60 protein-coding genes and 1 pseudogene (2 of these 61 only partly in view) are annotated in these 57439 nt (G+C 43.3%); 27 read left to right on the top strand and 34 right to left on the bottom strand.

Annotated features, from left to right (window positions below; genetic code table 11):
• Positions 1-746 carry the 5' portion of a tRNA uridine-5-carboxymethylaminomethyl(34) synthesis GTPase MnmE gene (gene mnmE / locus H1R16_RS00560; protein WP_181886172.1) on the bottom strand. Its footprint begins 643 nt before the window's first position, so only the first 746 of its 1389 coding nucleotides appear in the window; it begins with the start codon at positions 744-746; the stop codon falls past the left edge of the window.
• 263 nt (positions 747-1009) lie between these two features.
• On the opposite strand from mnmE, the gene H1R16_RS00555 reads away from it, so the two are divergent.
• Entirely contained in the window at positions 1010-1459 is a 450-nt protein-coding gene (locus H1R16_RS00555; protein ID WP_181886173.1) for a phage tail protein, read from the top strand.
• Positions 1460-1610: 151 nt separating this feature from the next.
• On the opposite strand, the gene H1R16_RS00550 is transcribed toward H1R16_RS00555, so the two are convergent.
• Positions 1611-3383: an aminopeptidase P family protein gene (locus H1R16_RS00550; RefSeq protein ID WP_181886174.1), complete on the bottom strand. Its 1773-nt coding sequence runs from the start codon at positions 3381-3383 to the stop codon at positions 1611-1613.
• Between the two features lie 230 nt (positions 3384-3613).
• On the opposite strand from H1R16_RS00550, the gene H1R16_RS00545 reads away from it, so the two are divergent.
• Positions 3614-4621 carry a T9SS type A sorting domain-containing protein gene (locus H1R16_RS00545; RefSeq protein WP_181886175.1) on the top strand — a complete coding sequence of 336 codons (1008 nt, stop codon included), beginning with the start codon at positions 3614-3616 and terminating at the stop codon, positions 4619-4621.
• A 122-nt stretch (positions 4622-4743) separates the two neighbouring features.
• The gene (locus H1R16_RS00540) at positions 4744-6300 is read left to right on the top strand and encodes a M20/M25/M40 family metallo-hydrolase (protein WP_181886176.1); all 1557 of its coding nucleotides are present in this window, start codon (positions 4744-4746) and stop codon (positions 6298-6300) included.
• Between the two features lie 95 nt (positions 6301-6395).
• On the opposite strand, the gene H1R16_RS00535 is transcribed toward H1R16_RS00540, so the two are convergent.
• Positions 6396-8909, bottom strand: coding sequence for a cation-translocating P-type ATPase (locus H1R16_RS00535; protein WP_181886177.1), 2514 nt, complete (start codon positions 8907-8909; stop codon positions 6396-6398).
• 589 nt (positions 8910-9498) lie between these two features.
• Positions 9499-10269: an exodeoxyribonuclease III gene (gene xth, locus H1R16_RS00530; protein WP_181886178.1), complete on the bottom strand. Its 771-nt coding sequence runs from the start codon at positions 10267-10269 to the stop codon at positions 9499-9501.
• A gap of 79 nt (positions 10270-10348) precedes the next feature.
• Between xth and ku the strand changes: the two genes are divergently transcribed.
• From ku to H1R16_RS00490, 8 genes are all read left to right on the top strand, one after another.
• Positions 10349-11128, top strand: a complete 780-nt coding sequence (gene ku, locus H1R16_RS00525; protein ID WP_181886179.1) for a non-homologous end joining protein Ku — start codon at positions 10349-10351, stop codon at positions 11126-11128.
• Positions 11129-11151: 23 nt separating this feature from the next.
• Positions 11152-11742 carry a DNA polymerase ligase N-terminal domain-containing protein gene (locus H1R16_RS00520; protein ID WP_181886180.1) on the top strand — a complete coding sequence of 197 codons (591 nt, stop codon included), beginning with the start codon at positions 11152-11154 and terminating at the stop codon, positions 11740-11742.
• 86 nt (positions 11743-11828) lie between these two features.
• A complete protein-coding gene (gene ligD, locus H1R16_RS00515) occupies positions 11829-13700 on the top strand; it encodes a DNA ligase D (protein ID WP_181886181.1) in 1872 nt (623 codons plus the stop codon).
• A gap of 68 nt (positions 13701-13768) precedes the next feature.
• Positions 13769-14206 (top strand): DUF6526 family protein, encoded by a 438-nt coding sequence (locus H1R16_RS00510; RefSeq protein ID WP_181886182.1) that lies wholly within the window; start codon positions 13769-13771, stop codon positions 14204-14206.
• 38 nt (positions 14207-14244) lie between these two features.
• On the top strand, positions 14245-14409 hold the full coding sequence (locus tag H1R16_RS00505) for a phosphatidate cytidylyltransferase (RefSeq protein WP_181886183.1): 165 nt from the start codon (positions 14245-14247) through the stop codon (positions 14407-14409).
• A gap of 15 nt (positions 14410-14424) precedes the next feature.
• Positions 14425-15282, top strand: a complete 858-nt coding sequence (locus tag H1R16_RS00500; RefSeq protein WP_181886184.1) for an SDR family oxidoreductase — start codon at positions 14425-14427, stop codon at positions 15280-15282.
• Between the two features lie 13 nt (positions 15283-15295).
• Positions 15296-16405 (top strand): DNA topoisomerase IB, encoded by a 1110-nt coding sequence (locus tag H1R16_RS00495; protein ID WP_181886185.1) that lies wholly within the window; start codon positions 15296-15298, stop codon positions 16403-16405.
• 18 nt (positions 16406-16423) lie between these two features.
• Positions 16424-16678 carry a hypothetical protein gene (locus H1R16_RS00490; protein ID WP_181886186.1) on the top strand — a complete coding sequence of 85 codons (255 nt, stop codon included), beginning with the start codon at positions 16424-16426 and terminating at the stop codon, positions 16676-16678.
• 135 nt (positions 16679-16813) lie between these two features.
• Here H1R16_RS00490 and H1R16_RS00485 read toward each other — a convergent pair whose 3' ends face one another.
• Entirely contained in the window at positions 16814-16966 is a 153-nt protein-coding gene (locus H1R16_RS00485) for a hypothetical protein (RefSeq protein ID WP_181886187.1), read from the bottom strand.
• 129 nt (positions 16967-17095) lie between these two features.
• Between H1R16_RS00485 and H1R16_RS00480 the strand changes: the two genes are divergently transcribed.
• The 4 genes from H1R16_RS00480 (at position 17096) to H1R16_RS00465 (ending at position 22622) form a co-directional block, all read left to right on the top strand.
• The gene (locus H1R16_RS00480; RefSeq protein ID WP_181886188.1) at positions 17096-19312 is read left to right on the top strand and encodes an NADP-dependent isocitrate dehydrogenase; all 2217 of its coding nucleotides are present in this window, start codon (positions 17096-17098) and stop codon (positions 19310-19312) included.
• A gap of 81 nt (positions 19313-19393) precedes the next feature.
• A complete protein-coding gene (locus tag H1R16_RS00475; RefSeq protein WP_181886189.1) occupies positions 19394-20227 on the top strand; it encodes a helix-turn-helix domain-containing protein in 834 nt (277 codons plus the stop codon).
• Positions 20228-20281: 54 nt separating this feature from the next.
• The gene (locus tag H1R16_RS00470; protein ID WP_272487601.1) at positions 20282-20854 is read left to right on the top strand and encodes a DUF417 family protein; all 573 of its coding nucleotides are present in this window, start codon (positions 20282-20284) and stop codon (positions 20852-20854) included.
• 109 nt (positions 20855-20963) lie between these two features.
• On the top strand, positions 20964-22622 hold the full coding sequence (locus H1R16_RS00465; RefSeq protein WP_181886191.1) for a S41 family peptidase: 1659 nt from the start codon (positions 20964-20966) through the stop codon (positions 22620-22622).
• 8 nt (positions 22623-22630) lie between these two features.
• Here H1R16_RS00465 and H1R16_RS00460 read toward each other — a convergent pair whose 3' ends face one another.
• The 3 genes from H1R16_RS00460 to H1R16_RS00450 form a co-directional block, all read right to left on the bottom strand.
• The gene (locus tag H1R16_RS00460; RefSeq protein ID WP_181886192.1) at positions 22631-25018 is read right to left on the bottom strand and encodes a TonB-dependent receptor; all 2388 of its coding nucleotides are present in this window, start codon (positions 25016-25018) and stop codon (positions 22631-22633) included.
• 83 nt (positions 25019-25101) lie between these two features.
• A complete protein-coding gene (locus tag H1R16_RS00455) occupies positions 25102-26052 on the bottom strand; it encodes a fasciclin domain-containing protein (RefSeq protein ID WP_181886193.1) in 951 nt (316 codons plus the stop codon).
• Between the two features lie 315 nt (positions 26053-26367).
• On the bottom strand, positions 26368-27048 hold the full coding sequence (locus tag H1R16_RS00450) for a peptidoglycan DD-metalloendopeptidase family protein (protein ID WP_181886194.1): 681 nt from the start codon (positions 27046-27048) through the stop codon (positions 26368-26370).
• A gap of 210 nt (positions 27049-27258) precedes the next feature.
• Between H1R16_RS00450 and H1R16_RS00445 the strand changes: the two genes are divergently transcribed.
• Positions 27259-27684 (top strand): endonuclease domain-containing protein, encoded by a 426-nt coding sequence (locus tag H1R16_RS00445; protein WP_181886195.1) that lies wholly within the window; start codon positions 27259-27261, stop codon positions 27682-27684.
• Positions 27685-27813: 129 nt separating this feature from the next.
• On the opposite strand, the gene H1R16_RS00440 is transcribed toward H1R16_RS00445, so the two are convergent.
• The 4 genes from H1R16_RS00440 to H1R16_RS00425 all read right to left on the bottom strand — a co-directional run bounded on the left by H1R16_RS00440 (position 27814) and on the right by H1R16_RS00425 (position 31202).
• Positions 27814-29790, bottom strand: coding sequence for a urocanate hydratase (locus H1R16_RS00440; RefSeq protein ID WP_181886196.1), 1977 nt, complete (start codon positions 29788-29790; stop codon positions 27814-27816).
• Between the two features lie 92 nt (positions 29791-29882).
• Positions 29883-30152, bottom strand: a complete 270-nt coding sequence (locus H1R16_RS00435; protein ID WP_181886197.1) for a hypothetical protein — start codon at positions 30150-30152, stop codon at positions 29883-29885.
• A 23-nt stretch (positions 30153-30175) separates the two neighbouring features.
• Positions 30176-30469, bottom strand: coding sequence for a hypothetical protein (locus tag H1R16_RS00430; RefSeq protein WP_228451037.1), 294 nt, complete (start codon positions 30467-30469; stop codon positions 30176-30178).
• An 82-nt stretch (positions 30470-30551) separates the two neighbouring features.
• Complete coding sequence (locus H1R16_RS00425; protein WP_181886772.1) at positions 30552-31202, bottom strand: protein-L-isoaspartate(D-aspartate) O-methyltransferase; 651 nt, start codon at positions 31200-31202, stop codon at positions 30552-30554.
• Between the two features lie 116 nt (positions 31203-31318).
• Here H1R16_RS00425 and H1R16_RS00420 point away from each other — a divergent pair, with 116 nt between their 5' ends.
• The 6 genes from H1R16_RS00420 to H1R16_RS00395 are packed head-to-tail and all read left to right on the top strand — an operon-like array spanning position 31319 to position 36580.
• The gene (locus tag H1R16_RS00420; protein ID WP_181886198.1) at positions 31319-32281 is read left to right on the top strand and encodes a Gfo/Idh/MocA family protein; all 963 of its coding nucleotides are present in this window, start codon (positions 31319-31321) and stop codon (positions 32279-32281) included.
• Between the two features lie 6 nt (positions 32282-32287).
• Positions 32288-33181, top strand: a complete 894-nt coding sequence (bla, locus tag H1R16_RS00415) for a class A beta-lactamase, subclass A2 (RefSeq protein WP_396652433.1) — start codon at positions 32288-32290, stop codon at positions 33179-33181.
• Positions 33171-34037 (top strand): M23 family metallopeptidase, encoded by an 867-nt coding sequence (locus tag H1R16_RS00410; protein WP_181886200.1) that lies wholly within the window; start codon positions 33171-33173, stop codon positions 34035-34037. The genes bla and H1R16_RS00410 overlap by 11 nt, the downstream gene beginning before the upstream one ends.
• 22 nt (positions 34038-34059) lie before the next feature.
• Positions 34060-34953: a 3-hydroxybutyryl-CoA dehydrogenase gene (locus tag H1R16_RS00405; RefSeq protein WP_181886201.1), complete on the top strand. Its 894-nt coding sequence runs from the start codon at positions 34060-34062 to the stop codon at positions 34951-34953.
• Between the two features lie 25 nt (positions 34954-34978).
• A complete protein-coding gene (locus H1R16_RS00400) occupies positions 34979-36301 on the top strand; it encodes a hypothetical protein (RefSeq protein WP_181886202.1) in 1323 nt (440 codons plus the stop codon).
• Between the two features lie 36 nt (positions 36302-36337).
• Complete coding sequence (locus H1R16_RS00395) at positions 36338-36580, top strand: hypothetical protein (RefSeq protein ID WP_158063922.1); 243 nt, start codon at positions 36338-36340, stop codon at positions 36578-36580.
• Between the two features lie 32 nt (positions 36581-36612).
• On the opposite strand, the gene H1R16_RS00390 is transcribed toward H1R16_RS00395, so the two are convergent.
• From H1R16_RS00390 to H1R16_RS00315, 16 genes and pseudogenes are all read right to left on the bottom strand, one after another.
• Complete coding sequence (locus H1R16_RS00390; RefSeq protein WP_181886203.1) at positions 36613-37014, bottom strand: META domain-containing protein; 402 nt, start codon at positions 37012-37014, stop codon at positions 36613-36615.
• A gap of 83 nt (positions 37015-37097) precedes the next feature.
• Positions 37098-39497 carry a phenylalanine--tRNA ligase subunit beta gene (gene pheT / locus H1R16_RS00385; protein ID WP_181886204.1) on the bottom strand — a complete coding sequence of 800 codons (2400 nt, stop codon included), beginning with the start codon at positions 39495-39497 and terminating at the stop codon, positions 37098-37100.
• Positions 39498-39688: 191 nt separating this feature from the next.
• Entirely contained in the window at positions 39689-40132 is a 444-nt protein-coding gene (locus tag H1R16_RS00380; protein WP_181886205.1) for an SRPBCC family protein, read from the bottom strand.
• A gap of 17 nt (positions 40133-40149) precedes the next feature.
• The gene (locus H1R16_RS00375) at positions 40150-40572 is read right to left on the bottom strand and encodes an SRPBCC family protein (RefSeq protein ID WP_181886206.1); all 423 of its coding nucleotides are present in this window, start codon (positions 40570-40572) and stop codon (positions 40150-40152) included.
• Positions 40573-40581: 9 nt separating this feature from the next.
• Positions 40582-41445, bottom strand: a complete 864-nt coding sequence (locus tag H1R16_RS00370; RefSeq protein ID WP_181886207.1) for a VOC family protein — start codon at positions 41443-41445, stop codon at positions 40582-40584.
• A 15-nt stretch (positions 41446-41460) separates the two neighbouring features.
• A complete protein-coding gene (locus H1R16_RS00365) occupies positions 41461-41808 on the bottom strand; it encodes an iron chaperone (protein WP_181886208.1) in 348 nt (115 codons plus the stop codon).
• Positions 41809-41810: 2 nt separating this feature from the next.
• Positions 41811-42386, bottom strand: a complete 576-nt coding sequence (locus H1R16_RS00360) for a hypothetical protein (protein WP_181886209.1) — start codon at positions 42384-42386, stop codon at positions 41811-41813.
• Positions 42370-42783 carry an SRPBCC domain-containing protein gene (locus tag H1R16_RS00355; RefSeq protein WP_181886210.1) on the bottom strand — a complete coding sequence of 138 codons (414 nt, stop codon included), beginning with the start codon at positions 42781-42783 and terminating at the stop codon, positions 42370-42372. The genes H1R16_RS00360 and H1R16_RS00355 overlap by 17 nt, the downstream gene beginning before the upstream one ends.
• A gap of 149 nt (positions 42784-42932) precedes the next feature.
• Positions 42933-43364, bottom strand: a complete 432-nt coding sequence (locus tag H1R16_RS00350; protein WP_181886211.1) for a VOC family protein — start codon at positions 43362-43364, stop codon at positions 42933-42935.
• A 16-nt stretch (positions 43365-43380) separates the two neighbouring features.
• Entirely contained in the window at positions 43381-43743 is a 363-nt protein-coding gene (locus H1R16_RS00345) for a nuclear transport factor 2 family protein (protein ID WP_181886212.1), read from the bottom strand.
• 54 nt (positions 43744-43797) lie between these two features.
• Positions 43798-44322, bottom strand: coding sequence for a DinB family protein (locus H1R16_RS00340; RefSeq protein WP_181886213.1), 525 nt, complete (start codon positions 44320-44322; stop codon positions 43798-43800).
• A 73-nt stretch (positions 44323-44395) separates the two neighbouring features.
• On the bottom strand, positions 44396-44971 hold the full coding sequence (locus H1R16_RS00335; protein WP_228451384.1) for a Crp/Fnr family transcriptional regulator: 576 nt from the start codon (positions 44969-44971) through the stop codon (positions 44396-44398).
• Between the two features lie 10 nt (positions 44972-44981).
• Positions 44982-46193: a DUF763 domain-containing protein gene (locus tag H1R16_RS00330; RefSeq protein WP_181886215.1), complete on the bottom strand. Its 1212-nt coding sequence runs from the start codon at positions 46191-46193 to the stop codon at positions 44982-44984.
• 57 nt (positions 46194-46250) lie between these two features.
• Positions 46251-46748 (bottom strand): thiol peroxidase, encoded by a 498-nt coding sequence (tpx, locus tag H1R16_RS00325; RefSeq protein WP_181886216.1) that lies wholly within the window; start codon positions 46746-46748, stop codon positions 46251-46253.
• A 108-nt stretch (positions 46749-46856) separates the two neighbouring features.
• Positions 46857-48274: pseudogene (locus H1R16_RS00320) on the bottom strand (CCA tRNA nucleotidyltransferase).
• Between the two features lie 176 nt (positions 48275-48450).
• Positions 48451-48999, bottom strand: coding sequence for an L-threonylcarbamoyladenylate synthase (locus H1R16_RS00315; protein WP_181886218.1), 549 nt, complete (start codon positions 48997-48999; stop codon positions 48451-48453).
• A gap of 95 nt (positions 49000-49094) precedes the next feature.
• On the opposite strand from H1R16_RS00315, the gene H1R16_RS00310 reads away from it, so the two are divergent.
• Positions 49095-49337 carry a VF530 family protein gene (locus H1R16_RS00310; RefSeq protein ID WP_181886219.1) on the top strand — a complete coding sequence of 81 codons (243 nt, stop codon included), beginning with the start codon at positions 49095-49097 and terminating at the stop codon, positions 49335-49337.
• 1 nt (position 49338) lies between these two features.
• On the opposite strand, the gene H1R16_RS00305 is transcribed toward H1R16_RS00310, so the two are convergent.
• The 5 genes from H1R16_RS00305 to gldB all read right to left on the bottom strand — a co-directional run bounded on the left by H1R16_RS00305 (position 49339) and on the right by gldB (position 52922).
• The gene (locus tag H1R16_RS00305) at positions 49339-49716 is read right to left on the bottom strand and encodes a YchJ family protein (RefSeq protein ID WP_181886220.1); all 378 of its coding nucleotides are present in this window, start codon (positions 49714-49716) and stop codon (positions 49339-49341) included.
• Positions 49713-50228: a DinB family protein gene (locus H1R16_RS00300; RefSeq protein ID WP_181886221.1), complete on the bottom strand. Its 516-nt coding sequence runs from the start codon at positions 50226-50228 to the stop codon at positions 49713-49715. Before H1R16_RS00300 ends, H1R16_RS00305 begins: the two co-directional genes overlap by 4 nt.
• A gap of 52 nt (positions 50229-50280) precedes the next feature.
• On the bottom strand, positions 50281-51420 hold the full coding sequence (locus H1R16_RS00295) for a cystathionine gamma-synthase (RefSeq protein WP_181886222.1): 1140 nt from the start codon (positions 51418-51420) through the stop codon (positions 50281-50283).
• Positions 51421-51518: 98 nt separating this feature from the next.
• Positions 51519-51845: a gliding motility protein GldC gene (gene gldC / locus H1R16_RS00290; protein WP_181886223.1), complete on the bottom strand. Its 327-nt coding sequence runs from the start codon at positions 51843-51845 to the stop codon at positions 51519-51521.
• A 51-nt stretch (positions 51846-51896) separates the two neighbouring features.
• The gene (gldB, locus tag H1R16_RS00285) at positions 51897-52922 is read right to left on the bottom strand and encodes a gliding motility lipoprotein GldB (RefSeq protein WP_228451038.1); all 1026 of its coding nucleotides are present in this window, start codon (positions 52920-52922) and stop codon (positions 51897-51899) included.
• 115 nt (positions 52923-53037) lie between these two features.
• Between gldB and nadE the strand changes: the two genes are divergently transcribed.
• The 3 genes from nadE (at position 53038) to H1R16_RS00270 (ending at position 54721) form a co-directional block, all read left to right on the top strand.
• Positions 53038-53829 (top strand): NAD(+) synthase, encoded by a 792-nt coding sequence (gene nadE, locus H1R16_RS00280; protein ID WP_181886224.1) that lies wholly within the window; start codon positions 53038-53040, stop codon positions 53827-53829.
• 71 nt (positions 53830-53900) lie between these two features.
• Positions 53901-54389, top strand: a complete 489-nt coding sequence (locus H1R16_RS00275) for a ribonuclease domain-containing protein (protein ID WP_181886225.1) — start codon at positions 53901-53903, stop codon at positions 54387-54389.
• A gap of 44 nt (positions 54390-54433) precedes the next feature.
• Positions 54434-54721, top strand: coding sequence for a barstar family protein (locus tag H1R16_RS00270; RefSeq protein ID WP_181886774.1), 288 nt, complete (start codon positions 54434-54436; stop codon positions 54719-54721).
• A 65-nt stretch (positions 54722-54786) separates the two neighbouring features.
• On the opposite strand, the gene pafA is transcribed toward H1R16_RS00270, so the two are convergent.
• The gene (gene pafA / locus H1R16_RS00265; protein WP_181886226.1) at positions 54787-56430 is read right to left on the bottom strand and encodes an alkaline phosphatase PafA; all 1644 of its coding nucleotides are present in this window, start codon (positions 56428-56430) and stop codon (positions 54787-54789) included.
• Positions 56431-56796: 366 nt separating this feature from the next.
• Between pafA and H1R16_RS00260 the strand changes: the two genes are divergently transcribed.
• Positions 56797-57439, top strand: partial view of a hypothetical protein gene (locus H1R16_RS00260; RefSeq protein ID WP_181886227.1) — the beginning only. Its footprint extends 1022 nt past the window's final position; only the first 643 of its 1665 coding nucleotides appear in the window; its start codon is at positions 56797-56799; its stop codon lies beyond the right edge, outside the window.

The following is a 57439-nucleotide window of genomic DNA, read 5'->3' as shown; positions in this document are numbered from 1 at the left end:
GCAATATCGCTCACAATAGCTCGTTCTTCTTTTAGCAGGGTATTAAGCAGAGTCGATTTTCCTGCATTGGGTTTACCGATGATAGCTACCTCTACCCCATTTTTCACAGCATTGCCATAACGGAAACTTTCAACCAGGGAGCGCAGCTTTTCTTCAATCCTGTTCAGCAACATATTGAGTGCGGTACGGTCCGCAAACTCCACATCTTCTTCAGCAAAATCAAGTTCAAGCTCTACCAGCGAAGTAAAATTTAATAAGTCACCACGCAGGACTGATATCTCGTCCGTTATCCCACCCTTCAATTGGTTCATCGCAATTTTGCGCGAGGCTTCGTTTTCGCTGGCTATAATATCGGCGATGGCTTCCGCCTGGGAAAGGTCTATCCGCCCGTTCATAAAGGCACGCATTGTAAATTCACCCCCTTTAGCCATACGCGCACCGTTTCTGGTAAGGACTTCCAGGATTTTACCGGCTATATGTGGCGACCCGTGAAATGATATCTCAGTAGAATCCTCCGTTGTAAACGTTTTTGGCGCGAGAAAAACGGATACCATCACCTCATCAATAGTTTCGTCACCATCAGTTATAAAACCATAATGCACAGTATGTGAAACTGCGGTTTCCAGATTTTTGCCTTTGAAACAGCGGTTGGTTACTGCAATCGCATCAGGACCTGAAACGCGGATAATTCCGAGAGCGCCTACACCGTTGGCAGTGGCAAGTGCGCAGATCGTGTCTTTATTCATGCAGGCAAAATTACGAATTATGAAAAGGAAATTGTGATGCAGCAAATGAAAGATGGTATAAACTGAGATAATGTAAAGAGCAGACTAAGTGTACCACAGTTCATTTTTGAATAGAGGAGCTCAGTAGAACTTTTTTCACAAACGTAAGAATGAATTTTCGGAGAGCGGTCTGCGCGCAGCAGATGTTAAATATATCAGCAGAATTAACTAGTCAGAACCTGAGAAATAATATCTAACTTTACTGATAACAAACACATTAGACCATGGCAACAATATTAATAAACCGCTATCATTTTCTGGTAGACTGGGGCGGCATCCGAACCGAGTTCCTGGAGGTTTCCGGACTTGAAATGGCAATTGAAGTCATCGCCGTCAGGGAGGGAAGTTCTAAAGTTGAATCCGAAAATAAAATTCCCGGCCTGCTGAAGTTTTCAGACGTTTCTTTTACGAGAGCCATTCAAAAAGGAGACAATGATTTTTTTAACTGGATTAACACCAGATCCTTTGGTACAGTGGAGCGCCGTGATGTGCGCATCACACTTTTGAACGAAAGGCATGAGCCGCTCATCCTCTGGAAACTTCGCAACTGCTTTCCCGTAAGGTATGCAGGACCCACACTCATAGGCAACAGCAGTAATATAGCCACAGAAACTTTGGTAATCACTCATGAGGGATTAGATATTGAGTCGCTGGCGGGAAATGAGAAAGGTTGATGTCGAATATCAGATATGAGTTAGGAATGGGAATTTAAAATTGGAAGGTATAATAATAAAGCAGGGCCTTTCGAGAAAAACCCTGCACTGTAAAATTGAAGCATTGTCCGATTAAAGCGCTCCGAATTCAGGATGAAATTCAAGTCAGTAATCAGACAGGTTTTACCTGCTCCATAAACCACTCCTTAACTTCTCCTTCAAGGTCATTTTCCAATTTTTCACGGCACCATTCGTGATAACTGTTTAGCCATTCTTTTTCCTGAGGTGTAAGCAGATCCAGATCCAGAACATTCCGGTCGAAAGGACAAATGGTAAGCGTTTCAAATTCATAAAAAGTTCCTGATTCTGTTTTCTTCCACTCCCGAACAGCCACCAGATTCTCGTGGCGGATTCCATATTGGTTCTCAAGATAAAAACCCGGTTCATTTGAGACTACCATTCCGGGCAAAAGCTCCTGGTCGTTCATATCCTTTCGGATGTTTTGCGGACCTTCGTGCACGTTCATAAAACTGCCCACACCATGTCCGGTTCCGTGGGCATAGTCTTTTCCTTCTTTCCAAAGTGCCATACGCGCGAAAGCATCCAACTGTACTCCACGGGTACCACGTGGGAATTTAACCATAGAAAGCTGCATCATACCTTTCAAAACTAAGGTACAGTCGCGGCGGAACTGATCAGTAACAGCGCCCAAAGCGAAAGTACGGGTAATATCTGTGGTCCCTTCCAGATATTGGCCACCGGAATCCACAAGGATGCTGCCGGAATTTGTCACTTCCTTACTTCCATCCTGTTTGGCCGAGTAATGAACAATGGCACCATTCCCGCCATATCCTACAATGCTGCCGAAACTTTCGCCCACAAAATTATCACCCTGTTTCCGGAATTCCAATAGTTTTCTGCCAATGGAATACTCCGTCATCGGCTCCTTACCTACATTTTGAGTGAGCCAGTACAGGAACTTAACCATGGTTACACCGTCCCGCTGCATCACCGTCCTGAAACCCTGGAGTTCTGTCTCATTTTTCTGAGCTTTCATAAGGTTTCCGGGAACAGGTGCTTTGATCATTATATTGTTTGACTGCAGTGCATCGAAAATTGACTGATTACTGTTGGGCGAGACCAAAATTTGTTCATCTTTAATCTCACTTAAATAACTGAAGAAATCGTCATAAGGTCTTACAGTCACCGCCGAATCCTCCATTAGCTTTTTAGCTTCCGGCTCAAGTTTATCAAGATCCACAAAAAGGACCGCCTCATCCTGTTTAAGCATAATATATCCCAGAAAGACCGGATTAGCTTCTACATCGCTTCCGCGGAGATTGAGTGTCCAGGCTACATCGTCCAGGCTGGAAATAATGTGTGCTGAAGCATCCAACTGTTTCATTTTCTGTCTGATCTCCTCAAGTTTCTGCGTAACCGTTTTACCGGCACGCTCCACGGGATGAACAAATACAGGATTTCTTTTTTGATCAGCAATTCTGTCTGTCCAGATTTCTTTGAGCAGAGGTCTGTCTATCACCTTAATTTTTTTGGGAGCCAGTTTTTGCTCTAAAGCAGTCCAACTGGTGTTGCTTGTAGCTAGTGCATTTACGGCAACCGTACCACCCTGGGGAAGCATGGAGATAATCCAGCTTATATAATCAGGCGTTCCCTCAACTCCATCCTTCATAAGCTGTATGCCGGAATCTTTCAGTTCAGCGGGAGCCTGTACGAAATACCTGCCGTCTGTCCAAAGCGCAGCATCATTCTGCGTAACAACCACGAAACCCGCAGATCCTGTAAAGCCCGATAACCAGGTTCTTTCCTGCCATTCTTCCGGCAAATATTCGCTCATATGAGGATCGGCGGAAAACACTACGAAAGCATCTATATTTTGGGCGGTCATCGCCTGTCTTAGCAGAGCGATCTTTTCTGTTGATGTCATATGTAAAACTTTAATTGCATAAAAATACATAAAAAATGGAATTCATTTACAAGTTACTGTAGCCACATGTGAAGGAATTGCCCTATTACCTTACGCTGCGCTCTACAGGGAAGAAGTAAAAACATCCATAATTGTATTACATATATTTTTATAATTTTTCCTAATGATCTTGCTAATTGATAATATTTTTATTATAACTTTGAGTTTACAACACAAAAAATCAGCACATTATGAAAAAACAATTATTAACTTTTGCAGCTCTGCTCCCCACTCTCTTATGGAGCCAGTACAACAACGGCCCCCTGAGCACGGGACCAACCTCAAAATCCGGAGTGGCAGCTCCCGCCGGTTATACCTGGTCTGAGGCTCAGAACAATACCGGTAATACCACGGAATCCAACACCAACTCCGGATTTGGTTGCCAGAAGGTAGGCACTTTAACCAACAATTTCTGCGCGGATGATTTCGTTGTACCAGCCGGTCAATCGTGGAGCATCACGTCCATTGCATTGTTTGCTTATGTCACCGGTTATGTGGGTAGTACGCCGCCCGGAATGAAAGCCACAGTTAAGATACTTAATGGCGCTCCTAATGTTGGAAGTCCAACCGTCGTTTTTGGTGATGATACTACTAACCGCTTTGCCAGTGCGCAGGACGCATTAATGTACCGTGTTTTTAATTCAGCGTACCCCACGGCTGTAAACCCTGTAGGAACCACGAGAAAAATATGGCGGGTAAATACCACCACGCCGGTTACCTTATCATCGGGCACCTATTGGATGCAATTTCAGATGGAAGATCAGGCCTCGATCGCTACAGTATGGACACCACCCGTGACTACAGTGGGCATACGCGGGCTGCCTACGGACAATGCACTCCAAAATACAGGAACCTGGGCGCCTATGGTTGATGCCGGTAATCCTGCTGCGGCACCGGATTACCCTCAGGACCTTCCATTCATCATTACGTATTCCGTTTTGGGAACAAATGAAGTACTTCAATACGATAACCGTGTGAAGGTGTTTCCTAATCCAACAACGGACTTCTTTACCGTGAGTCTCCCGGCACAGACAAACCGTCAGAAAGTAACAGTTTCCCTAACTGATATGTCCGGACGACTGGTAAAAGAATATCTAGGTGCCGATCGGTACGATGCACGGATGCTGGCTCCGGGAACTTACCTGGTAAAAATTCACACAGACGAAGGAATTAAGACCTCCAAACTGATCAAGAAATAAACAAGAAGCTCCTCCGGGAGCTTTTTTTCTGGCAGGCATCTTTCAAAGTACCAACCGCACCCTTCTGCTCACTTTTGTACTGCTGAGTAAAATGATTATCTTCAGCATTTCAAATTAAATTTATGAAGAACTACAGTAAGATCATGCTGATTTCTGCAGCACTGAGCTGCAGCTTTACCTGGTCGCAAACGACACGGGAAACTACAATCAACTCCATTATGACAGAAACGTATAATGATTCACAACTGGAGCGGCTGGCCTATGAATTATTAGACGGAATCGGGCCACGTCTTGTAGGTAGTCCTAAAATGCAGCAGTCCCACGACTGGGCAGTAAACCAGTTTAAAAAATGGGGCATCGAGGCAAGAAATGAGCAGTGGGGCGAGTGGAAATCCTGGGAGAGAGGCACATCGAACATTGAGATGGTATATCCTTACGCCAAGTCACTGGAAGGTATGCAGCTGGCATTCAGTCCCGCCACACCATCAAAGGGTGTTACAGCAGATGTGGTAATGCTTCCTGAGTTCAGCAGTAAGGAAGAATTTAACTCATGGCTGCCAAAGGTGAAAGGAAAACTGGTGATGGTATCGCAATATCAACCGTCCGGCCGTCCTGATTACAACTGGAAAGAATTTGCAACACCGGAGTCCTACGAAAAGATGAGAAAGGAGGCTAGCACCGCCTCAGAGCGCTGGCAAAACTCTATGAAGATAATTGGGGAAACTTCCCGAACCATGAACAAAAAACTGGAGGATGCCGGAGCCGCAGGTATTATTTCGTCCAACTGGTCCCGTGGGTTTGGAGTTAATAAAATCTTCTCGGCAGGTACAAAAAAGATTCCGGTGATAGATGTTTCCCTGGAGGACTACGGTCAGCTCTTCAGAATGATTCAGCACGGAACCACCCCCAAAGTGAAAATACAGGCAAATTCAAAAGACAGAGGTATGGCGCCCACCTTTAACACCGTAGCCGAGATAAAAGGTACCGAAAAACCGGATGAATATATTATACTTTCTGCGCACCTGGATTCCTGGGACGGTGGCACCGGCGCCACCGACAACGGTACGGGAACCATAACGATGATGGAAGTAGCCAGAATCCTTAAAAAAGTTTATCCCAATCCAAAGAGAACAATTGTCGTTGGCCTTTGGGGTAGCGAGGAACAGGGACTCAATGGTTCCCGAGCCTACGTCTCTGCTCATCAAGATCAAATGCCGAAAATTCAGGCGCTGTTCAATCAAGACAACGGGACGGGACGTGTTGCGAACATCAGCGGACAGGGATTCCTTCATTCGTATGATTATTTAAACCGTTGGCTTAATGCAGTTCCAAAAGAACTGACCAGGGACATTAAAACAACTTTTCCGGGTACTCCAGGTGCGGGCGGATCAGATCACGCATCTTTTGTAGCGGCGGGCGTACCAGCCTTTATGCTGGGATCACTGAACTGGAGTTATGGAAATTACACCTGGCATACAAACCGAGACACCTATGATAAAATTGTTTTTGACGATGTGAAAAGTAATGTAGCGCTGATTGCCATCCTAACCTATATGGCCAGTGAGGATCCGGAGAAATCTTCCGGCGAGAAAATAAACCTGCCGGTTGATGAAAGGACAGGTCAGCCGATGAAATGGCCGGAAGTTCGCGAACCAACCCGAAAGGGAGGCCTTGAATAAAACAATAATTTTACTGAATTCGAACGCTTACCGATTTGGTAGGCGTTTTTAATTGGATGCCTACCTAAAGATCAGAGTACAGATCTGAGGGACCCTTAGTTGGCGGTAATTAACCTGAACCGCTTGACTAACTTATACACTTCAAACCAAAGAACCGAAACTGCTGCCACCCCAAAAGCGGTTAGCAACTGTGCGAAATTCAACTGGGAAAGTTGAAAAAAAGATCTGACCTCATCAACATAAAGCATGGCAGCTAGAAGGAGAATTGTAGTCCCGATAACATATGCCAAAAGGATGTTCCTGTTTCGGAAACTTTCAAAAATTGAATAATGAAAGGAACGGTTTGCAAGACTCAATAAAATATTAGCAAAAATAAGTGTCGTGAAGACCATTGTTCGCACAGTCTCCTCTCCTCCACCATCTCTATAGCTCAGTTGATATACAAACAGAATACCCGCACTGATTACCAGTCCCTGAATTATACTCAAACTCAGTTCTCTCCATGTGAGAAAAGTTTCTGATAACGGCCTGGGGTTACGTGACATTGTGTCTTTCTCCATTGGCTCATTTTCGTAAACGATGGAACATGTCGGACCCATGACCAGCTCGAGGAAAATAACGTGAACAGGCGTGAAAATCTGCGGAAATGCCCATCCCAGAAACAGCGGCAGTGAAACTGCAACGATAATGGGAATATGAATGGAAATAATATACTGAACCGCTTTCTTGAGATTGCTGTATATCCGGCGGCCGGCGGCGATTCCTGTAAGCAGTTTGCCCAGATCATCATCGGTAAGGACCAGCGAAGCTGCAGCCTTGGCCATTTCTGTTCCTTTTATTCCCATTGCCACACCTATATGTGCAGCCTTAAGCGCTGGACCGTCATTAACTCCGTCGCCCAGCATGGCTACCACCTCACCGTTCTTCTTAAGCGCATTTACTACGGCGAGTTTGGCATCGGGGAACATTCTTGCAAAGAGAACTTTATCCCTGACGGTTTTCCTGAGCTCCTGCTCACTCATAGATGCAATCTCTTCACCGCTAACCATTTTGCTGTATCCTATTATTCCGGACTGTGCCGCAATGGTACGGGCGGTCTGCGCATTGTCACCAGTAATCACTTTAACCTCTATTCCGGCTTCATTAATCTGTTTAAAAACCTCACGGATACCTTTTTTAGGTGGATCGTGAAACACGACGAATCCCAGAAATTCAAACGGTAAATCCTGTTGTTTTTCCGGAAAGTTAACTCCGGTAAAGTGCGACCGTGCTACCCCTAACAGCCGATAGCCCTTTTTACCGAAATCATCGATATAGCTTCTTACTGTCAAGCGTTGGGCTGGCGACAGCTCCGAAACCTGCGCAATCGCTTCCGGCGCCCCTTTTGCAGCAATAAACCTTGATCCGGAACTGTTTTGGAACACATGGGTCATCATAGGAGGATGACCCTCCAGCGGATATTCATGTATCATTATGTATTCATTCCGCAAATCCTCAACCTGAGTATCAGCATAGATCTTGTGAAGCGTCTTTTCCATCGGGTCAAAAGGCATTGGCTCACTACTCCACATGGCGTAACTGATTATTTCGGCCAGCTCAGGCACATCAAATTCCACTTCTTCATAGGTCCGGTTATTTTTATAATTATATACCGCCTTCAGATGCATTGAATTTTCGGTAATGGTTCCTGTTTTGTCAGTACAGATTACAGTGGTACTGCCCATTGTTTCAACTACACTGCTTTTTTTGATGATGATACCCTGCTGCATCAGTTTCCAGGCTCCCAAGGCCATAAATGTTGTAAAAGCTACCGGAATTTCCTCCGGCAAAATAGACATCGCGAGCGTAAGACCATTCAACAGTGATTCTGCAAAATTTCGTGTGTAATACCAGTTCACAGCGCATACCAATAGAAATACAACAACACCCAAAACCGACATACCTTTTACAAACCTCTCTATTTGCAACTGCAATGGCGACTTCTGTTCAATAATACCAGTCATCGAATCTCCTATTTTGCCAATCCTGGTATTTACACCCACAGCTTCCACTTCAAAAACAGAAATACCGGAAACTGCTACCGTACCGCTGTAAACATAAGAGTCTTCCTGGCCACTTCCTTTTGAGACTGCAAAGCTTTCGCCAGTCAGTGAAGCTTCGTTCACAGTGAAATCATTGCTGTAAACTATGCGACCGTCCGCATTGATCATTTGACCTTCCGATGTAATGCAAAGGTCGCCCACTACAATTTCATGTGTCGGAATTTGTACAACCGTTGATTTCCGTATTACTTTGCTTAAAGGTTCATTGAGTTTCTCCAGGGCTTCGAGTGCTTTTTTACTTCGGCTGTCCTGGTAAAAAGAGATACCGGAGACCAAAATTAGGGCGACTATCATAAACAGAGCCTCTCCGTAATTCCCTACTGAAAGATAAATCACAGAGATGACCATAAGCAGGATAAGCATAGGCTCTTTTAAAATTTCCGTCAGCAGCTTCCACCAGTTGCTTTTCGGAGGTGCTGTCATTCGGTTATGCCCACTGGTCTGACGCGATTGCTCTACTTCATCTTCATTCAGGCCGGTAAGGTTCTCTGGAATTTGCAGTGACATGGTGATTTTTTTTTCTTTATCCTAAAGTTACTGAAAATCAGTACAGGATTGTAAATGAAATTTGTCACCAGTTACAGATTGCTGTACTGGCAATCCATAATTGGCAATCCAACCAAAAGACGGACAAATGATTCTCACCAGCGTCCCATGCCGATATTTGCTCCCGCAATTATCAGCTTCGTCCAAACGTTAAAAACATGAAACACTCCCTCTGCAGAACTGAATTTCCGCCGCTACTCAATATGCTGACAGCGCGGAGGGCAGAGATATTTTGTGGAAATCCCCCTCCTCCGGAGGGGTGGCAATCCACCGGAGGTGCGATTGACGGGGTAGTCTCTGTAACACACTCGGCAACCCGGTGGAAACCTAAGCTAATATTCACAATTCCACACTGTATTCCAACGTCCTGGGACATCACCTATAAAAGAATTGGCGGTATTTTCACCCCTCAAATTAATTTGCGTTTGAATAAGCAACTTCAGTCTAAACAATGTTAAGCATCCTATTTTTTACAGTACCATATCCAGGATTATTGAAATTTTCGCAATCAACTGAAGATAATAAGCTTGTAAACCGGGAGCAAACTAATTTAATCCAGTTCAATCCATACAGGCGCATGGTCACTGGATTTGTCCCAGCCGCGCACGTCCTTGTCCACGCCGGCACCTTTCAGCTGTGGCAGAACTTCGCTGGAGAGCAGGAAATGATCTATCCGCATGCCGGCATTGCGCTCGTAAGCCTTTCTGAAATAATCCCAAAAAGTATAGATGGTTTCATCCGGGTAAAGATGCCTAAGACCATCGGTCCAGCCCTGCCCTACGAGATTTTTAAATGCATCACGAACTTCGGGAAGGAATAAAGCATCTTTCGCAAATTTTTCAGGTTTATAGACATCTTTTTCGGTGGGCATCACATTGAAGTCACCGGCCAGTATTACTTTCTTATTAGAGGTAATCAGCATTTCGGCATGAGCGTCCAGACGTTCAAACCAACGCATTTTATAGTCAAACTTGGGTCCGGGTACAGGATTTCCGTTTGGAAGGTAGAGGCAGGCAATGATTAAATCTTTGATCTTCACCTCCAAATAACGGCTGGCCTCATCTTCGGGTTCACCCGGCAACCCGGTCCGGGAAATTTCCGGCATGCCTATCCGCGAAAGTACCGCCACGCCATTCCAGCTTTTCTGTCCCAGCCATACGGCCTGATATCCAGCCGCCAGAAAGTCCGCTGCCGGGAATTTTTCCTGTGGAGCTTTCAACTCCTGTAAACAGGCAACATCAGGCTTGGTTTCCTTAAGCCACCTCAGTATTACAGGCAGCCGGCCGTTCACTCCGTTCACATTATAGGTCGCGATTCTCATAGATGCACATTTATTCAAAGGTAAAAACTTCGTCTGTAATTGGACACATTTTTGATGTAGCGAAGGTAAATCTGGAATTATGAGAGCAATTTGGAATGGTGCAATCGGCTTCGGACTGGTTAATATTCCCATCAAACTTTATTCAGCCACAGGAGAAAGTAATCTTGATCTGGATATGCTGGACAAGGACGACCTTTCCAACATTAACTTTAAAAGGGTTAACGCCAGTACCGGCAAAGAAGTGAAATGGGACAATATTGTAAAAGGATACAAACTGGAGGGCAACTACGTTGTACTCACCAAAGAAGATTTTGAAGAAGTAAATCCGGAAAAATCAAAATTGCTTAACATAAAGCAGTTTGTCAATATGAATGAAATCGACAGTGCCTACTTTGAGGCGTCCTACTTCCTTGAACCTCAAAAAAACGGTGAAGAAGCTTACAAACTGCTTTTGAAGGCGTTACTTAAAACAAAGATGGCCGGAATCGGTACTTTTATTCTGCGCGAAAAAGAAATTTTATGCCTCGTAAGACCATATGAAGATAAAATTCTGATGGTTAACCGGATGAGATACCCTGAAGAACTCCGGAGCTATGAAGATCTGAAGATTCCCGGCGGCAAAAATCCCCAGGCGGACGAGCTTGAGATGGCTGAATCACTCATTAAACAGCGTGCTACCAAATTTGACCCGGCAAAATATAAGAACACTTACAATGATGATCTGATGAAAATCATTGAGGCGAAGGCCAAAGGAAAAGTTAAAAAACCTGAAACCAAAGAAAAAGTATCAGCTAAAGCCACAGACCTTATGGCTCAACTGAAAGCCAGTCTGGAAGCCGGAAAAGCCAAAGCAGGTTAGTGAGTTTTTGAAATAAATTTAATATGCCATTAGAAGAATATAATAAGAAAAGAGACTTTGAGCAGACCGCCGAACCTAAAGGTAAAACCGCAGGTGGTAAAGGCAAATTAAAATTTGTCGTACAGCGCCATGCAGCCAGCAGGCTTCATTATGACTTCCGTCTGGAGATGGATGGTGTACTAAAATCCTGGGCAGTTCCCAAAGGGCCATCTTTAAATCCTGAAGACAAACGTCTGGCCATGATGGTTGAGGATCATCCATATGCTTACCGCACCTTCGAAGGCACTATTCCAGAAGGAAACTACGGCGCCGGCGAGGTTGAAATATGGGACGAAGGAACCTATGAACCGCTGGATAAGGTAAAAGGTAAAAAGGACGATATATTAATGCAGGCCGAACTTCATCAGGGTTCATTGAAGTTCATCCTTCATGGCAAAAAACTGAAAGGCGAATTTGCACTTGTAAAGATTAAAAGCAGCGAAAGTGGAGACCCGTGGCTGCTTATAAAACACCGTGATGAATTCGCCACTGACTATTATGACGCAGAAGAAAATACTGATCCCGATTCTAAAGTCACAGCCTATCTGGCATTAAAAAAAAAAGCAAAAAAGTAAGTCCTAGGCCATTAAAAACATCTGGCTACAGAAGCCATCCACCTGCTCTGAGCAGCGAAAGGAAACTCTCAAAATTCATCACGCCGATGCTCGCCGGCACTGCCGACAAACCCTTTAACTCTCCGGATTGGGTGTTCGAAATAAAATGGGATGGCTACCGTGCTGTAGCCGATCTAAGGAAGGAGGTACAGCTTTATTCCCGAAACGGTCTTTCCTACCTCGAAAAATTCAAAAAAGTAAGCAATTCCCTGAAATTTCAGCAACATGAGATGATCCTGGATGGAGAGCTGGTAGCATATGATGACCGGGGCCAGCCCAATTTTCAGTGGTTACAGCGCATCGGCGAAAAACCAAACCTGAACGTCATCTATCAGGTATTTGACCTTCTATATTTAAACGGACATTCCACAGAAGATCTTAGTCTGCTGCAACGAAAGGAGCTGCTGAAGGACGCATTGGTCGAGACAGACTTTGTAAAATACCACGACCATGTGTCGGAAAAGGGATTAGAATTTTTCACGATGGTAGAACAAATGGGCTTGGAAGGTATGATTGCAAAACGGGCAGAAAGTACTTACGTGCCGGGTGCCAGAAACGGCGACTGGCTCAAAATTAAAAGTCAGCAGACTGAGGAGGTGCTTATCTGCGGATTTACTGCACCAAAAGGCAGCCGTAAAAAATTTGGCTCACTCGTTCTGGGAAGGTACAGCGGAGAAGACCTGGTTTTCTGCGGACACACCGGTACGGGATTCAGCGATAAAGGTTTAGATGATCTTTATAACAAAATGGAGCCGTTGATTACTGAAAAAAGTCCATTTACCAAAACTCCGAAAACCAACGGTAAAGCTACCTGGCTGAAACCTGAACTCATCGCCGAAATTAAATTTACAGAACTGACCAGTGAGCATATTTTCCGGCACCCTGTCTTTTTGCGCTTACGCGAAGATCTGAACCCACGTGACCTGAATTTTTTAAATGATGATGATGATGTTAAAGAAGAAACAGTTGCGCCCGTATCACTAAGGAAAACACTAATGAAAAGAGAAAATGAGCAGCTTAAAAAGTTTGGCAATCAGGAGGTGAAACTTACCAACCAGAATAAGATCTATTTCCCAAACGATCACGTAACGAAAGGTGATGTTATAGCCTACTATCAAAGTGTGGCCAAATATATCCTGCCACATCTGAAAGACCGTCCGCAATCCATGAACCGCTTTCCCAATGGGATTAATGGTATGAGCTTTTACCAGAAGGATGCCTCAGATGACATCCCGGACTGGATCAAAACCCAAAAAGTCCATTCGGAATCAACAGATAAATTCATCAGCTATATTCTGTGTAATGATAAAGCTACTATGGCTTACCTGAACAATCTTGGCTGCATAGAACTCAATGTGTGGACAAGCCGCGTGGAAACTACAGAAAGTCCTGACTACCTGGTTCTGGACCTCGACCCTTCTGAAAACAATACTTTTGAGGATGTGATCCTGACCGCACAGACCGTAAAAAAGATAATGGACAAAGCTAAAGTAGAAGGCTATTGTAAAACTTCGGGTAGCTCGGGCATTCACATATACATTCCTGCAGGTGCACAGTATTCTTTTGAACAGATAAAAAATTTTGCACACATAATGATGCAGATGGTTCAGCAGGAACTGCCCGACCTCACTACTTTGGAACGTGCCTTACAGAAACGCGATAAGGGGAAGATCTATCTGGATTATCTGCAAAACCGCCGGGGACAGACGCTGGCCAGTGTATACAGTATGAGGCCTAAAAACGGTGCTCCTGTATCCATGCCCATAGAGTGGAATGAACTGAAATCCGGACTGAAACCCACAGATTTTAATATCGAGAATGCGCTGCAGCGTATGGAGGAAAAAGGCGACATCTTCAAACCCGTCTTAGGCAAAGGCTTTGATATGATGGAGGCACTGTCACTGTTGGAAGGAACCTAAACAAGCTTTCAAATCTCCCTGGAACTTCCAATACTGTGATTTGGTTACATTTTTGCTGAGAAAATCATATGAACAAGCAGAACTACTCTAATCACATACGCTTTTACGCACCGCACCACTTCATCTTATTGCCCCTGCTGCTCATCCACCTGGGTGTCGGGATTTGGCAGGTCTTTTCAGATGACGAGAACCAAATCCTTTGGATACTGTTTTCAACATTAATCTTTCTGATTCTGTTTCTCACCATTATGTTACGGCAGCATTACGCCCTCACGATACAGGACAGACTGCTAAGGCTGGAATTTAAACAGCGGTATTTTGAAATATATGGTAAAAGATCTGATGAAGTGGAAAAGTTACTGAGTTTCGGTCAGATGGCGGCCCTTCGATTTGCCTATGATGATGAGTTCATAATACTGTTAGAAGATGCAGTAAAAAACAAAACCTCTGCGAAGGAGATTAAAAAATCAATTAAAAACTGGAGGCCCGACCTGTTAAGGGTTTAATGGGATTGAAAATATTAAATCAATTAAAAATTACTGTTATGAAAAAATTCACATTTTTAAGTTTAGCTGTATTCGCGCTTCTTACATTAACAGGCTGCGAAGCAATTGGTACCATTTTCGAAGCCGGCATGTGGTGGGGTATCATTCTTGTGGCAGGCGTTATCGGTCTTGTTTTATGGCTCTTTACCAGGTCAAGAAAATAACTAAAATTTATTTTTATGCAGAAAGAAGCTAAAACCAAGGTCCGGCCGCCGCAAAAGCAACCAAAACCCGGACTGGAACAGAAAATGACTCCAAAACCGGACAGTACACCTGTTTCCAGCTCACTTAAGCTTGAAAACAAGGTGGCCATAATTTCTGGCGGCGACAGTGGAATCGGGAAAGCTACTGCCCTGCTTTTCGCTTCAGAGGGTGCAGATATTGTAATTCCTTATCTAAGTGAAACAGTGGATGCAAAACAAACGAAAAAGGAAATTGAGGAATTGGGCCATCAATGTCTGCTTATAAAAGGAGATCTAGGTAAAGAAAATCATTGCCAGAAGGTGATTGACAAAGCTATTTCAAAATTCGGAAAGATAGATATCCTTATCAACAATGCTGCAAACCATTGGGAAGCCGCCAGTTTGGAGGAGATCAGCACCGAACAGTTGATGACCACCTTTCATTCCAACTTTTTCTCCTTGTTCTGGCTCACAAAGTTTTCCATGAAGCACCTTAAGAAAGGAAGCAGCATTATAAACACCACATCCGTGACCGCATATCGTGGAAGCGACCATTTATTGGATTATGCCGCAACAAAAGGCGCCGTTCTGTCCTTCACGCGCAGTCTCTCGTCCAACCTTGCTGAAAAAGGAATCCGGGTGAATGCTGTTGCGCCGGGACCGATCTGGACACCATTGATTGCTTCTACGTTTTCAAAAAAGCAAGTCTCAGAATTTGGAAGTGATACACCTATGAAACGCGCTGGCGAGCCGAATGAAGTGGCAACCTGTTTTCTGTTTTTGGCTTCAGAAGATTCATCTTATATCACCGGTCAGGTATTGCACCCCAATGGGGGCGAAATTGTGAACGGTTAATCCACTAAAAAAAATGAAAACAGAAATTTCCCCGCTGGAGGACGTTAGCAGGATAAGCCCGTCCAAAATCGTAAAGATTATGAAGGATCCTGTGAAATCGGCCAAAGCCGTAAAGTTGGTGTATACCACAGACAGTGAATCAGAAGGAATTGAGCGCCGTCGCTGGGGAAAAAAGTTTCAGTATTATAAAGGAGACGAAAAAATTACAGACACAGATCAAATCCAGCGGATTAGCAAACTGGCGATTCCGCCTGCGTGGGAAAATGTTTGGATTTGTGCTTTGGAAAACGGACATCTGCAGGCAACCGGAGTGGATGCAAAAAGACGGAAGCAATACCGCTACCATCCTGTGTGGACTGCACTGCGTAATCACACCAAATTTTACCGCATGCTGCAGTTCGCCTATGCACTGCCGAAAATAAGACTACAATTAGAAAAAGATCTGGCCATCCGAAAACTGGAGAAAAGGAAAGTGCTGGCGGTAGTCGTAAGTTTAATGGAAAGGACCAACATTAGAATTGGCAACAGTGTATACGAAAAACTTTACGGTTCCTTTGGCCTTACGACGCTTAAGGATAAGCATGTTAGTGTTAAAGGTCAGAAAATCAGCTTTTCATTTAAAGGTAAAAAGGGAATCTATCATGATATCGACCTTAAAAATTCCCGACTGGCGAAAGCGGTACAGAACTGCCGCGACATTCCCGGGAAGGAACTGTTCCAGTTTTATGATGAGGAAGGCACACGCCACCCTGTCGATTCCGGAATGATAAATGAATACATTAAGGAAATCAGCGGCGATGATTTTACAGCCAAGGATTTCCGGACGTGGTCCGGCACAGTAAACGCGTTGATTGCTTTCAAGGAAATTGGTGAAGCTGAAAGTAGCTCGGCATACAAGTCTAAAATAAAGGAAGCATTGGAAAAAGTGGCTGCCAGTTTAGGTAACACTCCCAATGTTTGCAGAAAATATTATGTACATCCACTGGTTATTAATCTCTATGAAAATCAGTCCATCAAAAAATATCTGGATGAGCTTGATGAAATTGAGGTAAACGATGGCAAATCCGGACTTACGAAAGAAGAAATGGTAGTTATGAAAATGCTGGAAAATGAAAAATTATAACATTAAAAGATTAACATTATGAAAATCGAAATTCAGGAAAATGACATTACCCTGGTGAGTTTGGGCGCTACAACAGAAGAGAACAGAGTTGTAAAAAGAGAGGTAACATTTGAGATTAACGGTGAGCAGTTTACCCGCGAAATATTACTGGAGCCTAACGGCACTGGCGAGGATTATGAAGATCCTGAAAAATTCTATATGAGGAATAAGGAGATGGTCGATGCTAATCTTATTGATTTCCTGTCGGACCATCACCTTTACAACAATCAATAGTAAAAATTTTAAAAGGAAAAGAGGTCGTAATTAATTGCGACCTCTCTATTCTAGCTAAAAGCCTTCCTTCAGCGTGACCGCTCATCTGATATTAAAAGCAGTATAAGTGGGCCACGCTGAGGGAAGGCCTGTTATTTAGTTATTTACCGGCTGAATTTCTGCCTGGGACAAAGATTCAAAAATCTCCGGGAATATTGCAGCCAATATAAAATACAGTATAATTAAAAGGGCAATCGTGCCCACCGCAATCAGCACACCTTTAGGCGGCGTATTTTTCTGAGTTGTCATAAGTTTATTTATTAATAGTTTAACATCAGACTGCAAAAGTCATTCCCAATTGATTGAGAAGCGATAGGCAAAGCTTAACAAAAAACCTTAAATTTGTCTTCATTAAAAAAATACATAAAAAACTAAATAATGTCTAAAGCAAAAATCTACTACACCCTTACGGATGAAGCTCCAATGCTGGCTACCCATTCTTTTCTGCCGATTGTAAAAGCCTTTACCAAGCCGGCGGATGTAGAAATTATGGTGCCTGATATTTCACTGGCAGGCAGGATTCTGGCCAATTTCTCCGAAGTGCTTACCGAGGAGCAGAAAATCCCCGACTACCTTGCTCAACTTGGTGACCTTGCCACGCAGCCGGATGCGAACATCATCAAACTTCCAAATATTTCAGCTTCGGTTCCGCAACTGCAGGAAGCGATCACTGAACTTCAGGAACAGGGCTATGCTTTGCCAGACTTTCCCGTAGAGCCGAAGAATGCTGACGAAGAAAATATCGCGAAGAAGTATGCTAAAGTTTTAGGCAGTGCCGTGAATCCGGTGCTTAGAGAAGGAAATTCAGACCGCAGAGCACCAAAATCGGTTAAGGATTACGCAAAGGTAAACCCACACCGAATGGGGGTTTGGTCATCAGATTCAAAAACAACCGTCGCACATATGGAATCCGGTGATTTCTACGGTTCAGAAAATTCTACAACAGTAGAAAATGAAGGGAAATTCAGGATTGTATTTGCAGGAAACGACGGTTCAACGAAAATTTTAAAAGACGTATCGCCACTCAAGGCCGGCGAAGTCATTGACAGCTCAATGATGAGCATCAGTGCACTGAAATCGTTCGTGGAAAAGGCAATTACTGAAGCTAAGGAGAAAAATATACTTCTTTCTGCTCACCTAAAGGCGACGATGATGAAGATTTCTGATCCTGTCATTTTTGGAGCTATTGTAGAGACTTATTTCAAAGACGTTTTCGCTAAATATAAAACAGTCTTCGGTGAACTGGACATCAATCCAAACTTTGGACTGGCTACACTTTTCGAAAAAATAGCGGGAACGCCACAGGAAGCTGAAATCAAAGCAGACATTGAGGCTGCGATTGAAAACAGCGCACGTATCGCCATGGTAAACTCTGATCAGGGAATCACCAATTTCCATGTGTCTTCCGATGTAATTGTGGATGCTTCTATGGCAGCACTTGTACGCGGAGGAGGAAAAATGTGGAATAAAGAAGGTAAGGAAGAAGATACGGTATGCATTATTCCGGACCGTACTTACGCTGGATTTTACTCGGCTATAATTGACGATATGAAGGCCAATGGTGCTATTGACCCAACGACTTTCGGATCGGTACCAAACGTGGGACTTATGGCTCAGAAAGCCGAAGAATACGGATCGCATGACAAGACTTTCCAGGCGGCTGCTGACGGAATCATCCGTGTGGAAGACGAGAACGGCAACACACTGCTTGAACAGAAAGTGGAAAAAGATGATATCTTCAGAATGTGCCAGACTAAGGATGCACCTATCCAGGACTGGGTAAAACTTGCTGTAAACCGCGCCAGGCTTTCCAACACCCCGGCGATTTTCTGGCTGGACAAAGGCAGAGCACATGATGCTCAAATCATTGCCAAGGTGGAGAAGTATTTGAAAGACCATAACACAGAAGGTCTGGACATCCGCATTATGGATGTGAAAGACGCCATGCTGGAAACACTTAAGAGAGCCCGTGAAGGCAAAGATACAATCTCCGTTTCCGGAAATGTGCTTCGTGACTACCTTACGGATATGTTCCCTATTTTGGAGCTCGGGACTTCAGCAAAGATGCTCTCCATCGTTCCCCTGATGAATGGCGGCGGACTTTTCGAAACCGGTGCGGGCGGGTCTGCACCAAAGCATATAGAGCAGTTTATTGAGGAAGGTTACCTTAGATGGGATTCACTGGGTGAATTTTTAGCACTTCAGGCTTCTCTGGAACACCTCGCACAAACTCAGGACAATAAAAAAGCACAGGTTTTATCTGATGCCCTGGATGCAGCTAATGCAAAATTCCTGGCTAGAGATAAGTCACCAGCCAGAAAATTGGGCGGACTTGATAACCGTGGTTCGCACTTCTATCTCGCAATGTACTGGGCTGAAGCCTTAGCCAACCAAACTGCGGACGGTGAAATTGCTGAAAAGTTTACGCCGGTTGCTAAAGCACTGCAGGAAAATGAAGCAAAAATTAATGAGGAATTGATTGGTGCCCAGGGTAAGGCTCAGGAAATAGGCGGGTACTACCATGCCAATACCGACAAGACTTACGCGGCCATGCGTCCTTCGGCAACACTTAACGGAATTGTTGATTCAATCTAAAAAAGATTGCATTTCTATTTAAAAAGCTTCCTGACGAATCAGGAGGCTTTTTTTGGCTTTTCAATATTGTATTTTTGTACTATGCGTACTTCTTTTTTTAATGTAGAAACTATCTCCAGCAATAAACTGAAGACTTCGCTGAGCGATGCCATGTACCATATTTTCCTTTTTGAAGGAATAGGCAAAATATGCGTTGATTTTGTGCAATACGACTTCTCAGGAAAAACGGTCTTTTTCTGTTCGCCGTTTCAGAATATCCAATTGGAAAGTGCAGACAGTTTTCCGGTAGAGATGCTGAGTTTTCACGGAGACTTTTACTGCATTGAATTCCACAAAAAAGAAGTGGCTTGCAATGGCCTTTTGTTTAATAACATTTACCTTTTCCCACATTTCACCTTAGACGAGCAGACTTTTGGGGAGATTTCAGACTATTTTGCAAAAATCAGCAATATCAATCCCAGGGAAGAGTTCTCGGGCGCGGTACTCCGCTCCTGGTTACAGCTTATTTTGGCCATCTGCAGCAAAGTTAAAGTTCAGTATCTACCTTCAGAGCAATTCGTACAAAGTGATTTAAATGAACTGAAGGATTTTCAGAATCTCGTAGACCAGCATTTTTTAAGTGAGAAAGGTCCGGCATTTTATGCAGGCTTATTGAATTTGTCGCCCAACGCTCTAAGTAAGAAAATTAAGTCACAATTTAACAAAACACCCTCAAGGATTATCCAGGAACGCGTAATTCTGGAAGCGAAAAAACAGATTCATCTTACCCGGAAATCCATGAAGGAAATTGCTGCTGAGCTTAATTTTGAAGACGAATTCTACTTCAGCAAATACTTTAAGAAGCACACCGGCGTTTCACCTACGCAATTCAGAGAGGAAACCGGCATTTCCATTGTGGCAGATCTGTACAAATAACTGCCTGATAATTCCATTTTTCAACATTCGTTTTCAGCATAGATTTGTCTGAAAATAAATCTTATGTTAGAACTTTTAGCAAACTCGCAGAAAAATTACATCCATCTTCTGCGCATCAGCATTTTCATCGTGATGGCGTGGATTGGAGGTTTAAAAGCCTTTCAATATGAAGCGGATGGAATTATACCTTTTGTAGCCAATTCGCCATTTATGAGCTTCTTCCTGCATAGCAATGTTTCTGATACCGACAATTATAAACTTCACAAAAACCGGGAAGGCGAACTGATCCCGGAAAATATTGAATGGCACAAAGCGAACGGCACTTATGCCTTTTCATATGGTTTAGGTGCGGTGATCATTATTATCGGAATTTTGGTTTTAGCCGGCATCTGGCTCCCACGTGCCGGATTATTGGGTGGTCTGCTTACGGTCGGTATGTCTATAGTTACACTTAGTTTTCTGATTACTACTCCTGAAACATGGGTTCCAAACCTGGGAGGCCCCGACTTCGGTTTCCCCTACCTCTCCGCAGGCGGAAGACTGGTCATTAAGGATGCTATTATGCTGGGTGCGGGTTTAATTATAGCCTCGGATTGTGCGCAAAAGTTACTCCCGAAATCCTATTAACTCCAGCCATGCTGATCGCTGCAAAAGCCGTTAGTCATAACCGCTAAAGGGTTGTGTGAACAGAATAAATGGGTTACTTTTAAATGATAATATCCAAAAATTACCTTTTATGACTAAATCATGGGCCCGGATTATTTTATTTGTGCGATCATTCTTACCCAACAACTTCACCGGAAATCCCGTATTATGTAATTGGGTCAATATTACACCACTGTCCGCCTTGCTCGTGCTGGTCTTGTTGACGTCCTGCGTCTCCGTAAAGAAATTCAATGAAAAACTGTCTACACCGGTAGCTGCCGAAAAGTTAAAGGCTGATGTTGATTATGCATACGCAAGCTTGCAGGAACTGCACCCGGAACTCTATTGGTACATTTCGAAAGATAGTCTGGACAGGAAATTTGAGGCTGTTAAAAAAACTATTGATTCACCTCTGACACCGGCAGAATTCTACAGGAAATTAGCTCCGGTTGTTGCAGATGTGAGGCAGGGACACCTCCGTCTTGTGCTGCCGGACCGAAAGCTGAATGTGGATGAAAGAAAAGCTCTGAAGCTTCAGAAGGGACTGTTCAGCCGTTATAATTATGTGGTTGAGGAAGACCGGATTTTTGTGAAGGACAACGCGGACAAGATTCCTAATATGGAAGTTGGAACTGAAATATTAAAGATCAATGATGCTCCCGCAAGCGAGTTGATCAGCAGTTACCGTCAGCTTAATAACAGTGACGGTTACAACACTACATTTCTGAGATATTCCATGGCGAAACGCTGGCCATACTTCTTCACCGCTGAAAACGGTATTCTGGACTCCGTGAAAATGGAAACCAGGTTTAAGGACAGCATACAGACGTTCTGGCTCAAGCGTGAGAAAATAACTGCTGCTGAAAAGAAAACAGAAAAAGAAGCAAACCGTAAACTGACCAAAAGTGAAAAGGGAAAGACCAAAGACTACAACATTATTACAAGGAGTTTTAACCGTGACCTGCAGTTTCCCACCAAAGACAGTACGGTGGCTTATATGAAGATCAAAACATTTTCCGGCACCTTTTCAAAACGTTTTTACAGGGAAAGTTTCAGGACCATAAACAATTCGCCCGCAAATTACCTGATCATTGACATGCGGGACAACCTGGGAGGTTCATTGTCCGAAATAAACAATCTTTACTCCTACCTTACCGCAGAGAAATTCAGGTTTATCAAAGACATACAGATAACGAAACCAGGATCTATGTTTCAGGCAGATTATTTCAGGATGGTGCCCAATATCACCAAACCGATTGCGGCCGTCGCTTATCCTTTCTATCTGGCAGGCACCGCGTTTTCTATAAAAAAAACTCCCGCCGGCACCTTTCTGAGGAACAATGGAAAAACCGCAGTAAAAAAGCCCAATAAGGATCATTTTAAAGGTAAAGTTTACGTTTTAATTAACGGCAGCAGTTTTTCTGCGGCATCTATCCTGCCGGCAAAACTTAAGGACGCCAAAAGAGCCATCCTGGTTGGAGAAGAAACAGGAGGCGCAAATGACGGTACCGTAGCCGGACGCTACTCTACCCGGAAGTTAAAGAATTCCGGATTACAACTTCCCATAGGATTGATGCTTATCCAGCCGGACATTGAATTTTCAGGCAACGGAAAAGGCGTGATTCCACACCACGAGATCATTCCCGATGTGCAGCAGATTCTGCAAAAAAAAGACATCCAGCTCGAGTGGATTCTGCAGGATATCAAAAAAGATTCTGCACAATCCACAGGACCGGATGGTAAGAGTTAAGCACTTTATTAAAACTCGAAAATAAATCCAAAGTAAGGAAGCGGTGTCGAACCGTCATTTTCGCCAGTTTCCAGCTGGTAATATTGTTGATCTTGTGGCGCTGTTGGATTGGCAATTACACCATTTCCCTGTGCATCCCGCTGTAAGTTAACTACCGGCAGCGCACTTGGGCTCTTTGAACCGTAGGCATTAACGACATCGACATAAGCGGTAAGCTGCCATTTTTTGAAAATCCACTTCTTCTCACCACGAAGGTCCAGCTGATGCGAAAGATTACCGCGGGAGCTGTTAAGCAAAGCATAATTCTGTACCGGTCCGTTAGCCACATTCCAGATATTGACCAGCGAACTGCGCTGAAGGTCATAAGGAGTTTCAGGCAGTCCCGACTGCATGCGGAAACGTGCACCTACATTCCAGTTTCTTCTGAAATATTTCCCCGTGGTCACAGACAGGATATGGCGGGAATCCCAGCTTGATGGCAACAGAGTTCCCTGCGCATTAGAGAATCTGGAATAGCCATAGGTATACGCTGCAATACCGTAAAAGTCATTCAGGGTACGCTTCTGCGCAAGTAATTCAACACCGTAGGTCTCGCCAAATCCGCGGGAGTCCAGCGGTTCACTGCCCACAACTCCAAAATCTCCGCCCACATTAGCAAGTGAGATTTGGTTCCGAAGTGAGAAAGGATAATTTTTATACTTCTTATAATACCCTTCCATAGTAAATCGCAGACTGTTAGGCCCGTTATACTCTATACCGCCAACAAGGTGTGTATTCTGAATGTACTTCAGTGCGCTTTTATTTGTCAATAATCCGTTTTCGGTAAATCCAAGTGCGGTGTAAACCGGCAGCTGATAGTAAATTCCGGTATTGAAATTAAAAGCAAATCTCTCTGTAAGCTTGTAACTGGCTGAGAGACGAGGCGATATCTGTTCGAGCGGGTTATTTGTGTTTTCTGAATAGTCACTGCCATCAATCCTCAAACCTCCAGACAGTTGCAGACGGTCATCAAACAGTTTTCTGGCACCCTGCAGGTATAAGCCATACTGAAGAAGGTTGAACTCTGATGCGAGATTATCGAAATTAACGGAATTCTGCGTTACGTTCCGGCTAACCGAACTGTTGTAATATCTTGCAAAATTAACGTTGGCACCACTGCTTAGCTGATAATCTGAAATCGTGAAATTACGGTCTATACGAAGTTTGTTTTCACTCTCCTGGGATTTATAATCATAAACCAGGTTTTGTGGAAGCTCAATATTACGGTAATATTTAAGTGCCTGGTTGTCCAGCATATTGCGGCTGAGTGTAAAAAGCCAGTTTCCGTTTTCAGCAAGGTGTCTGTAGCCTGCACCTACGGTATAGTTCCACTGTGGTGACACCGGCAGCCTCTCTATAAGTGTAAGATTAGCCAGTGTGGGTTCGGCATCTTCATTAAATTTGAAATTATCTTTGGCGCCCATCCCCAGGAAATAAAGTTCGTCACCGCTCTCAAATTTCTTTGAAACCTTGAATGTAGCATCGTAATAACTTGGCAGAAACGGCAGGCCAATAGCCTTAAACAGCAACTGAAGGTTGGATTTCCTTACGCTGAAAAGTCCGGACCATGTTTGGTCTTTGGAAAGTGGACCATCGGCCATAAGCTGCAGATCATCCAGACCCAGGATTACTTTATACCCTAATTTATCTTTTCTTGCAGCTTTCAGGTTAAACTCAAACAGTGAGGAAAGCACGCCGTTACGTTTGGCCGGAAATGCGCCACTGTAGAAATCAACATCCTTGATGAAATCAACAGTAATGATTCCACGTGGTCCGCCACTGGCTCCCTGAGTCTGGAAGTGGTTGATAACCGGCACTTCAATACCGTCAATGTAAAATTTATTTTCAGCTGAACTACCACCGCGTATAAACAGGTCATTACGGAAAGTGGCTGTGCTACCGACGCCTGGAAAACTTAATATCGCCTTTGAGACATCCCGGTTGGAACCCGCATTCTTCTGAACTTCTTCGCTGGTGATATTGCGCAGAGACAGTGGACTTTCGGCTGTTGTTTTGTACGTTTTTCTAACGATCGTAACCTCTTCAATCTGATTCACAGATTTAATTAAACCTACAGAAAACGTAAGGTTTTGATTTGGCACCACATCAATATCCGTGAGTGTAGCGGGCGAAAATCCTTCAGCACTAATCTCAAAGGTGTAGGTACCGGAAGGAATACCGGTAACCGAAACATTTCCCTGGCCACTAACGGCTTCACGGTCGCTGCCCAATACCCGCACAGAGGCTGTCAGTGGTTTCTTGGTGAAATCATCAAATACATTGATGTTGATACTGCCAACCTGAGCGTAGGACAACGCTGAGATCAGGAGCAAAAGAAAAAAAATTCTGAATCTCATGGGAACAATTTTACGCAATTTACAAATAAACGCCCCTGCGAACAGGGACGCTTATCAACATTAACACTTAAAATTACTAAAAACTATGGCAATAATACTTTATCCAGTACATGAATAATTCCGTTGGAACACTGTACGTCAGTCGCAATTACGTTAGACATTCTGTTGTTGGCGTCGGTAATCTTAACTCCGCCCGTGGTGGTAACAGTAAAGGTACCTCCCTGAAAAGTCGTTACGTTCATATTGTTCATAATATCGGTAGAGGCTACATTTGCTCCGGCTACTACATGATATTTTAGAGCATTTTCCAGGGTTACGGTAGGTATGGATGCAAGTCCGGGAAGGTTTATTTCTGTAAGCAGTGAACCGAAAGCAGCATTGTTGGGCGCAAAAACTGTAAATGGAGAACCCGTACTTCCGCCCAGGATTCCCACGAAGTCAGGCATGTCATTTCTTGTAAGTGCCGAAACCAAGGTGCTGAAATTTGGGTTGGCAAGCACGTGAGTAACAACAGTTGGCAGTCCGATTACTTTGTCTACCTTGTGTATTACACCATTAGTGGCCATGAGGTCGGTTTGAGTAACTGTGGACACGCCGTTCAGTTTTACACCGGAGGCAGTGTTAACAAACATGCTCAGGTTTCGGGTAGAAGAAGCACTGCCCTTCGCCATTGTTGATACATAACCTGTAGCTACCTGTGATGCCATCATCTTGGTGCCAAGCACATGATTAAGAAGAATTTCTTTCAAAGCAGCTGTAGGCACATCATTTAAACTGGCAAAACCGTTTGCCGAAAGAAATTGTGAGAAGGCTGCATTCGAAGGTGCAAAAACAGTAAAGTTGCCGGATTGATTAAGCGTAGAAGCTAATCCTGCTTTGTCAATTGCTGCCTTAAGATTAGAAAGGTCAGGATCCGAAGCTGTCAGTTCATAAATACTGGAATAGGTTTCCATTTCAGTTGTACTGTCTTCACATGCTGTGGAGATAAATCCGAAGAGCAGCACGAGTGAAAAAATTTTGAATAGATTTTTCATAATAAAATATTTTTTTGTTAAATAAAATTAGACAACAATCATACTATTTTAAATATTTTGGTATAGTAATTTCCTATTAAGATTATTGATGAATTTATGTCGCGGTACCGAAGCACTAAAAGTTTAGAAAATACCTTAAAGAACTACACATAAATTTGGATTCTTTACCACACGATTTTTTGTTTGGCCAGTCTGATGAGAGCGCAACATTAGTCTTAAAACAAAAAAGGCTACCGTTTTTGCGAGCTCTTACATATAGAAATATGTTCTAAAGCCAAATTCTTAACAGACCTAAAGGCAAAGTAATGCACCCGTTTAGGTACCAATCTTCAGCAGTAAATTAGGATCCGGACAGTTTTCGCTGTAATAATCAAGTTCACAGATACTGCAGACGCCGGGGTAATCACCTTTTTTATTTTCGATATTTTTAATAATCTGAAAATGCAGGTGCGGTGCATAATCACCGTTCACAGGCGGTTTTCCAAGTTCGGCGATCTTCTCCCCTTTTTTTACTAGTTGGCCTACCTTTTTTCCGTTCAGACTTTCCAGACTTAAATGGCCGTACAGCGTGTAGAAAGTAATACCTTCAATTTCGTGCTCAACAATGACCGTCGGGCCATAATCACCTAGAAAGGTATTGTTTTGCAAACTGTGAATTTTCCCGTCCAAAGCGCTCAGTACGGCAGTTCCTGCTTTGATCCAAAGATCCAAACCGATGTGTATATTCCGTTCTTCTGAGTTTTCATCATTAAAATTGCTGCTCCTCTTATAAAGGTTACGCTTTTCGAGGTAACCGCCAAACGCGACTTTCGCACGATTTGCGGAAAGATGATTCTCAACAAACTCCTCAAATTTTCCTGCGTCCGTAAGGTCCAATTTGAGTTCGTCTGTATGTTGTGCTGAAAGATCGAACGCAACATAATCTTTGTAATCAATTGAAGCGTCAATTACTTTTACGGCAGTTTGTTTTTGGAGAATATCTTTGACTGTGGTCATTTTAATTGTTTAGAAAATCAAAGATAGAAAATGTGGTTAGAAACTTTTAATTTGAAAATACTCCAGACCCGTACACGACAATTTTACTCCACTCCTCATCCAAAAACGCGAAGAATTCCCCTCCTCCGGAGGGGTGGCGATCCGAAGAAGGCGAGATTGACGGGGTGGTTCCAGCATTCGCAAAAAACCTAATTTTATTTAAAATTGGTCATGCTTGAAAAACAAATAGCAACTCACATCGATGGCATCATTATTTACAGGAATTTCGTGAAAAATCTGCCATATAATCCTAAGTTGATTCCACTAACCAAACAAAAACGAAAGCAGGGAATTTTATCTGAAGTCCTGTTTTGGCAACAGGTTAGGAACAAAGGTTTTCATCAAATTGATTTTGACCGGCAGCGTATCATCGGTAACTATATCGTCGATTTTTATGTAAAAACGTTAGGGTTAATAGTAGAAATCGATGGTTTTAGTCACGACACAAAGCAGCAATATGACACTGTACGGACAGCTTTTCTGGAAAACCTGGGTTTAAAGGTTTTCCGAATCACCGACTGGGATATAAAGCAAAATCTAAGTGTGGCAATGAAGGATTTGGAGAACTTTATCATAGCGAATTATAGTGCTCCTTAAAATATAGATAGATATATATCTGAATTAACCACCCCGTCAAAAAAATCAAAGATTTTTCGCCACCCCTCCAGTGGAGGGGAATTCCGCACGTTCCAAATTCCAAATTAACTCATTATCAAATTTTCAAAATTAAAACAGACCCTCATCCACAATATTCGGCAACGTCACTTTCAGATTGGGTTCGGCCTCCATTGCTCTTTTAATTGCGAAAACAGCACCTTCATTTCTTGCCCAGCTGCGGCGCGAAATACCGTTGTTAACGTCCCAGAACAGCATAGATTTTAATCTTCTGTCGGCATCATCGCTTCCATCCAGCAGCATTCCGAAGCCACCATTGATCACTTCGCCCCAACCAACGCCGCCGCCATTGTGGATGGAAACCCAGGTGGCCCCGCGGAAACTGTCGCCAATGACATTTTGAATGGCCATGTCGGCAGTAAACCTTGAGCCATCGTAGATGTTGGACGTTTCGCGGTATGGCGAATCGGTGCCCGACACATCGTGATGATCGCGTCCCAAAACCACCGCCCCGATTTCTCCGTTTGCGATGGCTTTATTGAAGGCTTCAGCGATTTTCATCCGGCCCTCAGCATCAGCGTAAAGTATCCTGGCCTGCGATCCAACAACAAGTTTATTTTCCTGTGCACCCTTAATCCATTTTATATTATCTGCCATCTGCTGCTGTATCTCTGCCGGTGAATTCTTCATCAGTTCATCCAGTATTTGAGCAGCTATTTCATCGGTTTTCTGAAGGTCCACAGGCTCGCCGCTGGTACACACCCAACGGAAAGGACCAAATCCATAATCGAAGCACATAGGCCCCATAATATCCTGAACATAGCTCGGATAGCGGAAATCAATGCCGTTTTCGGCCATAATATCGGCGCCGGCACGGCTTGCTTCAAGTAGGAAGGCGTTTCCGTAATCAAAGAAGTAGGTGCCTTTTTCGGTGTGACGGTTAATGGCTTCCGCATGACGTCTCAGACTTTCCTGAACTTTCTCTTTAAAGAGTTCGGGATTTTCAGCCATCATAATGTTGGCATCCTCAAAGGAAATGCCTACTGGGTAATAGCCACCAGCCCAGGGATTATGAAGCGATGTCTGATCGGAACCTATATCAACAGTAAGATTCTCTTCATCAAACTTCTCCCAAACTTCTACCACGTTGCCCAAATAAGCCAGGGAAACAGTTTCGTTATCAGACTTTGCTTTTTTCACCCGTGTTACAAGTGACTCAAGATTTTCGTGAATTTCGTCTATCCATTTCTGCTCATGTCTTATCCTGGTAATCTTTGGATTCACCTCGGCGCAGACAGTGATGCATCCGGCAATATTTCCGGCTTTGGGCTGCGCGCCACTCATTCCGCCCAGTCCAGAAGTCACGAACAGGCCACCGGCAGTTGGTTTATTGATTTTTCTGAAAGCATTAAGAACTGTAATTGTGGTACCGTGCACAATTCCCTGCGGACCTATATACATATAACTTCCCGCTGTCATTTGCCCATACTGGGATACGCCCAGGGCATTGAATTTCTCCCAGTCGTCCGGCTTGGAATAATTGGGAATCATCATTCCGTTGGTCACCACCACTCGTGGAGCTTCTTTATGCGACGGAAAAAGTCCCATAGGATGTCCTGAGTACATTACTAATGTCTGTTCGTCGGTCATTTCAGACAGATATTTCATAGTGAGCAGATATTGCGCCCAGTTCTGGAATACCGCACCATTGCCACCGTAAGTAATTAACTCATGTGGGTGCTGGGCCACGGCATAATCCAGGTTATTCTGGATCATCAGCATAATGGCCTTTGCCTGCTCAGACTGCCCCGGATACTCGGAAATCGGGCGGGCTTTCATCTCATATTCCGGACGGAAGCGGTACATATGGATCCGTCCGTACGTTTCCAGTTCGGAACGGAACTCAGGCAGCAGTTCAGCGTGAAATTCAGGCTCAAAGTAACGCAGAGCATTTCTTAATGCCAGTTTTTTTTCTTCGTCGGAAAGGATTTCCTTGCGTTTAGGTGCGTGGTTGATGCCACTTTCGTATGGTTTAAGCTGAGGTAGTTGGGAGGGAATTCCCTGTTGTATCTGTTCCTGAAAAGTCATTGAATATTTGATTTCTTCAAAAATACAAAATAAAAAAATCCGCTAAAAGCGGATTCAGTATTAATTGGCCCAATGCTTAGCCCGGTTTCAACTTAAAAGTCATCTTCTGCCTGGGAATTGTGCATATTGTTTTCCCATGCATCGTTATAAGCTTTCTTTTTATCGTTCCAGGCATCGGGTGGGCAGTCATTTTTGGCTCTTGTCATAAAGCCTTCCTGGGTTGCATTCTGTTTCGTGTCCCGCATTTCGCGGCGGTACTCGCTTACATATTCGTCGTAATTCTCGAGATTTTCCGGCCTGTTTTCTATATTACGGTCAGCATTGTTTACGTCCTGCGACTTTTTGAAATTATTAGAATCCATATTTATAAATTTTGTGATTAGTGTCAGATATTGTCCTGTTGCGGCTCATCATGATTATCGCCACCCAGACTCCAGTAATTATTCTCTTCATCTTCCGAGCCCAGTTCCTGCTGGTCATCATCAAGCTCTGCGCCCGGAATATCCAGATCCGCAGCCGGATCGTCAGAAGTCAACTCGGCCACCAGTTCGCTTTCTTCCACTGGATTACCGTCGCCATCAATTGGGATATGCTCTTCGTTTTCGAAAATATCTTCTTTTGCAGGGTAATTAAGTTGCTCTATTTTCAGGTCCTGTTCGGTTTTATTGTCTTCTGCCATAATAAATAATTTATAACTCAAAGTTACCGGATCAGAGCCTTGGCGCATTACAGCATCCTAAAAAAAAATTACAGAATATAAATCAGCGGTTGGTACTGCTCAGCATTGGAACAAACTTATAGGCTCCGAATTCCTCTTTTTCAAATTCCTTCTCAGACCTTTTTGTGAACCTTGTGAGGATCTGCTCTTCAGTTTTCCCCAAAGGAATCACCATGCGGCCACCTACTTTTAACTGATGCAGAAGTTGAGTTGGCAGTACTTCCGCACCGCAGGTAACCAGTATCTTATCAAAAGGAGCAAAGGAAGGGAGTCCGGCAAAACCATCACCAAAACTCTGAAAGCTTGGTCTTAAATGCATTTCCCGCAGTTTTCGGGTGGAGAACTCGTACAGGTCTTTCTGCCTTTCCACGGTATATACCAATGCGCCCATTGTTACAAGTACGGCAGTCTGATAACCGCAACCAGTACCGATCTCCAGGACTTTTTCTTTAGCCGAAAGCTCCAGAAGTTCCGTTTGTTCGGCAACTGTAGACGGGTGAGAAATAGTTTGCTTGGCCAAAATGGGAAAGGCACGGTCTTCATAGGCAAAGTCCTCAAAAATACTTTCAAGGAAGAGGTGTCGCGGCACGGTATTCATCGCTTTGAGTACGTTCTGGTCTCCAATGCCTATTTTTTCCTGCAGATAGTTTATCAATATCTTTCGCTTTCCCTTATGTACAAATGAATCCTGCATGAGACAAACATAGGGAATTTTACTCATTTTTGCCACTACCAGTGCTCTGTACTTACAGCGAGCATGGCGTTTTAGCGGTCCGGTCACTTTCCTTATATTTACCGAAATTTATTTCTATGCTGAAAGCGGGTTTAGTGGGAGCCGGACATTTAGGTAAAATTCATCTCAGACTGCTGCAACAGTCTTCAAAATATGACCTTATAGGTTTTTATGATGCCGATCCGGAAAACGGCCAAAAACTGGAAAAGGAATTTGGCTACCGCTACTATAGTAATCTGGACGATTTACTGGCGAGGGTGGAGATGCTGGACATAGTAACTCCTACCCTTTTTCATTACAGCTATGCTAAAAAAGCCATAGAAAACGGCCTGCATTTCTTTATAGAGAAGCCTGTAACGCAAACCCTGGAGCAGGCTGAAGAAATACTGCAGCTTTGCCGCACAAACAATATTAAAGCGCAGGTAGGCCATGTGGAAAGATATAACCCGGCATTTACCGGTGCCCGAAAATACATTCAGGATCCAATGTTTATTGAGATTCACCGACTGGCCGAGTTTAATCCCCGCGGAACGGATGTTTCTGTAGTATTGGACCTTATGATCCACGATCTGGATATCCTGCTCAGTATCGTAAAATCGCCTGTAAAAAACATCCATGCATCCGGTGTTTGCGTCGTTTCCAAATCACCGGATATTACCAATGCGCGAATTGAGTTCGAAAACGGATGTGTGGCTAATCTTACCACCTCCCGGATCTCAATGAAGTCTATGAGGAAATCGAGATTTTTCCAGAAAGACGCTTATATTTCGGTAGATTTTCTTGAAAAGAAAGCTGAAGTAATCCGCATGAAGCCTGCTCCCGAATTCCCGAATGATTTTGATATGATCATTGAAAATGCCGAGGGCGAAAAAAATCAGATCATTTTCGAATATCCCAATATTCAGACCAATAATGCTATTCTGGATGAACTTGAGAGTTTTGCAGATGCTGTAACCGAAAACAAGGCGGTAGAAGTTTCACTGGAAGACGGAACTGAGGCGCTGAGGGTTGCACTGGAAATAGTAAGACTGATAAGTTAAAGGATGATGAAAGTTACATTTATTCTTAGCTTTCTCCTTTTGGCCGCCGGGATTTATGCCCAGAACTTAAAAGGTGATATAGAACGGATCATAAAAGGAAAAGATGCAACTGTAGCTGTATCTGTTCTCAAACTGGGCGAGTCCTACAATGTGGACATTAACGGCGACAAAAAACTTCCGATGCAGAGTGTTTTTAAATTTCACATTGCATTGGCAGTTCTGGATGCCGCAGACAATGGAAAACTTTCCCTGGATCAGCCAATTTTCATCAAAAAAGCGGATTTGTTGGAGAACACGTGGAGTCCCATCAGAAACAAATATCCGGAAGGTAACATTTCACTACCGCTGCAAGAAATCATCCGTTATACTCTTGCTGAAAGTGACAATAACGGCTGTGATATACTTCTTAGACTTATTGGCGGTACAGAAGCCGTTCAAAATTTTATGGATACAAAAGAAATTTCCGACTTTTCAATAAAAGCTAATGAAGAGGAAATGCACCGTGACTGGAACGTGCAGTATACGAACTATACCACTACAAATTCTATGAATACAGTGCTGAAGAAGTTTAAGGAAGGCAAAATGGTATCAGCTAAATCAACAGATTTTTTGTGGAAAGTAATGCTGGGAACCAAAACCGGCCTGAATAAAATAAAGGACCAGCTGCCGGCGGGCACTCCGGTGGCTCATAAAACAGGATCATCAGGTAAAAATTCAGCCGGGCTTACCGGTGCTGAAAATGATGCAGGCATTATTACACTGCCGAGCGGAGATCAGTACGCTCTTAGTATTTTTATTTCGGATTCCAGGGAAACTGATGCTGTGAACTGTAAAATTATATCAGACATTTCAATGAAAGTATGGCAGCATTTTAGCGGCATGACCAAATATGAAAAATAATCACTCCAGCTTGGCAGCGCAGTATTTCTGTCCCTTTATAACGAGGATTCTTCTTGCTTTTCTAATCCTTTCGTCTATAACAGCGTTTGCCCAGCAGAAATGGGATATAAAATTTTATAATGAGGTTAAAGGCCGTGAGGTTGAAATTTACGCAGACAATAATGAACATATGCCAATGTCTGCAATGTTTGATTTTAAACTGAACAATATGATTTCTACTCTGGCAAATGGTAAATCAGTGGTTATTCCTGCACGAACTAAAAAGTTCCTGCTTGCCAAAGTTAAAGTCATAAAGGCTGATTTGGGTAACAGTTTCAGCTATACCAATACTTATAATTTTGGAGATGTTACAGCATCGGCTCATGATGATAACCTTATTTACTGGCTGCCCTTCGAAAAAGGAAAAACAAAACTCATCTTTCAGGGTTACAACGGTAAGTTTTCGCATCAGAATTCTGCAGCACTGGATTTTTCACTTGAAGAGGGCGAAAAGGTTTTTACCGCCCGGGGAGGCACAGTGGTTGAGGTAGAGGAAAGCAATAACCGTAACTGCCCCGATATAAGTTGCGCACGGTTTAACAATTATATACTGATCATGCACAGCGACGGTACATTCGCAGACTACTCGCACCTGAAGCAAAACGGCAGCATAGTGAGGCCAGGCAGTAAAGTGGAACGCGGCCAACACATCGGGTACAGCGGAAGCACGGGTTTTTCCAACGGTCCGCATCTGCACTTTTCGGTCTTTAACAACAGAATCGACGGCAAGCGCAGTTATATAAAAACGAAATTCAGGACCTCTGAACAGGACGCTGTACTGCTGGAAGAAAAGAAACGATACACAAAAAATTACTAATTAAAAGATATAAAACAAACCTATGAACAAAAGAATCGTAATCATTGGCGCGGGAACTATGGGAAACGGAATTGCGCATACCTTTGCACAAACCGGTTATCAGGTAAGTCTCGTAGATGTTTCGCAGGAAGCACTGGACCGCGGACTTAAAACGATCACATCCAACCTGGACAGGATCATTGCAAAAGGCAACCTGACTGAGCAGCAAAAATCCACCACGCTTAACAACATCACTACTTTTACCACGCTGGAAGAGGCTGCAAAGGATGCGGACCTGATTGTTGAAGCAGCTACTGAAAACATAGACCTTAAGCTTAAAATATTCAGACAGATGGATGAACTGGCGCCGGAAAACTGCATCCTGGCTACCAACACTTCTTCCATTTCCATCACCAAAATTGCTTCGGTAACTTCAAGACCGGAAAAAGTGATAGGAATGCACTTCATGAATCCTGTACCGATCATGAAACTTGTTGAGATCATTAAAGGGTATTCCACATCAAAAGAGACTTTTAGTGAGATCTTTGAGTTAAGCAAAGCTTTAGGCAAAGTCCCTGTAGAGGTAAACGATTATCCGGGTTTTGTGGCGAACAGAATTTTGATGCCCATGATAAATGAAGCGATAGAAACACTGTACAACGGTGTAGCCGGAGTAGAGGAAATTGATACAGTGATGAAGTTGGGAATGGCTCATCCAATGGGACCACTGCAACTGGCAGATTTTATAGGTCTGGATGTATGTCTGGCTATTCTGAATGTAATGCACGACGGCTTCAAAAATCCAAAGTATGCTCCATGCCCACTTCTCGTAAATATGGTTACTGCCGGTAAAATGGGCGTGAAGTCAGGCGAAGGTTTCTACGATTATGCTGAATCCAAAAAAGCAGAAAAAGTGGCGGCAGCATTTCTAAAATAGCTTGCAGCGGCCTTAAATAAATGTAATGAGAAAAAGGATTCTGGAAAACAGAATACAGATTATAATGATCATCACCACTTTGGTGATGATCTTTCTTCGTTTTCTATTAAATGAAAAAGGCAGGGTGAATCCAGACTCTGTACGCTTTATGCGCAGCGCCCACCTCTTTCCGGAAATCGATAATACCACCACGCCAATGGGTTATCCGCTGGGAATCCGGTTTTTTACCTATTTCAGTTTGGACGAATTTTGGGCGAGCAAACTTCTTGGCGTCCTGGCCTTCGGCTTTATCATATGGTTTGCCTGGAAAAAGCAGTTCTATCTTCGTGAAATCATTATGACCTGTGCACTTTTCAGTCTGGTATCCCTCTTTGGCTACACAATGAGTGAAGCAATGATGCTGCCTTTTGTTTTTGTTTTCCTATTTGTTGGCCGACAGGTAATTGTGGGGCAGTTAGAGGGCTGGAAAGCTTTTTTTTGGCTAAGTTTTATGCTCATCCTATTATTCAACATACGGTATCCCGGCCTTTTTTTCATGGCTACCGCCATGCTTTTCGGTCTGATAAACCGCCGGAAAAGGTATGGACCTGCATTTATATTTTCAGGTACTGCCGGATTTGTTTTTGTCGTGATATACAAATTAACTTTCATCGATTATTTTAACGAAAAGTACGTGGATTCGTTCCTGGAGATTGGTTTACATCCTACTTCAAGGCTTTTGGTGGAATTGTATGAAGGTCTGGCTACAACATTCAATCCCTTTATACATATTGCAAATCCAGGCGGAGGAGTGATTAACTTTATGATTTACGGAATCGGAACGATCAACATAGCGCTTCTTACTGTACTCGTAATTAAAGCGGGGATATCTGAGACCGAAAAATTTCTGATGGCGTGCGGCGTTATGGGCATTGCCTGTTCTTTCTTCATCCAGTATTTTTATGGAATTACACCGCTGGATTACTGGCTTCTCGCCCCGTTCGCGCTACCCCTTTGGATGCTGTATTTCAGGAAACTGTACAGAGCTTCAGGGACATTAACGTATGCTGTCCCAATCCTGAGCCTGTTTACAGGTGCTGTATTTATCTTGTTATCCCGTGCGGATTACCTGGAAAACCGCAAAATAATCACGGAATATCTCGAAGCCGAGAACAGGTTAGATACCAACATCAATTTTTATATAAATGATGATATGGACAGCAGGGAATCGCAAATTGCTGAACTCATAAGCACTGTGAACCCAAAAGTCCGCTTTACCAAAAATCCGTTGGATACGCTCAAAAAAGAAACACTTACACCGCATCGTGCATTGACAAAAATTAAGATACACGAGAATAACTTTCAATAAATTTATTATCTTTGAGAAGTTTAAAACATTAAGAAAATGAAATTACCTAAGTTTTTATTAGCAGATAATTCCGAAATGCCGGAAGACCTTTTTGTAGTACATACAGAATACCCAAGATTCATCCTGAATGTGGAGGAAGAAGAAGTAGAATGGTTGGACGATCTGGAAGGGGACGATGAGGAATCCATGGCCGAGGAAGCTACAAAAGTGGTAGAACAGGCCTTTACGTGGTGTGATGAAGAACTCGCTAAGTACGATGACGAGGAAGACGAAGAATAAAAAAAGGAACTCAGCTGAGTTCCTTTTTTTTATTATTGTATTCTGTTGAATTTCAACAGGAGTAAGCCGTTCTGGTAAAGCTCCAGGGTGTTTCCCACAACCCGATATTTATTTACGCTGGAAAGCATATTGAAAAATGACGATTCAGAAGCCATGGAATCGCAGGCCATCTTGGTCGATCCTATTTTTGAAGCAGAAAATGCACCTGTAGTGGCTTCTGTACTAAGCTCACCAAAATAATTGTTGCAGCCTCCCGTTCCTGTAATCTTTCCGGACTGTACCTTCAGAGTTGGCACTTTTCCTTTTACATTTTCCGCCAGCTGCCACTGGGTCTCGTTTAGTGAAGGCTGATTGGCAGTGCTCAAAGGAGTATTCAATACTCCACACGAAATTACTGAGGCAGATAGTAGGGCTGTAATGATATACTTCTTCATTTCTTTATTCTTTTAAATTAATATTCAAGAGCTCCATGCAGAAGACACAATTCCGTAGGTCCGCTCCTGTTCTTTTCTATTGACTATCCACGCAACTCTGCGTTGAATTCCTTCTGAAAGCTTTTAATAAGAGAGTTCATAAGTGCAGAGATCTCTTTTTCTTCAAGAGTTTTTTCTTCACTCAGTAATTCAAAGCTCATCGCGTATGACTTTTTGCCTTCAGGCAAATTTTTACCTTCATAAACATCAAAAAGATTGACATTTCTCAGGTAAGCAGACTTGCTTCTTACCGCAACAGCATGCAAATCACTGTAAGACACCGATTTATCTACAAGCAACGCCAAGTCTCTTCGGATTTTATTAAATCGTGGAAGATCAGCGAACTTAAAGGTTCCCTTTTGGCGAAGCTCCTGTGCACTCTCCAGCTCAATTTCGGCATAATAGCAGAGTTGGTCCAAATCACTGTCCTTTAACATCTGTGCGGACACCTTACCCAGACGCGCAATGGTGCGGCCACCGGAAACAATTTCCAGCGCCTCGGAAAACCGTTCGTCTTCAAGAGGTTTTTCCTCCATCTTAATGCCTAAATGATCCAAGAGCAGGTTCACATAACCTTTAAGATGGTAAAAATCTGTAGCAGATTTCTGAACAATCCAGTTTTCGGCTTTTTCGCGTCCGGTAATTAGGATGGCCAGCTGCCTGCGTTCCGTGTATTTTTCTTTTTTGTGATAAATATTTCCCAATTCAAAGAACTTGAGATCAGCCGATTTACGGTTAATGTTATACGCTGCATTTTCCAACAGCCCTTCCAGCATTGATTTACGCATATATGCCAGATCGTTGCTGAGTGGATTGAGAAGCTTAACGGCCTCATCGGTGTTCTTCACACTCGTAAGGGAGTTATTCATCACTTCATTAAAACCGTTGCCCTGTAACGTGGCCGCCCACGAATTTTCCAGCTGGGCACGGTCCTGAACAGGCAGCTGTACTGATGTATAAGAATTTTTCTTAGGAGTTTCAATTTTGTTATACCCGTAAATCCTCAATATCTCCTCGATGACGTCTACCTCACGGGTAACATCGGCACGATATGCAGGTACGGAGATTTCCAGACCGTTTTGGATATCATTAAGGACGGTAATTTCCAGCGCTTTAAGGATTTCCTTCACCTTCTCACGGTGAATCTTAGTCCCGAGAAGTTGCTCAATGCGTGAAAATCTCAGGATAATATAGTGATCCTCAATTTTTTCAGGATAATGTTCCAGCAGGCTGCCGGTTAGTTTTCCTCCGGCAAGATCTTCGAGCATCTTCACCGCATAGGTAAGTGCGGTTACTGTCATCGCCGGATCCACACCTCTTTCAAACCGGAAGGAAGCATCTGTATTTATGCTGTGGGCCTTTGCAGCTTTTCGTACTGCTACCGGATTGAAATAGGCACTTTCCAGAAATACAGTCTTAGTGGATTGCGAAACGCCGGACTCAACACCGCCCAGCACCCCAGCAATACACAAAGGCTCGCCATTGCCGTCTTTAATCATAATTTCTGATCCGTTCAGTTTACGGGAAATGCCATCCAGGGTAGTGAAAGCAGTTCCCGCTGAAGTTGGACCTACCACTACTTTATTACCTGAAATTTTGTCGGCATCAAATGCATGTAAAGGCTGACCGAAACTGTGCAGAATATAGTTTGTTACATCCACAACATTATTTGTGGAGCCGATACCGATACTCTGCAGTCTGTTCTTAAGCCATTCCGGTGATTCCGCTACAGTCACACCTTCGATTATGGCACCTATGTAGCGTGGACACAGAGCAGAGTCCTGGACCTCGATCTGAAAGTCGTTACTTCCGGAGAACAGTATAGGCTGTAAAGCTGCTTTTTCAAACTCAGATTTAAGACCGTTGGTTAGCAGGAAGGCATTCAGGTCACGCGCCACTCCATAATGCGACATTGCGTCGGTGCGGTTAGGGGTAAGACCTATTTCGTAGATATGATCTTTTTCAATATGAAAATAATCGGCAAACGGCGTCCCAATTACATACTTGGAACCGTCCAGCACCATAATTCCATCGTGGCTGTTGCCCAAACCGATTTCGTCTTCGGCGCAAATCATTCCCTGTGACTTTTCGCCACGGATTTTGGTTTCTTTAATTTCAAAGAAGCTTCCGTCCTTTGTGTGAATTCTGGTTCCAGGTACAGCAACAGATACCGTTTGACCAGCTGCGACATTAGGAGCCCCACACACAATCTGAAGCGGCTCACCACCAGTATCCACTGTAGTAATACTCAGCTTGTCGGCATTTGGATGCTTTTCGCAGGTGAGTACTTTTCCCACTACGATGCCTTCCAAACCGCCTGTTATATTTTCAAAAGTTTCTATACCTTCAACCTCCAGACCGATATCGGTTAGATAATCTGCGGTTTTTTCGGGTTTAAGTTCAGTTTTTATATAATCCTTCAGCCAGTTATTCGAAATCTTCATTTATTTCTGTTTGATTTACGTAAAATTCTATTGTAGCACCTCGTGCAAAATTAGCAGAGCCGTGCATTGTCGCACTGCAAATATCGGGATTTTTTTCAGACTATATTTTGAGAATGATGTTGAATAACGGAAAGAAAACAAGCCACAGGAAATTTCCTGCAGCAAACTGTTCAATATTATCGTGGTACAGCTTAGCCTTTCTCTGCAATCTGTTTTACAACTTCGAAGCCTTTTTCGAAGGCGCCTCTCATATGCTCTTCATGCATTTCAGATGTTTGAACCTCGCCCACAAGTTTGGTAAAACCTTCAAACTCGGTAAGGAAATATTTCTCCTGGGCACCACTCCATTCCATCACTTCCCTGGACTTGGTATCCTCCACACCATCCTGGAGCAGGCCAAGATGTTTAAAAACAACTTCGTAAGGTATGCGCAGACTGTCGATTGTAGATACCATACCATTCCTGCCGGATTTATCCATAAAGTAAGTGCGGCCATCAACTTCCCAGTCTGACCGGTACTGCGATCCCTCACTGAAAAATTGAGTCCATTCCGAATACGAATCGGAATTCCAAAGAACGTCCCAAATTTTTTTTGCCGGAGCCTTAATGTCTATTGAATGTGATAGTGTGACCATAATATATTGTTTTTTGTTTATTGCTCTGCCAAAACTTTAATCTGTACCAGGGCTTTCGGAAGATTACTGTTGAAGAAATCCAGGAACTCCTCCAGAGCGTTTACCGTAACGGTAAGCTGAGTTTCGCCTCCCAAGTCCTGAAGTTGGTATGACTCTGTTGAATTTGGCCAATCCTGCGGATCTTCTACTCCATCATAAAGCCAACCCAGATGTTTAAATTTCATCTGGCTGTAAGGCGTATTGATCAGAACCAGATTATACATACCGTTACTCACAGAATCACACATCCGGACAATGCTTCCTTCTTCCAGATTACCTTCGTACCTTGAACCCTGCTGGAAGACCGACGTCCACCGGCTGTAAGAATGCTCATTCCATAGAATATTCCAAACTTTTTCCGGTGCTGCCTCAATCGTAATGTTAAAAGTGAGTAGCTTCATATTCTTTCTTTACAAAACATAAGCTTTCTCCAGTTCAGCAATCTCAATTTTCCGCATCTGCATCATGGCCTGCGCCACATTTGCACCTCTTTCGCGGTCTGAACCATTCATCAGTTCCAACAACCTTTTCGGGACGATTTGCCAGCTTACACCAAATTTATCTTTGAGCCATCCACACATGGATTCTTGTCCACCATCTAAGGCGAGAGCATTCCAAAGGCGGTCTGTTTCTTCCTGATTATCCGTCATTACAACAATTGAAATCCCTTCACTGAAGTCAAATTTATGATCATGGGAACTGTCCATACAAAAAAATGAATAACCGTCCAGTTCGAAATGGGCATGCTGAATATGTTCCGGAATTTCGTGTGATTCATTACCCACACCGTCTCCATACTTCAAAATGCGGCCCATTTGGGAAGAAGGAAACGTTTGTGTATAAAATTTCATTGCCTCTTTTGCACGACCATTATTTTCATGAAGAAACATCAAGGTAGGTATCATTTTTTGGGTTCCCTGCTTTTCGCCGAGATATATTTGCCAGGTTACGCCAAACCGGTCCCGCACCCAGCCATATTTTTTACTCCATGGATATTCGCCAAGTTCCATAAGTACCAGCCCATCTTCTGCAAGTGCCTGCCAATAACTGTTCACCTCCTCTTCACTTTCACAAAGGACCATAAAGGAAATGGAGGCATTCTTTTCAAACTGTGGCCCTGCATCCAGAATCATCAGTTTTTGGCCGAAAAGCTCAATGTTGATGACGTATTCTGCATCTACACTAATTTTACCGGCAAAAGTTTGGCAGTAAAAATCTGCAGCATTTCTGCCATCACCGTTGAACCAGAGGCATGGGAAAATGTTATTTTTCATAACAGAATAAAAAAATTAGTTGTTGGAGTTAATCTGCTTTACGCGGAGACTAACTATTTTCTCAATCAGTCCGTAGGGAATTTCACCGGTCAAGGGAAACTGCACAGAGCCCTTTCCCTGTTTATACGCTGACAATTCTTCTCCAAAATGCACATGACCATCAGGCGTGCCGTAAAATCCAATATGTTTCGAAAAAGCGCCGTAGTAAACCAGTGGTTTGCCCAATAAATAATACCCTGGCAATCCATAAGCAAGCCTTTCCTCTGCGAGCGGAACATTTTCCAGTATCAGAGTACGGATCTTTTGCAAAATCTCCTGAACCTCCGGCGGAAAACGGTTGATATACTGATCAACTTCACTCATCGTTAGTCTGCATATTGCTGAAGCGAGTTTTTAAAATGAAGGTATTCTGCACGGTATCGCTCAAGGTCCTCTGACGATAAATACAGTATCCCGAAAATCTTATTTATACCACCAGTTTCAGATGTGGATTCATAGGACCGGGAATACTGACCGTTATCAGCCTTTATTGTCCACCTTTCCACAGTGAGTCCATTCTCGGTGTCCGTGGTGTGTTCTGTTTCCTCCTCGCCGGCCTGCAATGCAATATCTGTAGCAATTCCACTCCACTGAGGGGAAAAAATATAGAACTGTACTTTACCGTCTGGAGATGTAAACACAACACTGTCATATCCTTCTGTACGGGTTGTAGACTGCAGGGAGGGCGTTACCGAAAAGTTTCCCGGAAACTCCACCGTAAACCAGGCACCGGTGTACTTTTCATATTCAACCTGCTCCACAAGAGCCGCATTATTTACTTCCTGCTTTGAAGCAGAATCTGTTCTGTTTGGTACCTCTGTTTTTTTACTTACTTTTTTATCACAGGAAGCGAAGGTGAATAATACAGCAGCGAAAAAACAACATTTAGTGATTTTCCACATACTTATGAAAGTTGTTCAGGATGGCATACCAACCGTCCCGCTGCATTTCGCGTGAATTCTGCTCTTCCGGCTCAAAGATCTGCACCACCTCGGTGGTCTTTTCATCTATTTTATTGAAGTAAACTTCTACTTTCCTCCCGTCTGTCAGATGATATTTAATGGCTTCAAACAAAACTATCTCATCATAAATACCTTCGTAGTCAAAACCAAAACTTCCGTCTTTGGCCTCCATACGTATTTTGAGTTTGCCCCCCACAACCAATGAGTTTTCTGCCTTGGTACACTGCCATGTATCATGGGCATAACTCCATTTGGTAATGTGTTTTGGATCATTCATATAATCCCAAACTTTCTGTACAGGTTCCAAAATGGTAATATCAATCTTAATGGGCTCCATATTTTTTCTTTTAAAAGTATGAAAAATTGCGGTATGTTCCAAGTCCGCGCAATTTTTTCACTTTCCAGTTTATAATAAGATACCAACGTGTTGCAGCGGTAAAAGAACTACCTACGATTTTAGCGATGCAAACTTAGATGTAAATTTTCTCAAATTTGAACACTGTCGTTATGGTTAATCATCCAGTGAATCCCGAAACGGTCGCGAAAGCTGCCGAAGTAGTCGCCCCAGAACTGATCTTCCATGGGCATCTCCACCTCGCCGCCTTCGGAAAGTGCATTAAAAAAACGGTCAGCCTCGTCACGGGATTCAGTAAAAATCGAAATATAATTGCTGTTGCCGGCGGTAACGCGCTGTCCCATACTGGGGCTAACGTCAGAAGCCATAAGCAAGTCACCACCTATCGGTAATGCGATATGCATAATCCGGTTCTTTTCGTCTTCAGGAAGATTCTCAGTGCCCGGTGCATCACCCATCCGCATTATTCCGCCCACAAATTCTCCCCCGAAAACACTTTGATAAAGGGTAAAAGCTTCCAGTGCGGTACCGTCAAAATTTAAGTAAGGATTTAGTTTTGCCATGATTATATTTTTTTGTTTAGTCTTTATCATTTCCTTTGTCGAAGACCATATAGCTTTGCAGAGCGGTGATTTTTCCATTCTGTACCGTATACACATCTGCGAAATGGGAACGTTCCGTCTTACCGGCTGTTTCGGTACTGATGCTTCCTGCCGCAATTACAGTATCGCCTTCGGCAAGGAGATTCCTGATTTGCATATCCACGACCCTGTCCGGTCCGCTGTCATCCATAAATTTGCGCAGACTGTCGCGGCCCACAAGCGTTTCCATGCCGAATCCTGGCCAGTCCACACGAACGTCATCTGCCAGAACCTCATAGGCTTTATTGTTGTTTACGAACAGGTTTTCGAAAAACTGTCTGGCAATTTCTTTGTTATCCATTTTTTGAGTTTTTGAGCTGGGTATGTATAATCAGCATGCGAATTTTACCGCAAATCAGTAGTTCAGGCTTTCATCCAGATCATAGCTCATTCCTTTTAAGCCTAGCAGTTTGCGCATAAGGCCGATTTGACCCAGCAGATAATCTTCGCGGCCAATGCACATACCTATCATATTGAGTACATTTTCCTTTACAAAGGGAATTCGCATCCCAAAGTCGCATGGTGAATCCAAATGTTCATCTGTTACCTGTAAAAGTTTCTGATATACCTGAGGTGAAATCACAGCGTAGTTCTTCTTCAGTTCCTCAAGTGTAGGATAGCTCAGGTTTTCGTCCAGCGCACGACCCTCATGGAATAGTTTGCCGTTAGGATCTTTAACTTCTAAACGCAGCAAATCTGCCAGCCAATAGCGGCATTTCACCAGGTTTCCGGCCATCCAGACCACGTGGTTGGTTACATTATCAATTCTGCGGAGTGCACTTTCTTCAGAAATACCGTCCAGGGCATTTTTGAAACTTTGGGAATGCATCCTGAATGCAGGAACTATAATTTCGAGTTTTGTTGAATTGGGCTTGTCCATGATGTTTTTACTTTAGCATCAATCAAAGTTAGAGAACACAGCCAAATACCCGGCTTGCCATAGGACAAGAAAACTATTTCGCGATAATCTCCTTTCGGATCCTGCTTAACGATGTGTCGGTGATGCCCAGATAGGTTGCGATATGTTTTAAAGGCGCCTGCCTGATAATTTGCGGCTTGTCTTTCATGAGTTTAAGGTATCGGGCGGATGCTGTTTCAGTAATCATATCCAGAGACCGCTGCTTCATCGTAAAAAGCTGATAGGAGAACCATGCCCTGCCCCACTCCCGCAGACCTTCCTGGCGGTGGAAGAGTTCCTGAAATTTTTCATAGTCGATCTTAAACAAAGTACAGTCGGTGACTGCCTGAACATTTTCTGCAGAAGGAATTTTTTGAAATAAGGATGAAGGAATAATTACAATTTCATTTTCAATAAAAAACTCCGTAGTAATCTCCGAGCCGTCCAAACCATTTACATAGGCACGGACCAGGCCATCTTCAACAATATAATAAGCCGCTGCAATCTGGCCCTCACTAAGCAATATGTCACCCTTAGTAATGTTGACCTCATCGTGAGCATCCATAATTTCGCGCACATTCTCCTGGCTGAGGAGGAAGTGGGAGTAAATATGCTGCAATGACTTTTTCACAGATATAAAATTAAAACATTGAAAGCTGAATCCCACCCTGACCCGCAGGTTTTTTGGCATCTCCAAAAACAGTCTTTCCGCCGTACTTCCACGAGTTGCTGCGTTCTTCTCCAATAACTTCATTTAGGTCGAAGGACGGAGTGAAATTCTTTTCAGCGTTCGCAATGATACGGTGGAGCTTTTCAACGGATCTCAATTTATCGGAATTCTCAAGTTTGGACTTTTCAATACCTTTTTGAAGAATGCTGATCGTTTCATCATAAATATCGAGCGGAACCGGAAACGGATGTCCGTCCTTTCCGCCATGCGCAAAAGAGAACCTTGCGGGATCCTTAAAGCGCGAAGGTGCGCCGTGGATGACCTCACTCACCAATGCCAGACTTTGCAGGGTATGCGGGCCCACACCTTTCAGCAGTAACAGCTCTTCAAAATTCTCCGGCGGTACTTCCCTGGTCATGTGCAGCAAGGCACCCAGTCTTTTCATATTCACGTCAGACGCGCGGACATCGTGGTGTGCGGGCAGGATAAGCCTGGAAAAGTCCTGAAGTATCTTTTCATTAGGGGTCCCGGTAATTTCCATAATACCTGCACGGTTTCCGGCAGCACTGCCCGAGGTAAGATTCAGAATGCGGCCGCGGTTTATTCCGGCTATTCCGGTATGCGGTTCCTCCACAAAAGATTTCAGGCTTTGCGAATGCCAGTGATATCTGCGCGCAGTTTTGTCCTGCGTATTCATGCCCTGCTGTATCACTGCCCACTGACCTTCGTCATTAAGTATGAAATTGTGAGTGTACAGCTGATAGCCATCCTGTACCGCAGTATTGTCCACCTTCGCCGAAAGTTTGCTTGCCCTGACGAGTTCATTTCCGTTAAGGCCGGTATTTTCCGAGATTCTCAGCAGTTCTGCGGGGGTTTCGAGAGAAAATTTACCTTTTCCGCCTGCGATATAAATGCCCAGCGTTCTGGAGTTCGGATTGACGGCTCTTTTCAGCGCACCCATTACGGAGGTTGTAATACCTGACGAATGCCAGTCCATTCCCATTACAGCGCCGAAAGACTGAAACCAGAACGGATCACTAAGCCGTCTGATAACCTCATCTTTTCCATAATCACTTAATATAACCTCAACGACGGCCAGGCCCAGTTTGGACATACGCTCATAGAGCCAGGGCGGGACCTGACCATAGTGTAGCGGTAAATCTGCGGAGCCAGAGCGTTTCATATTATATTGATAAAAAAAACGCAAATTTCTTTGCGTTTACTTTTTTAACCGGGTCTTTTATTTAAGAGCGTTCAGTGCGTTTTCATAATTAGGCTCATGAACAATCTCCGGTACCTGCTCGGTATAAATTACTTTGTCATTCTCATCAGTAACTATTACGGCACGGCTAAGCAAACCTTTCATTGGAGAATCTGCAAGCGTAACCCCCAAATCATCACCAAATGTAGACCTGAAGTCCGATAGCGACTCTACATTGTCCAAGCCTTCGGCAGCGCAGAAGCGGCCTAAGGCAAACGGCAGGTCTTTGGATACATTAATAACTACTGTATTATCCAAACCGGCAGCTTCTTCGTTAAATTTTCGTGCTGATGCAGCGCAGATTCCTGTGTCGATGCTCGGGAAAATATTGTAGATCTTCCTTTTGCCTGCAAAATCCTTCAAACGTTTCTCATTCAGACTGCTGTCTACCAAAGAGAAGTCAGGTAATGTGCTTCCAACTTCCGGTAAGTTTCCAACCGACTTAATACTGTTCCCTTTTAATGTAATATCTGCCATAGCGTTATTTTATTTTTTGATTAAATCAAATTTACCAAAAATTCAGACAGCATCAGAACAAATCAAAGGTTAAATTAATCTTAAAAGTGTTTTTACATTCCAACCTAATCAGGCAGTAGGTACCAGACCCAATTCTTTGCCCTGTGTAATCACGAAATTACGCGCTTCGGTTTTATCATTTGTAATTTCTCCTTCCAGGATAGCTTCCTCTCTTTCAATATCCCAATCTCCCGGCCGGGTTTCAGGTTGAATAATGCCATAATCTCCTCGCCGGTGATTGGCGGCTGAAAATTACGCACCTGATCCTTTTCTTCAACCTCCTTTATCTTAACAGCAACATATTCGAAATTCTTTTTGAATTTTTCCTGTTTGTGGGAATTCTTAGTGGTAATGTCAGCTTTGCAGAGCGTAAAAAGATCCTCCAGATCCTCGCCCGAATCAAACAGCAGCCGGCGCAGTGCAGAATCCGAAGTACCGTCGTCAATCAGTGCGATAGGGCGGGAAGACAGTTTCACCAGTTTCTGTACGTACTTCATATCCGGACCCATGGGCAGTTTTAACCTTTGGAAGATAGATTTTACCATTTTGGAACCCAGGAATTCATGACCGTGGAATGTCCATCCGATCTTTTCTACAAATTTCTTGGTTGGAGCTTTACCTACATCATGCAGCAGAGCCGCCCAGCGGAGCCAGAGATTATCGGTATTTCTGGAAATATTGTCAACTACTTCCAGCGTGTGCCAGAAATTGTCTTTATGAGTCTGGCCTTCTACTTCCTCAATTCCCTTTAAAGCAGTAAGCTCCGGCATGATATAATCCAAAAGTCCGGTATCAGCCAGAAGTTTCAGTCCAACAGACGGTTTTTCGGAAAGCATGATTTTGTTAAATTCCACCATTATGCGTTCCATGGAAACAATTTTAATCCTGCCTGCTTCCAATTTTATAGCCTGAAGTGACTCGTTTTCAATCTCAAAGTTTAAGGTTGATGCAAAGCGTATTGCCCGCATCATCCTCAGTGGATCATCCGAATACGTTTGGCTGGGTTCTAAAGGTGTCCGGATAATTTTATCAGATATATCTGCAATTCCCTCGAACGGATCAATCAGTTCTCCGAAGTTTTCTTTGTTCAGTGAGACTGCCAGCGCGTTGATGGTGAAATCACGGCGCTTTTGGTCATCTTCCAGAGTACCGGTTTCCACATCTGGCTTCCTGGAATGCTCGGCGTAACTTTCTTTCCTGGCACCCACAAATTCCAGGTCCAGACCGTTGTGACGAAACATTGCCGTACCGTAGGTTTTAAAAACCGAAACTTTCAGCTTGGGGTTAATTTCATTGGCTACTGCTCTGGCAAGATCCATCCCGTTGCCTTCCGTCACGAAATCAATGTCAGTAGGTGCCTTCCTGCCCATCCAAAGGTCGCGAACGTAGCCGCCTACGATGTATACAGACTGGTTGTTCTGATGTGCGACTTCGGAAACCTGCTTAAAAAGTTTGAAATTTATATTTTGGATAAGGTTGATTTTCATTTGATAGAAAGCGTGCGCTCAGATTTTTTGCAAAGGTATTTAAAAGCGTTCATTACGCAAATTCTGACTGGATTTACACATTAATGAAGCTTCCAGCGTTCCGTGACAGCCTTTGAAAAAAGTCGTGTATTCATTTAAAAACTCTGCTGAACCAGTAGCAAAATGAAAACCAACTACTACTCGCGGATCACCTTTACACGACTGTCTGCCCAAATGCGGATAACAGATGATCCCGCGTATTCTGAAACTGAATCGTGGTTCTCTTCGGCAACAGCATCTACGGCAGCAATGATCTCTTCAGAAATATCGGAATATTTCATTGGTGACTTTTCTCCGCTGAAGTTTGCTGAAGTAGAAACCAAAGGTTTATTCAGTTTGCCGATGAGCTTCTTTAAATAATTATCTTTTACCAAACGGATACCGATACTCCCATCCTCTGCCAAGAGTTCTTTTGGTAAGCCCTTGGGATCATCGTAAATAAGAGTGACGGGCTTTTCGGAAAGATCCATAATTTCCCAGGCTACTTCCGGTACCTCCACCAGGTCCTGCAGGCGTTTTTCAGATTCAACAAGAATAATAACTGATTTGGAACGGTCGCGTTTCTTGATTTCGAATATTTTCTGAACAGCGTCTACATTAGTAGCATCACAGCCCAGACCCCAGATGGTGTCCGTAGGATAAAGAATGGTTCCGCCTGATTTCAGGGTATCAATAAGGTTCTGCATGAATCAAAATTGGTTATTACGGTGGCAAAATTAGCATAATTGGCGGATATGTTGTGGTAATTGGATAAGATGCCGTAATACCTTATTTTTACCGGATGGAACAGAAACAGAAAGATCCCCTTCACGGAAAGCGTCTGGATGCGATACTGGAGGAGCTGGTGGACTATTACGGCGGATTTGAAAAGTTAGGCGAACAGATCAGTATTAAATGTTTCACAGATAATCCCAGCATAAATTCATCGCTTAAATTTCTCCGAAAAACTGATTGGGCACGCACGAAAGTTGAGAGCCTCTATATTTACGTTTTGAGGCAGAAAAAGAAGAATGGCGAACTGTAGCCTATTCTAAGAATTTTCCTGATACATAAAACCAGCGCCCATTAACAAATTTGAAGAGCGAAAGCTCATGATGTAACTGAAGTGTACCTTCTTCATCTTTATACCAGGCCTTGAACTCCACTTTATCTTTCGCCGGTTTCCGTATAATTTCCAGTTTTAGCCATTCATTGATTTCACCCCATTCCTGAAGATCTTTTTTATTGTGAAATTTTCTTTTGGAGGGCAATGTTGTTTCCAAAAGATAGCCTCCATCGGGAATTGCAAAAGCTGAATACCTGGAACGCATAAGTGCCTCCGCTGAAGGCGCATACTTTTCACCGGTGTGACAGGGCTTACAGCAGTGTTGGTAGGAGAGATTTGAACAGCAAGGACAGGTCATTTCTGTTGATTTATGTTGGGAATATACCTTTCATCAATCACATTCAGATGATGAATATTATGGCCGATGATAAGTTTTCCGAGAAGTTCTACAGTCATTTCGTTTTCATTAGCCCGCCCACTTTCAGCAAGCTGCGTCTTTTCCAGATTTTCAAAGAACAGTAAAGTTGATTTCCTCACCACTTCAAACTCCTCCATTAAACTGCTGAGACTTCTGTTGACCAGTTCGTAAGTCTCACCATAACTTACCTCATCCCAACCCGGAAGGACGGTCTTATCGCGACGTGCAAAACGAAGGGCACGGTACGAATAAATTCTCTCGGCATCAATGATGTGCTGAAGCACTTCCTTCAGGGTCCACTTTCCCTCCGCGTAGGTGTAGTCAGCCTGAATCTCGGAAAATGAGCTGTAGACTGCCACTGTATTACCACAGGAATTGCGCATTTCAGTAAGCCAGTCTGGGGAAGGAATCAGATCCAGATAGCGCTGAATGTATTTTTCGAAATCAGTCATGGTTTAAAATTAAAAAAACCTTCAGAGATTTTAAATCTCTGAAGGTTTATGTTTATTTGAAAGCTCTTTCGAGGTCTGCCAGCAGGTCCTCACTATCTTCAATACCAACGCTGAGCCGTACAAGATCGTCTGTAATACCAAGCTCGGCACGCTTATCTTCCGGAATGGACGCATGGGTCATAAGTGTTGGATGATTCGCCAAAGATTCCACACCTCCTAAGGACTCAGCCAGCGTGAACACCTTTACCTTCTCCAAAAATTTCACGGCATCTTCTTTCTTACCGGATTTAAAGGTGAATGAGACCATTCCACCAAAATCTTTCATTTGTTTTTTCGCAAGATCATACTGAGGATGAGATTCCAGACCGGGATAGATCACACGTTCTACCGCTGGATGGGATTCCAGATATTTGGCTACTGCCCTACCGTTTTCGGAATGGCGCTGCATCCGGAGTGCCAGGGTTTTTATGCCCCTGAGAACAAGATACGAATCGTGCGGACCCAAAATACCACCGCTGGCGAACTGAATAAAATGCAGTTTTTCCCCGAGCTCCTCCGTTTTAGCAACAAGCGCTCCGGCAATAACATCAGAGTGACCTCCAAGATATTTTGTAGCCGAGTGCATAACGATATCAGCACCTAAATCAATCGGACGCTGGAGATACGGCGTAGCAAAAGTATTGTCTACCGCTACAAGAATATCCTTCCCTTTCACAAGTTCAGTTACCGCCTTGATGTCCACCAGTTTCATGAGTGGATTTGTAGGTGTTTCCACCCAAATAAGTTTTGTCTTATCGGTGATCAGTTCTGCTATTTTGCAAACATCATCAAAATTCACGAAGGTGAACTTAAGCTGATATTTATCAAAAAGGCGGGTAAACATTCGGTAAGTTCCGCCATAAAGATCATCTACAGCAATAATCTCGTCGCCGGGATTGAGAAGTTTTAAAACACAGTCTATCGCAGCAAGACCGGAGCCGAAAGCCAAACCGCGGGCACCGTTCTCAATGCTGGCAAGACTGTCCTCCAAAGCCTGTCTTGTTGGATTGGCTGCTCTGGAATATTCATATCCGGAATGCACACCCGGAGAGGTCTGGGCAAAAGTAGATGTTAAAAAAACCGGAACATTTACAGAACCTGTAGTAGGTTCATGCTGCTGTCCGCCGTGTATTACTTTAGTGTTGAAATTCATATCTGTTAATTTGCTGATTTACTAATTTGACAATGCGATGATTGGGTGATCAGGAAAAGAAGTGCCACAGTTTAGCTGACGTGATTATCCTGCCGGTATTACATTTTAATCGCTGATTTCACGGCAAATTCTTCGGCCATTTCCTCCATCCACTGGGCTACATCTTCTTCACCTGTGGCCGTTTTATAGGTGTTGCTGAGTGAGATAAGCATCTGGTGCAGGAACATTTTCATTTGGTCTACAGGCATTTCCTTTGTCCAAAGGTCTATTCTTAATGCTTCCATAGTTTTGTCATCCCAAACGGAAATCATTGCAGCTTTGGTTTCCTGGGCCTGGATGCCACCGTCCTGGGCATTCCAGGTCATTTTTTCGGGAATATGGTTTTCATCCAATTCCACATCTAATATGATTTGAGTCTTCTTCATTGTATAATTTTCGGGGGAATTCTCTGTATGTGACTGAGAACCGATCCCGCATTAATTTTTAGGTTTGTATTCTGATTTGTTAAATAAATCCGTAGCGCTCATCGCCAGAAAATCGCTAATCGGAGTTTTGGGGTTCTTCTCATAAAATTTTCTGCAGATTTGCCAACCTGTGAAAACACCGACCCTCGGCGACGACTGCTTATCTACATCAGTATAGAATTTTGAGAACGGTCCCGGGTTAATAAATCTTTCCGTAAGGCGCGGGTCCGGGCTGAACAGATAATCATTCTCGATGAAATAATCCCAGATACTCACTTCGCTGGCACTGCTCCATTCATATTGTTCTGCCGTAGCGTTCATTTTAAGATGATCCGGCAAATGAGGAAGGAAAGCATCCTGCAAAGTCATAATTTTGCCGTTATACACCATCTGATCCAGAAATTTCTGCGAAGTTTTGTCAAAAGGTACGATGCTTATTGCAATGGCTTCTGATGTTTTCGGGATGATGTTTTCGGCATTCATAGATACCTTGAAGTACTCTTCAATTCCTTTGTAATATTCATTTTTAGACCCCATGAATCCTGAAATATCGATGAAAAGAAAACCCTGCTGAGGGTCATAGATAACTGGCTCCTCATACATCTGCGTGCTGGACGAAAAAGTATAGACTTTAGGGTTTGCAAAATTTGGAAAATGATATTTCACCCGGGCGAAAAGACCTGCCAGGTCGGTTCCCAAAAGGTTAAGATCCACCTTTGCGGCAGCTTCACGGTAAAGTTTCGCCTCCTCCGGATTATTCCGACGTTTAACAAAATCTTCGTCGCTCACAGAACCCTGAAACCAGGGATATTTTTGCTTAAACTGCTCCATACTAACGTCTGGGGCAAAAAACTCTTTAGAAATATCGGTGATTATGATTTTACCTGCAGGCTGCTCAATTTCGATGTCCCAAATATTCTTATCTTCTTTAGTACAGTTTTGCAGAAAACTAAGTGAGAAAACAAGAACCAGGGAACCCACCGCGCCACGTATAACGGAGGAAGAGTATTTTAAAGGTGTACTTTTTCTATTGGTCATTTTTAAATTCAATTTCGGAACATTGCCGTGTTGGTGACAATTAATTTTATATTTTTACAAAAATAATGAATTTTTAAGGATTGTCCAATTCATCCCAATGCATAAAACAACGTTCATGCAGACTGAAAAAGTAACCGAAAGAATTGTTACCTGGCTTAAAGATTACGCAGAGCAGGCCGGGGTCCAGGGATACATTGTGGGTATCTCAGGCGGAGTGGACTCGGCAGTAGTGTCCACACTTTGCGCAATGACAGGTATGAAAACAATGCTGCTGGAAATGCCCATACACCAGAATGCGGAGCATGTGAGCCGTGCCTGGGAACACATTGATTTCCTGAAAGGTAAATTTAACAATATAGAAGCTGCAACGGTGGACCTCACTCCCGCTTTCGGTGACCTTTATAAGTCCTTCAACGCAGACGCAACAGAGTTCCCTAACGAGCAGTTGGCTCTGGCTAATACAAGAGCCCGTTTAAGGATGCTTACACTGTATTATTACGGACAGATACACGGGCTTTTGGTTTGTGGGACGGGTAATAAGGTGGAAGATTTCGGCATCGGTTTTTATACAAAATACGGCGACGGCGGTGTAGACGTCTCACCAATAGCCGACCTTTATAAAACCGAAGTTTATGAACTTGCCAGATCACTCGATCTTGTGGAATCCATTCAGAATGCCATTCCTACAGACGGTCTTTGGAATACCGAGCGTACCGACGAACAGCAAATTGGGGCCTCCTATCCCGAACTGGAAAAGATCCAGAAAGAATGGGGAACCAAGACCGAAGAAGACTACTCAGGCAGGGATCTCGAAGTATTTAAAATATTTCAGAAGATGAATAAAGCCGCCCAGCATAAGATACAGCCCATACCGGTATGTGATATACCTGAGGAATGGCGCGGTTAAATTTTACCGGGATAAAACATACACCCTTAATTATTTAGTCAGATGTATTAAAATTCTGTCAGCCAGTATTCATGCGCAAAGATAATTTCAAACTCTTCCTTATTTTCATTATCGGATTGCTTACCGCATATCTCATAATGTACTACGTAAATGATAGTAATGCGGAAGGTGAAAATAGTGGAGCGGATCACCAAACTGAACAGCGGAAGGATCAGAATTCCGCCAACGAAGATATTGATGCACTCACAGAAGCCGGCCGGGTGATCAGTTATGTGAAGACTAACCGCAGTCTGCCGAAATATTATCTGACAAAGAATGAAGCACGTGCAAAAGGCTGGATTGCTTCGGAAGGAAACCTTTGCGATATCCTTCCGGGCAAAGCTATCGGCGGCGACAAATTCGGCAACAGGGAAAAGAAACTGCCCGCGGGTAAAAAGTATTATGAAGCAGATGTAAATTATACATGTGGAAACAGAAATGCTCAGCGCATCGTATATACCCCGGATGGTGAAGTATGGCTGACAACGGACCACTATAAAACTTTTCAGAAACAGAAATAAATCAGAATTAACATTAAATAAAGGAAACGAAGCAGATGGAGAACATGAAAACAGTATATATTGACTTTAGTAATATTGGTGATTTCGAGGATTTTTATGCTCAGGTAAAAGAAAAAATGTCTATACCGCCGGATTTTGGGGATAATCTGGATGCCTTTTATGATTTCATAACGGGACAGGCCGAGCAACCCGTCCATCTTGAATTTGTAAATATGACGGTAGACCAGCTGGAAACATTTGAGGATCTGCTCCTAACTATGGAGGATGCGGAAGATGAAGTTGAAGACTTTGGCTTTTCGTACTATCTGGAGCAATACGAGGACGGAGAATAAATTCCGGTATAATTCAAACTAAAAACGCGCCTTTCGGCGCGTTTCACTTTTAATAAAGATTTAATTTAGTTTCCAATTACCTCCGAAATCGGCTCACCGATATTTCCGCTTGGATTTTCGATTTTCAGGATCTGCGCAAGTGTGGGGGCGATATCCGTCATATGGTAGGGCTTAGTGCTCTGCCCTTTCTTTACACCTTTTCCCATAAATATCAGAGGAATGTGAGCATCATAAGAATTCCATACACTGTGAGTTGTTCCTTTCTTCGCATAGTTTGGAAGCATCCCGTCGTGTGAGATTATCTGTATATCGCCACTGCGCTGCCAGTTATAACCGTTGATGATCCTGGACTTAATAGGTTCTGGAATCGCAGCCGAACCTATCTTAGCCAAATCTACAGCGTAAAGTACACGTGGGTCCCGGTTCAGACGGTTGATGATGTTTTGCTTGATATCTTCAGCATCCAGTTTATGTTCACGAATGAGTTGCTGGTTCAGATAGATCTGATAATTGTCTACTGCCCAGATTAACTTTTCATGGTTATAGCGGGTTTTAAGCTCCTCTTCCAGATTCTTCTGCAAACCATCATCAAAAAGGCCTGTCAGCATCTTATTTGTTTCCATATACCCAAGAGAGTGCGCACCGCCATGGTCTGCCGACAGGAATACCAGATAGTTATCCTTGCCAACTTTTTTGTCAAGCATGGCAAAGAAATTTTCCAGGTCTTTATCCAATCTTAGGTAGGTATCCTGAACTTCGATTGAGTTTGGGCCAAAGGAATGCCCAACATAATCTGTGGAGGCAATATTAATGGCAAGAAAATCCGTATCCTGGTTTCGGCCCATTTTGTAAGCATCAAGTGCGGCTTCGGCTACTTTTAGGGTAAGCGTATTGCCAAAGGGTGTAGTGCGGATAATCCCCTTTTTGGCAGCATAGTCGGCTGCCAGGTTTTTGTATGGAAAGACAGGAGTTTTGGCACTTCCTAAAAGCTGCTCCCAGGAAACATCATCTGCTGTACTTTCGGTGTATTGTGCAATGGGAAGAGAAGTGTCCCATCCGTTGGCCACAAGTCGCGAGCCCCAATCTTGAGCATTGAAATCCTTCAGCCATTTGGGCAGTTCACTCATGTAATAAGAACTGGTCACAAAATGTCCCGTACCTTCATCAAACCAGAAAGCTCCCGTTGGATTGTGTCCGGCCGGCAACACGGAAGCTCTGTCTTTCAGTGATACACCGACTACCTTAGACCTGAAATTAGAAGCAATTCCCAACTGATCTGTTATGGTTGTGCTCCAAAGCTGGTGCGGAGAGTGTGCGCCAATCCTTTCCGAAGTCGATCCAACACCTTTTACCGATGAATCTGTAGTACAGTATACATTTTTGCCGGTTTCCCGGTCTGTCCAGTCATTTCCTGCAATACCATGGATTGAAGGCACCGAACCTGTGTAAATTGATGTATGACCAAGAGCTGTAACCGTTGGAACATAGTTAATCATCACATTGTTCAGATTATAACCTTCATTCATGAGCCGTTTAAAACCTCCTTTTCCATATTTGGTTTCATAACGGTAAAGGAAATCCCACCGCATTTGGTCTACAACTATTCCAACAACCAACTTCGGTTTCTCATTGTCTGCTGATTTTGTGTTCTGTGCGTTTAGACTGAAAACAGAAAGCGCAACAAATACTAAAGCACTGAATTTTTTCATGAAATTTTTAATTGAATTACAGTGCAAAGATAAGGAGCTTTCCTCACTGACCGCCAGTTTAACTGCTAACAAATTGTTAAGTAATTGCCAGCGTTTATACAGCATTAGTACAGATTGTATCCATCCCAAAAAATGGTGATAACAGCAAAAACCAGCTAGTCTAAACGCCTTAAATAATACAATCCCATTTAAACAGTAATTAATTATTCAATGTAAAGGTTTCGTTATAAAGACCCATTTCTAACGGATATTTTATATACTTTTAACGCTATTACGTATAATTTTTAGTTCAGAACATTAAAGATTACCCTTTTATGTAGAATTATTCAGTACCCAGGTTTGCAATCAAAAATAAAAAAAGAAATAATGACGAAAAAAAATTTACTGACGGAAAACAGCGGGCCGGAAGCCGAACCGGAGTCGGGCAAAAAAAGGACAAACAGTAAAAAACATGTACGGAGTAGTGAAAATTCGGCGAACGGCTTTACAAAACTTAAAGGAAAACCTAACTACTCAAAAATCAGAACGATAACCACGCGACACAATACCAGGATCAGGCTGCAACTGTCTACAATGTTTGCACAACCTAATGTAAAATTAAAGTCGAATATCTCTTCTCTGAATGAAAAGACCTGCTTCAACTGCGAAGAAGTGACGGGCGTAACAGTAGAATATCCCATTATGGTCTGTCAATCGGCAGAAGCCAGCAATATACTTCCGGGAGCAGTATTCAGTGCTAATGATATTTTGGAAAGGGGGAAGTTTGTCTATCATGGTATGAGGCAGCGTAAAGCGCTAACACTAAAAACAGTAGGTAGCGACGGGCTGAAATACACTTCAGAAGAGGTTGTTCCAACCGTGAAGGAAGAATTTCGGCAGCAATTAACATCTGCGGCAGCAAGACTTACTGACTTTTCCAACTGCATCAGTTCCAAACCCTACGTTATGGCAGATTCACAATCCGCAGAAACCACAATTGAAGATTTTTTGACTTTCAAAATGGCTCCAT

It is taken from the genome of Marnyiella aurantia, from assembly GCF_014041915.1.
Taxonomy (GTDB): domain Bacteria; phylum Bacteroidota; class Bacteroidia; order Flavobacteriales; family Weeksellaceae; genus Marnyiella; species Marnyiella aurantia.
Note: the sequence above shows the minus strand (reverse complement) of the source record. Positions and strands in the feature narration are given on the sequence as shown.

Coding starts and splice junctions, on each gene's coding strand:
- H1R16_RS00555 (WP_181886173.1), top strand. CDS start 1,010: ATGGCAACAATATTAATAAACCGCTATCATTTTCTGGTAGACTGGGGC.
- H1R16_RS00550 (WP_181886174.1), bottom strand. CDS start 3,383: ATGACATCAACAGAAAAGATCGCTCTGCTAAGACAGGCGATGACCGCC.
- H1R16_RS00545 (WP_181886175.1), top strand. CDS start 3,614: ATGAAAAAACAATTATTAACTTTTGCAGCTCTGCTCCCCACTCTCTTA.
- H1R16_RS00540 (WP_181886176.1), top strand. CDS start 4,744: ATGAAGAACTACAGTAAGATCATGCTGATTTCTGCAGCACTGAGCTGC.
- H1R16_RS00535 (WP_181886177.1), bottom strand. CDS start 8,909: ATGTCACTGCAAATTCCAGAGAACCTTACCGGCCTGAATGAAGATGAA.
- xth (WP_181886178.1), bottom strand. CDS start 10,269: ATGAGAATCGCGACCTATAATGTGAACGGAGTGAACGGCCGGCTGCCT.
- ku (WP_181886179.1), top strand. CDS start 10,349: ATGAGAGCAATTTGGAATGGTGCAATCGGCTTCGGACTGGTTAATATT.
- H1R16_RS00520 (WP_181886180.1), top strand. CDS start 11,152: ATGCCATTAGAAGAATATAATAAGAAAAGAGACTTTGAGCAGACCGCC.
- ligD (WP_181886181.1), top strand. CDS start 11,829: ATGCTCGCCGGCACTGCCGACAAACCCTTTAACTCTCCGGATTGGGTG.
- H1R16_RS00510 (WP_181886182.1), top strand. CDS start 13,769: ATGAACAAGCAGAACTACTCTAATCACATACGCTTTTACGCACCGCAC.
- H1R16_RS00505 (WP_181886183.1), top strand. CDS start 14,245: ATGAAAAAATTCACATTTTTAAGTTTAGCTGTATTCGCGCTTCTTACA.
- H1R16_RS00500 (WP_181886184.1), top strand. CDS start 14,425: ATGCAGAAAGAAGCTAAAACCAAGGTCCGGCCGCCGCAAAAGCAACCA.
- H1R16_RS00495 (WP_181886185.1), top strand. CDS start 15,296: ATGAAAACAGAAATTTCCCCGCTGGAGGACGTTAGCAGGATAAGCCCG.
- H1R16_RS00490 (WP_181886186.1), top strand. CDS start 16,424: ATGAAAATCGAAATTCAGGAAAATGACATTACCCTGGTGAGTTTGGGC.
- H1R16_RS00485 (WP_181886187.1), bottom strand. CDS start 16,966: ATGACAACTCAGAAAAATACGCCGCCTAAAGGTGTGCTGATTGCGGTG.
- H1R16_RS00480 (WP_181886188.1), top strand. CDS start 17,096: ATGTCTAAAGCAAAAATCTACTACACCCTTACGGATGAAGCTCCAATG.
- H1R16_RS00475 (WP_181886189.1), top strand. CDS start 19,394: ATGCGTACTTCTTTTTTTAATGTAGAAACTATCTCCAGCAATAAACTG.
- H1R16_RS00465 (WP_181886191.1), top strand. CDS start 20,964: ATGACTAAATCATGGGCCCGGATTATTTTATTTGTGCGATCATTCTTA.
- H1R16_RS00460 (WP_181886192.1), bottom strand. CDS start 25,018: ATGAGATTCAGAATTTTTTTTCTTTTGCTCCTGATCTCAGCGTTGTCC.
- H1R16_RS00455 (WP_181886193.1), bottom strand. CDS start 26,052: ATGAAAAATCTATTCAAAATTTTTTCACTCGTGCTGCTCTTCGGATTT.
- H1R16_RS00450 (WP_181886194.1), bottom strand. CDS start 27,048: ATGACCACAGTCAAAGATATTCTCCAAAAACAAACTGCCGTAAAAGTA.
- H1R16_RS00445 (WP_181886195.1), top strand. CDS start 27,259: ATGCTTGAAAAACAAATAGCAACTCACATCGATGGCATCATTATTTAC.
- H1R16_RS00440 (WP_181886196.1), bottom strand. CDS start 29,790: ATGACTTTTCAGGAACAGATACAACAGGGAATTCCCTCCCAACTACCT.
- H1R16_RS00435 (WP_181886197.1), bottom strand. CDS start 30,152: ATGGATTCTAATAATTTCAAAAAGTCGCAGGACGTAAACAATGCTGAC.
- H1R16_RS00430 (WP_228451037.1), bottom strand. CDS start 30,469: ATGGCAGAAGACAATAAAACCGAACAGGACCTGAAAATAGAGCAACTT.
- H1R16_RS00425 (WP_181886772.1), bottom strand. CDS start 31,202: ATGCAGGATTCATTTGTACATAAGGGAAAGCGAAAGATATTGATAAAC.
- H1R16_RS00420 (WP_181886198.1), top strand. CDS start 31,319: ATGCTGAAAGCGGGTTTAGTGGGAGCCGGACATTTAGGTAAAATTCAT.
- bla (WP_396652433.1), top strand. CDS start 32,288: ATGAAAGTTACATTTATTCTTAGCTTTCTCCTTTTGGCCGCCGGGATT.
- H1R16_RS00410 (WP_181886200.1), top strand. CDS start 33,171: ATGAAAAATAATCACTCCAGCTTGGCAGCGCAGTATTTCTGTCCCTTT.
- H1R16_RS00405 (WP_181886201.1), top strand. CDS start 34,060: ATGAACAAAAGAATCGTAATCATTGGCGCGGGAACTATGGGAAACGGA.
- H1R16_RS00400 (WP_181886202.1), top strand. CDS start 34,979: ATGAGAAAAAGGATTCTGGAAAACAGAATACAGATTATAATGATCATC.
- H1R16_RS00395 (WP_158063922.1), top strand. CDS start 36,338: ATGAAATTACCTAAGTTTTTATTAGCAGATAATTCCGAAATGCCGGAA.
- H1R16_RS00390 (WP_181886203.1), bottom strand. CDS start 37,014: ATGAAGAAGTATATCATTACAGCCCTACTATCTGCCTCAGTAATTTCG.
- pheT (WP_181886204.1), bottom strand. CDS start 39,497: ATGAAGATTTCGAATAACTGGCTGAAGGATTATATAAAAACTGAACTT.
- H1R16_RS00380 (WP_181886205.1), bottom strand. CDS start 40,132: ATGGTCACACTATCACATTCAATAGACATTAAGGCTCCGGCAAAAAAA.
- H1R16_RS00375 (WP_181886206.1), bottom strand. CDS start 40,572: ATGAAGCTACTCACTTTTAACATTACGATTGAGGCAGCACCGGAAAAA.
- H1R16_RS00370 (WP_181886207.1), bottom strand. CDS start 41,445: ATGAAAAATAACATTTTCCCATGCCTCTGGTTCAACGGTGATGGCAGA.
- H1R16_RS00365 (WP_181886208.1), bottom strand. CDS start 41,808: ATGAGTGAAGTTGATCAGTATATCAACCGTTTTCCGCCGGAGGTTCAG.
- H1R16_RS00360 (WP_181886209.1), bottom strand. CDS start 42,386: ATGTGGAAAATCACTAAATGTTGTTTTTTCGCTGCTGTATTATTCACC.
- H1R16_RS00355 (WP_181886210.1), bottom strand. CDS start 42,783: ATGGAGCCCATTAAGATTGATATTACCATTTTGGAACCTGTACAGAAA.
- H1R16_RS00350 (WP_181886211.1), bottom strand. CDS start 43,364: ATGGCAAAACTAAATCCTTACTTAAATTTTGACGGTACCGCACTGGAA.
- H1R16_RS00345 (WP_181886212.1), bottom strand. CDS start 43,743: ATGGATAACAAAGAAATTGCCAGACAGTTTTTCGAAAACCTGTTCGTA.
- H1R16_RS00340 (WP_181886213.1), bottom strand. CDS start 44,322: ATGGACAAGCCCAATTCAACAAAACTCGAAATTATAGTTCCTGCATTC.
- H1R16_RS00330 (WP_181886215.1), bottom strand. CDS start 46,193: ATGAAACGCTCTGGCTCCGCAGATTTACCGCTACACTATGGTCAGGTC.
- tpx (WP_181886216.1), bottom strand. CDS start 46,748: ATGGCAGATATTACATTAAAAGGGAACAGTATTAAGTCGGTTGGAAAC.
- H1R16_RS00315 (WP_181886218.1), bottom strand. CDS start 48,999: ATGCAGAACCTTATTGATACCCTGAAATCAGGCGGAACCATTCTTTAT.
- H1R16_RS00310 (WP_181886219.1), top strand. CDS start 49,095: ATGGAACAGAAACAGAAAGATCCCCTTCACGGAAAGCGTCTGGATGCG.
- H1R16_RS00305 (WP_181886220.1), bottom strand. CDS start 49,716: ATGACCTGTCCTTGCTGTTCAAATCTCTCCTACCAACACTGCTGTAAG.
- H1R16_RS00300 (WP_181886221.1), bottom strand. CDS start 50,228: ATGACTGATTTCGAAAAATACATTCAGCGCTATCTGGATCTGATTCCT.
- H1R16_RS00295 (WP_181886222.1), bottom strand. CDS start 51,420: ATGAATTTCAACACTAAAGTAATACACGGCGGACAGCAGCATGAACCT.
- gldC (WP_181886223.1), bottom strand. CDS start 51,845: ATGAAGAAGACTCAAATCATATTAGATGTGGAATTGGATGAAAACCAT.
- gldB (WP_228451038.1), bottom strand. CDS start 52,922: ATGACCAATAGAAAAAGTACACCTTTAAAATACTCTTCCTCCGTTATA.
- nadE (WP_181886224.1), top strand. CDS start 53,038: ATGCAGACTGAAAAAGTAACCGAAAGAATTGTTACCTGGCTTAAAGAT.
- H1R16_RS00275 (WP_181886225.1), top strand. CDS start 53,901: ATGCGCAAAGATAATTTCAAACTCTTCCTTATTTTCATTATCGGATTG.
- H1R16_RS00270 (WP_181886774.1), top strand. CDS start 54,434: ATGAAAACAGTATATATTGACTTTAGTAATATTGGTGATTTCGAGGAT.
- pafA (WP_181886226.1), bottom strand. CDS start 56,430: ATGAAAAAATTCAGTGCTTTAGTATTTGTTGCGCTTTCTGTTTTCAGT.